The sequence below is a fragment of the Thalassotalea sp. PLHSN55 genome (assembly GCF_052030545.1).
In the GTDB taxonomy this organism is placed as follows: domain Bacteria; phylum Pseudomonadota; class Gammaproteobacteria; order Enterobacterales; family Alteromonadaceae; genus CANMXU01.
This window is the reverse complement of sequence record NZ_JBPDIH010000005.1, coordinates 115,343-173,013: the sequence shown is the minus strand read 5'-3', so window position 1 is coordinate 173,013 and position 57,671 is coordinate 115,343. Positions and strand designations below refer to the sequence as shown.

General features: G+C 36.8%; 43 protein-coding genes and 1 pseudogene (2 of these 44 running past the window's edge). 26 read left to right on the top strand and 18 right to left on the bottom strand.

All coding sequences use genetic code 11. The features are described 5' to 3' along the window. Positions 1–839, bottom strand: the 5' portion of a protein-coding gene (locus ACRRSQ_RS11690; RefSeq protein WP_440875925.1) for an alkaline phosphatase family protein. The gene continues 865 nt to the left of window position 1, outside the view; the window shows 839 of its 1,704 coding nt (coding positions 1–839); its start codon is at positions 837–839; the stop codon falls past the left edge of the window. A 422-nt stretch (positions 840–1,261) separates the two neighbouring features. Between ACRRSQ_RS11690 and ACRRSQ_RS11685 the strand changes: the two genes are divergently transcribed. The 10 genes from ACRRSQ_RS11685 (at position 1,262) to ACRRSQ_RS11640 (ending at position 12,689) form a co-directional block, all read left to right on the top strand. Continuing rightward, complete coding sequence (locus tag ACRRSQ_RS11685) at positions 1,262–2,845, top strand: arylsulfatase (protein WP_440875924.1); 1,584 nt, start codon at positions 1,262–1,264, stop codon at positions 2,843–2,845. A 196-nt stretch (positions 2,846–3,041) separates the two neighbouring features. After that, entirely contained in the window at positions 3,042–3,884 is an 843-nt protein-coding gene (locus ACRRSQ_RS11680; protein ID WP_440875923.1) for a formylglycine-generating enzyme family protein, read from the top strand. 34 nt (positions 3,885–3,918) lie between these two features. Beyond that, entirely contained in the window at positions 3,919–6,162 is a 2,244-nt protein-coding gene (locus ACRRSQ_RS11675; RefSeq protein ID WP_440875922.1) for a multiheme c-type cytochrome, read from the top strand. Positions 6,163–6,208: 46 nt separating this feature from the next. Beyond that, positions 6,209–7,177, top strand: a complete 969-nt coding sequence (locus ACRRSQ_RS11670) for an AAA family ATPase (RefSeq protein WP_440875921.1) — start codon at positions 6,209–6,211, stop codon at positions 7,175–7,177. Positions 7,178–7,189: 12 nt separating this feature from the next. Further along, positions 7,190–8,125, top strand: coding sequence for a DUF58 domain-containing protein (locus tag ACRRSQ_RS11665; RefSeq protein ID WP_440875920.1), 936 nt, complete (start codon positions 7,190–7,192; stop codon positions 8,123–8,125). Then, positions 8,125–8,634, top strand: a complete 510-nt coding sequence (locus ACRRSQ_RS11660) for a DUF4381 domain-containing protein (protein ID WP_440875919.1) — start codon at positions 8,125–8,127, stop codon at positions 8,632–8,634. The genes ACRRSQ_RS11665 and ACRRSQ_RS11660 overlap by 1 nt, the downstream gene beginning before the upstream one ends. Then, positions 8,627–9,622, top strand: a complete 996-nt coding sequence (locus tag ACRRSQ_RS11655; RefSeq protein ID WP_440875918.1) for a vWA domain-containing protein — start codon at positions 8,627–8,629, stop codon at positions 9,620–9,622. The genes ACRRSQ_RS11660 and ACRRSQ_RS11655 overlap by 8 nt, the downstream gene beginning before the upstream one ends. Further along, on the top strand, positions 9,615–10,595 hold the full coding sequence (locus ACRRSQ_RS11650; protein WP_440875917.1) for a VWA domain-containing protein: 981 nt from the start codon (positions 9,615–9,617) through the stop codon (positions 10,593–10,595). Before ACRRSQ_RS11655 ends, ACRRSQ_RS11650 begins: the two co-directional genes overlap by 8 nt. Beyond that, entirely contained in the window at positions 10,589–11,353 is a 765-nt protein-coding gene (locus tag ACRRSQ_RS11645; protein WP_440875916.1) for a tetratricopeptide repeat protein, read from the top strand. Before ACRRSQ_RS11650 ends, ACRRSQ_RS11645 begins: the two co-directional genes overlap by 7 nt. Beyond that, on the top strand, positions 11,334–12,689 hold the full coding sequence (locus ACRRSQ_RS11640; RefSeq protein ID WP_440875915.1) for a hypothetical protein: 1,356 nt from the start codon (positions 11,334–11,336) through the stop codon (positions 12,687–12,689). Before ACRRSQ_RS11645 ends, ACRRSQ_RS11640 begins: the two co-directional genes overlap by 20 nt. Before the next feature lie 163 nt (positions 12,690–12,852). Here ACRRSQ_RS11640 and ACRRSQ_RS11635 read toward each other — a convergent pair whose 3' ends face one another. Both ACRRSQ_RS11635 and ACRRSQ_RS11630 read right to left on the bottom strand, forming a co-directional pair. Continuing rightward, positions 12,853–16,284, bottom strand: a complete 3,432-nt coding sequence (locus ACRRSQ_RS11635; RefSeq protein ID WP_440875914.1) for a response regulator — start codon at positions 16,282–16,284, stop codon at positions 12,853–12,855. Beyond that, positions 16,277–17,593, bottom strand: coding sequence for an AAA-like domain-containing protein (locus ACRRSQ_RS11630; protein WP_440875913.1), 1,317 nt, complete (start codon positions 17,591–17,593; stop codon positions 16,277–16,279). Before ACRRSQ_RS11630 ends, ACRRSQ_RS11635 begins: the two co-directional genes overlap by 8 nt. A gap of 788 nt (positions 17,594–18,381) precedes the next feature. On the opposite strand from ACRRSQ_RS11630, the gene ACRRSQ_RS11625 reads away from it, so the two are divergent. The 8 genes from ACRRSQ_RS11625 (at position 18,382) to ACRRSQ_RS11590 (ending at position 31,401) form a co-directional block, all read left to right on the top strand. Further along, positions 18,382–22,314, top strand: coding sequence for a response regulator (locus ACRRSQ_RS11625; RefSeq protein WP_440875912.1), 3,933 nt, complete (start codon positions 18,382–18,384; stop codon positions 22,312–22,314). 133 nt (positions 22,315–22,447) lie between these two features. Next, positions 22,448–24,049, top strand: a complete 1,602-nt coding sequence (locus ACRRSQ_RS11620) for a response regulator (protein ID WP_440875911.1) — start codon at positions 22,448–22,450, stop codon at positions 24,047–24,049. Between the two features lie 17 nt (positions 24,050–24,066). After that, positions 24,067–27,132, top strand: coding sequence for a response regulator (locus ACRRSQ_RS11615; protein ID WP_440875910.1), 3,066 nt, complete (start codon positions 24,067–24,069; stop codon positions 27,130–27,132). A 10-nt stretch (positions 27,133–27,142) separates the two neighbouring features. Beyond that, complete coding sequence (locus tag ACRRSQ_RS11610; RefSeq protein ID WP_440875909.1) at positions 27,143–28,165, top strand: HD domain-containing phosphohydrolase; 1,023 nt, start codon at positions 27,143–27,145, stop codon at positions 28,163–28,165. 268 nt (positions 28,166–28,433) lie between these two features. Continuing rightward, positions 28,434–29,123: a hypothetical protein gene (locus tag ACRRSQ_RS11605; RefSeq protein ID WP_440875908.1), complete on the top strand. Its 690-nt coding sequence runs from the start codon at positions 28,434–28,436 to the stop codon at positions 29,121–29,123. A 204-nt stretch (positions 29,124–29,327) separates the two neighbouring features. Continuing rightward, complete coding sequence (locus ACRRSQ_RS11600) at positions 29,328–29,840, top strand: hypothetical protein (protein ID WP_440875907.1); 513 nt, start codon at positions 29,328–29,330, stop codon at positions 29,838–29,840. Further along, on the top strand, positions 29,840–30,898 hold the full coding sequence (locus ACRRSQ_RS11595; RefSeq protein WP_440875906.1) for an AI-2E family transporter: 1,059 nt from the start codon (positions 29,840–29,842) through the stop codon (positions 30,896–30,898). The genes ACRRSQ_RS11600 and ACRRSQ_RS11595 overlap by 1 nt, the downstream gene beginning before the upstream one ends. Positions 30,899–30,954: 56 nt before the next feature. After that, positions 30,955–31,401: a hypothetical protein gene (locus ACRRSQ_RS11590; RefSeq protein WP_440875905.1), complete on the top strand. Its 447-nt coding sequence runs from the start codon at positions 30,955–30,957 to the stop codon at positions 31,399–31,401. A 637-nt stretch (positions 31,402–32,038) separates the two neighbouring features. Here the strand turns inward: ACRRSQ_RS11590 and yegS are convergent. Next, positions 32,039–32,938 carry a lipid kinase YegS gene (gene yegS / locus ACRRSQ_RS11585; protein WP_440875904.1) on the bottom strand — a complete coding sequence of 300 codons (900 nt, stop codon included), beginning with the start codon at positions 32,936–32,938 and terminating at the stop codon, positions 32,039–32,041. A gap of 21 nt (positions 32,939–32,959) precedes the next feature. Then, a complete protein-coding gene (locus ACRRSQ_RS11580) occupies positions 32,960–34,132 on the bottom strand; it encodes a GGDEF domain-containing protein (RefSeq protein ID WP_440875903.1) in 1,173 nt (390 codons plus the stop codon). A gap of 208 nt (positions 34,133–34,340) precedes the next feature. On the opposite strand from ACRRSQ_RS11580, the gene ACRRSQ_RS11575 reads away from it, so the two are divergent. Beyond that, positions 34,341–35,105, top strand: coding sequence for a hypothetical protein (locus ACRRSQ_RS11575; RefSeq protein WP_440875902.1), 765 nt, complete (start codon positions 34,341–34,343; stop codon positions 35,103–35,105). A 68-nt stretch (positions 35,106–35,173) separates the two neighbouring features. Here the strand turns inward: ACRRSQ_RS11575 and ACRRSQ_RS11570 are convergent, their stop codons facing one another. Both ACRRSQ_RS11570 and ACRRSQ_RS11565 read right to left on the bottom strand, forming a co-directional pair. Then, positions 35,174–36,862, bottom strand: coding sequence for a bifunctional diguanylate cyclase/phosphodiesterase (locus ACRRSQ_RS11570; protein WP_440875901.1), 1,689 nt, complete (start codon positions 36,860–36,862; stop codon positions 35,174–35,176). A 337-nt stretch (positions 36,863–37,199) separates the two neighbouring features. Then, a complete protein-coding gene (locus ACRRSQ_RS11565) occupies positions 37,200–37,808 on the bottom strand; it encodes an HdeD family acid-resistance protein (protein WP_440875900.1) in 609 nt (202 codons plus the stop codon). A gap of 735 nt (positions 37,809–38,543) precedes the next feature. Between ACRRSQ_RS11565 and ACRRSQ_RS11560 the strand changes: the two genes are divergently transcribed. The 3 genes from ACRRSQ_RS11560 to ACRRSQ_RS11550 all read left to right on the top strand — a co-directional run bounded on the left by ACRRSQ_RS11560 (position 38,544) and on the right by ACRRSQ_RS11550 (position 40,695). Further along, entirely contained in the window at positions 38,544–39,005 is a 462-nt protein-coding gene (locus ACRRSQ_RS11560; protein WP_440875899.1) for a hypothetical protein, read from the top strand. Positions 39,006–39,119: 114 nt separating this feature from the next. Continuing rightward, positions 39,120–39,854 (top strand): rhomboid family intramembrane serine protease, encoded by a 735-nt coding sequence (locus tag ACRRSQ_RS11555; RefSeq protein ID WP_440875898.1) that lies wholly within the window; start codon positions 39,120–39,122, stop codon positions 39,852–39,854. 379 nt (positions 39,855–40,233) lie between these two features. After that, positions 40,234–40,695, top strand: coding sequence for a hypothetical protein (locus tag ACRRSQ_RS11550; protein ID WP_440875897.1), 462 nt, complete (start codon positions 40,234–40,236; stop codon positions 40,693–40,695). A gap of 45 nt (positions 40,696–40,740) precedes the next feature. On the opposite strand, the gene ACRRSQ_RS11545 is transcribed toward ACRRSQ_RS11550, so the two are convergent. Beyond that, complete coding sequence (locus tag ACRRSQ_RS11545) at positions 40,741–41,109, bottom strand: response regulator (RefSeq protein ID WP_440875896.1); 369 nt, start codon at positions 41,107–41,109, stop codon at positions 40,741–40,743. Positions 41,110–41,144: 35 nt separating this feature from the next. After that, positions 41,145–43,277, bottom strand: a complete 2,133-nt coding sequence (locus tag ACRRSQ_RS11540; protein ID WP_440875895.1) for a TonB-dependent receptor plug domain-containing protein — start codon at positions 43,275–43,277, stop codon at positions 41,145–41,147. A gap of 134 nt (positions 43,278–43,411) precedes the next feature. Between ACRRSQ_RS11540 and ACRRSQ_RS11535 the strand changes: the two genes are divergently transcribed. After that, positions 43,412–46,762, top strand: coding sequence for a YfiR/HmsC family protein (locus tag ACRRSQ_RS11535; RefSeq protein ID WP_440875894.1), 3,351 nt, complete (start codon positions 43,412–43,414; stop codon positions 46,760–46,762). Between the two features lie 110 nt (positions 46,763–46,872). After that, a pseudogene (locus ACRRSQ_RS11530) lies at positions 46,873–47,109 on the top strand (IS481 family transposase); the annotation flags it as partial. 202 nt (positions 47,110–47,311) lie between these two features. Here ACRRSQ_RS11530 and bcp read toward each other — a convergent pair. Together bcp and ACRRSQ_RS11520 are read right to left on the bottom strand one after the other, a co-directional pair. Continuing rightward, a complete protein-coding gene (gene bcp / locus ACRRSQ_RS11525) occupies positions 47,312–47,782 on the bottom strand; it encodes a thioredoxin-dependent thiol peroxidase (RefSeq protein ID WP_440875893.1) in 471 nt (156 codons plus the stop codon). A gap of 8 nt (positions 47,783–47,790) precedes the next feature. Continuing rightward, complete coding sequence (locus ACRRSQ_RS11520) at positions 47,791–48,318, bottom strand: glycine cleavage system protein R (protein ID WP_440875892.1); 528 nt, start codon at positions 48,316–48,318, stop codon at positions 47,791–47,793. A 367-nt stretch (positions 48,319–48,685) separates the two neighbouring features. Here ACRRSQ_RS11520 and bamC point away from each other — a divergent pair, with 367 nt between their 5' ends. Beyond that, complete coding sequence (gene bamC / locus ACRRSQ_RS11515; RefSeq protein WP_440875891.1) at positions 48,686–49,765, top strand: outer membrane protein assembly factor BamC; 1,080 nt, start codon at positions 48,686–48,688, stop codon at positions 49,763–49,765. An 86-nt stretch (positions 49,766–49,851) separates the two neighbouring features. On the opposite strand, the gene ACRRSQ_RS11510 is transcribed toward bamC, so the two are convergent. From ACRRSQ_RS11510 to ACRRSQ_RS11485, 6 genes are all read right to left on the bottom strand, one after another. Continuing rightward, positions 49,852–50,073: a hypothetical protein gene (locus tag ACRRSQ_RS11510; RefSeq protein WP_440875890.1), complete on the bottom strand. Its 222-nt coding sequence runs from the start codon at positions 50,071–50,073 to the stop codon at positions 49,852–49,854. Beyond that, positions 50,066–50,752, bottom strand: a complete 687-nt coding sequence (locus ACRRSQ_RS11505) for a M15 family metallopeptidase (RefSeq protein WP_440875889.1) — start codon at positions 50,750–50,752, stop codon at positions 50,066–50,068. The genes ACRRSQ_RS11510 and ACRRSQ_RS11505 overlap by 8 nt, the downstream gene beginning before the upstream one ends. A gap of 57 nt (positions 50,753–50,809) precedes the next feature. Beyond that, positions 50,810–51,949: a succinyl-diaminopimelate desuccinylase gene (dapE, locus tag ACRRSQ_RS11500; protein WP_440875888.1), complete on the bottom strand. Its 1,140-nt coding sequence runs from the start codon at positions 51,947–51,949 to the stop codon at positions 50,810–50,812. Further along, a complete protein-coding gene (locus ACRRSQ_RS11495; RefSeq protein WP_440875887.1) occupies positions 51,942–52,292 on the bottom strand; it encodes an ArsC family reductase in 351 nt (116 codons plus the stop codon). The genes dapE and ACRRSQ_RS11495 overlap by 8 nt, the downstream gene beginning before the upstream one ends. 890 nt (positions 52,293–53,182) lie before the next feature. Beyond that, on the bottom strand, positions 53,183–55,297 hold the full coding sequence (gene pta / locus ACRRSQ_RS11490; RefSeq protein ID WP_440875886.1) for a phosphate acetyltransferase: 2,115 nt from the start codon (positions 55,295–55,297) through the stop codon (positions 53,183–53,185). A gap of 5 nt (positions 55,298–55,302) precedes the next feature. Then, positions 55,303–56,502, bottom strand: a complete 1,200-nt coding sequence (locus tag ACRRSQ_RS11485; protein ID WP_440875885.1) for an acetate kinase — start codon at positions 56,500–56,502, stop codon at positions 55,303–55,305. 245 nt (positions 56,503–56,747) lie between these two features. On the opposite strand from ACRRSQ_RS11485, the gene yfbV reads away from it, so the two are divergent. Next, entirely contained in the window at positions 56,748–57,167 is a 420-nt protein-coding gene (yfbV, locus tag ACRRSQ_RS11480) for a terminus macrodomain insulation protein YfbV (RefSeq protein ID WP_440875884.1), read from the top strand. Between the two features lie 54 nt (positions 57,168–57,221). On the opposite strand, the gene rlmA is transcribed toward yfbV, so the two are convergent. After that, a protein-coding gene (gene rlmA / locus ACRRSQ_RS11475) for a 23S rRNA (guanine(745)-N(1))-methyltransferase (protein ID WP_440875883.1) crosses the window boundary here: on the bottom strand, positions 57,222–57,671 show its 3' portion. The gene runs 363 nt beyond the window's last position; only the last 450 of its 813 coding nucleotides appear in the window; its start codon lies off the right edge, out of view; it ends in the stop codon at positions 57,222–57,224.

The window sequence follows — 57,671 nt, the reverse complement described above, 5'->3', positions numbered from 1 at the left end:
GATTTTGCAAACTTGACTGTTAATTCGTCGCCGGCAGGGCTTAAGGTTAAAAATGTATTGAAGTACTTATTGCTTAAGTCGCCATAGTGATGTGGAAAAACGTTGTTAAAAAGTGGGAACTTTACTTCGCCTGCTTGTTCATCTTTGTCTGCCATCAAGTATTTGCTTTTATCTAAACTCAGTGTCCATGCTGTATTTTCGTAAAATTTTTCATAATTGTTATTATTCCATGCGCTCACCCAACTAGGGTAAGCGTCATAGTAATAACTACTTGTGATAAAGTCTCCTGAACTTTTTGAAAACCAAAACGCTTTACCTTTATGGCCAGCCATAGCTATCGCGCTTCTATCTTTTACTGAAACACTAAAAATTTTCGCTTTATTAGCAGTGAATAAAGCAAGTTCATCAGAAAATGTTGATACATTAATATTGACCGGTGAACGTCCAGATGAACGTGCTTTTTTCTGTGTTGGATCGATCTCAACGTTTTTGTCTACATCAGCATTTTTACTTAAAATGGGAAAGTTCTCATCTTCAACATTATAAACTAAGCGATTTAAGCTTCGGTTATACCATATATTGCCCACCATGCCATGAATGGCCGGAGTCGCACCTGTAGCTAATGTTGTATGACCAACAATGGTCTCGGTGTTCGCATGAAGGTGATTAGCATTAAGGTATTCAACACCAGAGTTATATAAATAGTTAAACCCTTTCCCTCCCATATGATGACGATACTTTTTGGGCAAGTCAGCTCTGAGTTGATCAACTGTAATTTGTAAAATCAATTTTGGCTGTTGTGCTAGCACAGCGAAAGAATTGATTGAAGGTATAACCATTAGTGCGCCAAAGAATAGACTCGTTTTTATTTTTTTTCTCATTTATAACCTCATTAAATTTGGCGGTAGCTTGCTAACTTATATTTATCAATCAGTCGAGTGTAGCAAATATAAGTGTATAAATATGGTGGATTAGCACCAAAGATTGAGGCGCTAATGTTTACATCAATATAATCGGTGTTGAGTGTACTTTTATATTACAAATCAAATGAATAATACGGATATTAATTTTCGTCATTTGTTGTATTTGTGACTTATCACACATATATTTAGTTGGCAGTACACATAAATCGTAGAACAGCACACATAAATAAGTTAGTAGAACACATAAGTTTAATCGGAATAAATTAATAATATGATTACTGGTTACACAGATACATAACGTAACCAATAACTAAACCTATTTAATTAAGGGAAATGCCATGAAAAAGAAAAGCTTTAACTTATCGTTACTTACTGCAGGATTATTAGCACTCTCAAGTGCCGCATTTGCAACTACAGATACTTCACGTCCTAATATTTTAGCTATTTGGGGAGATGATATTGGTCAAGATAATATCTCTGCATATACAATGGGGCAAGCAGGACATTGGACGCCTAATATCGATAGAATTGCTAAAGAAGGTGCTTTATTTACTGATTATTATGGCGAAAACTCATGTACTGCCGGTCGTGCAGCATTTATTTTTGGTCAGCATCCAATGCGAACGGGTTTAACTAAAGTTGGTTTGCCAGGAGCTAAAGAAGGGGCTAGAGAAGACGACATTACTATTGCTGGTATGTTAAAACCTTTAGGTTATGTTACCGGGCAGTTTGGTAAAAATCACTTCGGCGACCAAGATGAACATTTACCTACAAATCACGGTTTTGATGAGTTTTTTGGTAATTTATATCATTTAAATGCTGAAGAAGAGCCAGAGAACGAAGATTACAATAAGTTCATGACTAAAGAGCAAGTGAAACAGTTTAGTCCTCGTGGTGTTATTCATGCTTTCTCTGACGGTAAATTAAAAGATACTGGCCCACTTACTAAAAAACGTATGGAAACAGCAGATGAAGAGTTTTTGTCTCATGCGCTTAAATTTATCGACAAAGCTCATGTAGAGAAAAAACCATTTTTTGTTTGGTGGAATGCTTCAAGAATGCATGTATGGACTCATTTAAAAGAAGAAACAAAAGGTATTTCAAAACGAGGTGGTCTATACGGTGATGGCATGGTTGAGCATGACGGTCATGTTGGTCAATTATTAGATAAATTAGACGACTTAAAAATTGCTGATAATACCATCGTTATGTATTCGACAGATAACGGCGCAGAAAAATTCACTTGGCCTGATGGTGGTACTAACCGCTATAAAGGTGAAAAAAATACTACGTGGGAAGGTGGTTTTCGAGTACCCGCTTTAGTTCGCTGGCCAGCTAAAATTCCAGCAGGTCAAATTGTTAATGAAATGGCTGCACATAACGATTGGGCTCCTACATTCCTAGCTGCTGCTGGTAATCCTAAAATTAAGGAACAGTTAGCAAAAGGCACAACGATGAATGGCCGTAAGTATAAAAACAAACTTGATGGTTATAATTTGTTACCTGAATTAATTAAAGGCAAAAATACGACTAGAGATAACAATAAAAACTGGCCAAGAAAACAATTCATTTATGCTACAGACAGTGGTGATGTTGCTGGTATTCGAATGGATGATTGGAAGTTCTTATGGTTAGAGCAAGATTGTGAAGGCATGAGTGTATGGTTTTGCCAACTTGAAAAACGTCGTGCGCCTTCAATTACCAACTTACGTCAAGACCCTTATGAGATTGCTGCTGATGAATCTGGTTCATATGAAGCTTGGTGGGCAAACCGTATGTATATGATGGCTCCTGCTGCTTCTGAAGTAATCAAGTTTTTACATACATTTAAAGAATATCCACCATCACAAGTACCAGGTGATTGGACATTCGATAGCGTAGTTGAACAATTAGAAATTTGGGAAAATACAACTAATAAGTAAACAAACCTTAAAGCAACAAAGACTAGCTCGCTAGTCTTTGTTTTTTTGTGGAACAAGGTTTTAATTTAACTACTCTTTAATCACACTTTCTGATGAAAATGTCACACATTAAATAATACCCTTATTGGCTATATTAACGTCAAGACTTAACGAAACACAGCAAAAGCTATATAGCTAAATGTTGATGAGTGAAACCATGATAAAACCGAATAACATTCAAATAAGCAAGCAGTGGCAAGCTAACGCCTTTTTAATTTTAATATTCTACTGTGCCACAGCATTAAGTTCTTATGCCGTTGAAGCAAATAAAATTACTGATGCTATGGCTGATGAACTAACTCTTCAGCTACGAAATAACATGGTGAAAGTAAACACAAGCTCTTTTGTTATGGGCACGGATGAAGAAGAAGCTGGTGATAGAGAAAAACCGGCACATACAGTGACCTTGGATGGCTTTTATATTGCGAAAACTGAAGTTACTCAAGAATTATTTTCTGCTGTTATGGGATGGAATTTAAGTTACTTTAAATGTAACGCATGTCCTGTTAACAATATAAGTTGGAAAAACATGCAAAGCTTTATCACGCGATTAAATGAGATAACAGGGCAGACGTTTCGTTTGCCAACTGAAGCAGAATGGGAGTTTGCTGCAAAAGGCGGTACTAAATCTCAAGGCTATAAATACAGTGGTTCAAATAACATTGATGAAGTTGCATGGTATGCTAAAAATTCAACGAGAAAATTGCATCCAGTTGGCCTTAAAAAGCCTAATGAGCTTGGTCTTTACGATATGACGGGTAACGTATGGGAGTTCTGTCAAGACGATATGAATCTTGACCTTTACAGCAAAGCATCCCGTGTAAATCCTATTTATAGTCTAGGCTTACCCAATGAAGCGACCAGTTTAAAAGTTGTACGTGGCAGTGGTTATGAATTTAACGCCAATGAGTCACAAGTGTATCGTCGTGATGGCGCAACTAGTAATGTTCGGATGCCTGATATTGGCTTTCGCTTAGCAATGGACGATATAAGTGAATAATTTATTTAAATTTTTAATGTTAGCCGTTTGCTTCATGTCCATCCAAGTAAAAGCTGCTACTGTCGCTGAAAAAGCGGATCACCAGATTGAAGATAGTCAAGCAAGCTATGTTGGTAGTGAAATTTGCGCAGGTTGTCATCAAGCTGAATCTAAAAAATGGCAAGGCTCTCATCATGATATGGCAATGCGACATGCAAAACCCGACGCAGTGAAAGGTGATTTTGATAATGTCGAATTTGGCTTTAACAATGAAATAAATAAATTTTTTCGTAAAGGCGATGCTTATTGGGTAAACATAAAAGGTGCTGATGGGAAATTTTCTGATTACCAAATTAAATATACTTTTGGTGTGTATCCATTACAACAATATATGGTTGAATTCGACGATGGCCGTATTCAGCTGATCCCTTATGCATGGGACGACCGCGAAGCTTCACAAGGTGGCCAGCGTTGGTTTCACCTATACCCTGAATTTACAGACAGTCGTGATGAGTTTTTCTGGACAAATACGGGCCAGAATTGGAATTACATGTGCGCAGATTGTCATTCCACCAATGTTAAGAAAAATTTTGATTTAGCAACTAACACTTACAATACAACGTTTAGTGAAATAAATGTTGGTTGTGAAGCCTGCCATGGGCCGGCGAGTGAACACTTAAATTTTGTAAAAAACAGTGAAGATAAATCGCAGGGGTTTAATCGAAATCTATCAAAGCCAGTCAACCAATGGGTAAAAAGAGCTGGCAAAAATACATTGTTTCCTGAAGAAATTGTACCAACTCAGCAATTGTTAGTTTGTGCGCAATGTCACAGTCGACATGTGCAGATCAGTGATAATAATCATGTTGACGGTAACGCTTTTGGTGAACGATATATGTTGAGTTTAATTAACAGCAATCAGTACCATGCTGACGGTCAAATATATGATGAAGTTTTTGTTTTTGGCTCTTTTGTACAAAGTAAAATGAGCCAAAATGGTGTTGCCTGTACGAATTGTCACGACCCTCACTCTAATGAATTAATTATTCCCAAAGAAGCTCTCTGTCTGCAATGCCATACTGCAACAACATATGCAGCCACTTCACATCATCAGCACCAGGAAAATTCAGAAGGCGCTCAGTGTGTTAATTGTCATATGCCTGAAACAACCTACATGCAAGTTGATGAAAGACGTGATCATGCGTGGCATGTTCCGAGATCTGATTTAGCAGAAAAGCTTGGCACCCCAGATACTTGTTTAAACTGTCATAGCGAGAAGGACTCTTCATGGAGCGCTTCGTTATTGAAATCTTGGTACCCAGATTCACCAACTCAATCACAAGAGCATTTTGCCCCCGTATTTAGTGCTATTGATAATGGTTATCTACAAGCATCTCAAGCGCTTTCACATGTTGCACAAAATAAAGCTAACACGCCAATTATTAGAGCTTCAGCTCTTGAGCGTATGTCGCCTTTATCAGATAAAAATAGTCTCATTGCTATAGCTCGTGGGGCAAGAGACCCGAATGAATTTGTTCGACTTGGCGCTGCACGAGGGGCGGATAGTATTGCTTTAAATGAGCGTTGGAGAATTTTGGCACCGCTATTAAAAGATAAAGTGTTGTCTGTTCGGGTTGAAGCTGCTTATTCATTGCTATTGTTATGGCCACAGCTGACAGATGAGCAAAAAGAATTAATGCAACCCGCACTTGATGAATATATTAGCGTTCAAGAATTTAATAACGACCGCGGTTTTTCTCATAACAATATTGGTACCGTTTATGCGAATCAAGGCTTATGGGAAAAGGCTGAAACAGCGTTTAAAACCAGTATTCGATTAGAGCCTAATTTTGCTCAGGCCTATGTGAACTTGTCAGAAACTTACCGTCGCTCAAACCAAGATGAAGCAAAATCTATCGCGGTGCTTAATCAAGGGAAAAATGCTGCGTATAACAATGCTCAAATCCCCTATAGCCTCGGGCTTTCATATCTGCGAAAAGGCCAAACAAATGATGCAATTGATAACTTAAAGCTTGCGACTCAACGGGCACCTAATAATGGCCAATATCATTACGTGTTAGGTCTGATGTTAGAAAAAGTTGATGTGAATGAAGCTCAACGTTCACTAAGCAAAGCTTACCAAGTAAGCCAGAATCCGCGTCATTTATATGCGCTGTGTGATATGCAGGTTAAGTATGCCAAAAATCGCGCACCGAAATGCATTGAACAGTTAAGTGAAGTTGCTCCACCTGAGGTGGTTGAACAATTAAAAGTACAACTAAGTAATGCAAATAAATAATGTTGTAAACCATAAAACTAAATCAATATTTTAATTAGGGACATGTATGACTGAGAGTTATCAAGCAATTTTAACGCTAAAAGAGCAAATACAAAATTCTGTCATCGGGCAAGAGCATGTTGTTGATGCATTACTATTGTCTTTATTAACCAACGGTAATGTGTTGTTAGAAGGTCTTCCGGGTACTGCTAAAACACGCTCAATTAAAAGTTTAGCTAAAACGTTATCGGTAACACTTGGCAGAGTGCAGTTTACGCCAGATTTATTGCCATCAGATGTTACAGGTACAGAGGTTTATCAAGAAGTTGATGGCAAGCCACTTTTAACTTTTCAACAAGGACCTATTTTTAATAATTTATTGTTAGCTGATGAAATTAATCGCTCTCCTGCGAAAGTACAAGCGGCGCTATTAGAGGCTATGGAAGAGCGGCAAATTACAGTGGCAGGTAAAACCTATAAGCTACCTGAGCTTTTTATGGTACTTGCGACACAAAACCCGGTTGAACAGGAAGGTACGTATCCATTGCCAGAAGCGCAAATGGACCGATTTTTAATGAAAATTAACATAGACTATCCTGACTCAGCCGCGGAAAAACAAATTATTGCATTGGTTCGTGGTGAAGAAGTTAGTGTGAAAAGTGAGGATAATCAGGTTGACCCTGAGCATATTTTTAATGCGCGAAAGCAAGTTCATAAAATTCATATGAGCGAAGCTGTTGTTGATTATATTGTCGCGATAATCATGGCAACCCGTCAACCGGATACTTACCCTGATTCGCCTTTATCTGCTTGGATAAATGTTGGCTCTAGTCCTCGCGCGAGTATTGCGATTGATAAAGCTGCACGTGCCCATGCGTGGTTAAAAGGTAAAGATTTTGTTGACCCTGATGATGTTCGAAGTGTGGTTTATCCTGTGCTTAGGCATCGACTCGTCCTAAGTTACGATGCATTGGCTGATGGGATCTCTCCTGATCAAGTGATTGACGAAATCCTAAACCAAGTGGCGGTTGCCTAATAAGGATTTGCTATGAGCACAGAAACTCGTCAATCATCTTCGAATATTTATGTCAGCATGGAGCAGTTGCGAAAACTTCAGTTTTTTGCCAAAGGTTTTTCGTTTTTGCCAAAGCAACCTGTAAATAGCATATTGTCGGGCAAAAATGTTTCAAAACTTAGAGGGCGTGGCTTAAATTTTGAAGAATTACGGCACTACCGTCCAGGTGATGACATTCGTTCAATGGATTGGAAAGTTACTCGCAGAACGGGCAAACCGCATATCAAAGTATATACCGAAGAACGAGAACGTAATGTGTATTTGTTTATTGATCAACGTTCTAGTATGTTCTTTGGCAGTGTTGGAAAAACAAAATCGGTCATTGCTGCAGAGTTGGCGGCATTAAGTGCATGGCAAATTAGTAGTATTGGCGATCGTGTTGGTGCCATTATTTTTAATGATAACGAAGTGAGTTATGTTCCTGCTAAGCGCGGAGTTTCACATATTATTAGTTTATTGTCGGCGTTAGAGAAGAAGAACAAACAACTAAAAAGTGGTCAGCCATTAGTTTCCTCGCAGCAGTCTTTTGAACAAGCATTGATTAAGCTTAGCCAAATATGTGGGCACAATGCACTCGTTATTATGATAAGCGACGGTTATGGCTGGAATGCCAATAATGGAAGTGTGATTAAAAAAATTCGCCAACATAATGAACTAATTAGCTGTTATGTGTTTGACCAACTTGAACAAAAGTTTCCGACCATGTCCCAAATGGTAGTAAGTGACGGACAACAACAAATTCAGTTTTCATCCTCTGATGCAGCTGTCAGGAAAAAATACCAAGAAAGTTTACAGCAATTAGTATCGGCTTATGAGTACTTTTCTCAAAAGCACGGCATTCCATTTATTCCCATTAATACCGTAGAGCCGGTAAATATGCAGCTAAGAAATGCATTAGGGAAGCGCTAATGAAACCTTTATTTGATGCACCTTGGGGAAATTATCTATTAAAAGAGTTTGTCGAAACTCAAGCGCCAGAGTCGGTAAGTTGGTTTCCTCAAACTATTGCTTGGAAAATACTTTTTGTATGTTTCTTGGTTTGGACTGCAAGAAAGGTATGGTTAAAAGTGAAAGCCTATAAAGCTAACGCTTATCGTCGAGAAGCACTTTCTTGGTTGGCTAATTTACCTGAATTTAACTCCACTAAACCTGATAGCCAATATCGACAGCTCCCGGCACTTATAAAAACGACTGCATTATTTTACTTTCAGAGAAAGGAAGTAAATAACGTACATTTTAGTGATTGGGATACATGGTTAGATAGTCACTGCACAAAAACGGACTTTACACACAAATGCCCTCAACTTTTAACACATATTTCATACCGTGAGCATATTAATATTGGTCAACAAGAGATGCATACGTTAGTGGAGCAAATAAAAATATGGATAATTCATCATGGAGATTCAAATGATTGAGTTCGCATACCCATATTTATTTTTTCTATTATTATTGCCTTTTGTAATTCATTGGTCACTCCCTGTTTATAAAGAAAAAAAGGAGTCCTTACAGGTACCTTTTTTTCTTCGCTTAGTCGATGTTACCGGTGAAAAACCTCAGTCAGGCGCCGTTGTGCTAAAGCGTAAGCGTATACAAAAACTATTAGTTGCTTTTGCATGGTGTTGCCTAGTAACCGCAATGGCAAAACCTGAACAAATTGGAGCGCCTATTTCACAGCAAAAATCAGCAAGAGATTTAATGATTGCTGTGGATTTATCGGGCTCAATGTCTGTGCAGGACTTTGTTGATCCCAGTGGTAAAAAAGTGACGCGACTAGCTGCCGTGAAAACTGTGCTAGCGGAGTTTGCCAAAAATAGGAAAGGTGACCGATTAGGATTGATATTATTTGGTGATGCTCCATATCTGCAAGCACCATTTACCGATGACTTTTCAACTTGGCTGGCGTTGCTCAATGCTGCTGATATTGGTATGGCAGGACAAAGCACTGCTTTTGGTGACGCTATTGGTTTATCTATTTCGGTATTTGAAAATAGTCAAACAGATAACAGAATGTTGATTGTACTAACCGATGGTAATGACAATGGTTCGAAAGTTCCTCCTATCGATGCCGCCAAAATTGCAGCAGATAAAAATATTAAAATTTACTCAATAGCGATTGGTGATCCTATAGCAACTGGCGAAGAAAAAGTTGATTTAAGTGTGCTTAACAGTGTCGCCGAGTCAACCGGAGGGCAAAGTTATCAGGCACTTGATACCGAGAGCTTACAACAAGTTTATGCTCAAATTGATGAGTTAGAGCCCCAGCAGTTTGATTCTAAATCTTTCAGACCAAGAACAAGTATTCATCACTATTTTATTTTAATGTTTGCTTTAACGTATCTGCTGGCGTTAGCGATAGTGAGCCACCGTAGTAGTAAAACTACAGGAGTCGATGCGAATGGCTGATTTATTTTATGAGCTGAGTTTACTGTCGAATTTTCATTTCCTTAGACCATGGTGGTTTTTATTAATCGTACCTTTGTATTTTATTTTAAGAAAAATGCACAGCAACAGTGACCATTTATCTATATGGAAAAAAAGTATGTCGAACGAAATGTTGAGTGTACTCACTATTTCGGGCAGCCAGTCAAAGTTATTCTCACCAGTAAAACTCACCTATTTAATGTGTATTTTAGTGATATTGGTATTAGTTGGTCCAAGTTGGAGCCAGCAAAAGTCGCCATTTACGCAAGATAAGTCGGCGCTAGTTATTGCGCTAGATGTTTCTGACTCTATGGAGCAGAGCGATGTGCAGCCATCAAGATTAATCCGAGCCAAACAAAAAATTATTGATTTGCTCGCGCTAAGGGGAGATAGTCTTACAGGGTTAATTGCCTTCGCCGGCTCTGCGCATGTTGTTATGCCCATTACAAATGATAGTGAAATGATCAGCCACTTTTTAGATGTGTTGGATAAATCAATTATTCCTCAGCAAGGAAAAATGCCTCAACATATCATTCCTTTGGTAGAAAATTTACTTAAGCCTACAGGTGTTCCAGGCTCAGTGGTTTTAATTACTGACGGTGTTAGTGAGGAGTCTGGTGATGCATTTGATCATTATTTTGCTGAAAAGCCACACCAACTGATAGTTTGGGGAATTGGAGATGTAAGCAAAGCTGAACAAGAGGAAATTGGTTCAAAGCTAATTCCTTTGCAAATAGTACAACTTGAAAATTTAGGTAGCAATAATTATTCACACTTAGTGTTGATGGAGCATGATAAAGCCGATGTTGAACGTGTTAATCGCTATTTAAAAAATACACCAGTGATCATTGATGACAAAGCGACACCTTGGTACGACTCTGGATATCCTCTTGTTTTTGTCTTGTCATTCTTTTATTTATTCTGGTTTAGAAAGGGGTGGACGTTGCAATGGTAGATGTTAACGAAAAAAGCGAAGCAATGTTGGCTCAACGTGTTAAAGAATGGTCTTTGCAACTTAATACGCTCAACTTGTTCTGGGGAAAGTATAAACAGAAAATATTATTGATTTTACTGTTAACAATGACGATATATGCATGGCTGAACCCCTACCAATTCGCCAACTGGTGGTTAACTAAAGACCAGCAAGGGCAAATACTTTTTGCATTGAAAAAGTACGACTTAGCAAGTCAACGATATACTGACTCGCGATGGCAAGCATTTAGCTTTTACGGAAGTGAACAGTATAAGCAGGCAGCAACACTGTATAGCCAATTTGATACAGAAGGCGACTTATTAGCTCAAGCCAATGCTTACGCTCACAATAAAAGCTATGTTAAAGCACGAGCGTTATATCGAGACATTATTCAACGCTACCCAGAATATCAACCTGCAAAGCACAACCTTGCCATTGTTGAAGCTATTATTGACAACATTAACTTAATGTCAGAGAGCCAAAGGCCAGAAGAAGGTGACTCACCCAAAAAGCTAGGGGATGAGCCTCAACGAGCTGACGGGGCTGAAAAGAAAGAGGCTAGAAAGCAAGAAATAGAGCAATTGAGTGCCGAGCAATTGTTGAGTAATCCAGAATTAAATGAAATGTGGTTACGACAGGTTCAAAAAAATCCAGCGAAATTTTTAGGCGCTAAATTTCAATCAGAATTTCAAAAAAGTAAATCATCAGAGCAAGGAGGTAATGATGATAAGTCAATTTAATCGCTTTGTACTGTTAGTGAGTTTTTCTTTTGTATTTTCGTTTGCTGTTAACGCATTATCGATTGAACAGCTTATCAGTGAAGAGAAGTTGATGGTTAAGGTTGACGTTGTATCTGACGAGCCATTTATTGCCAAACAGCCCATTAAAATCTCTGTTGAACTATTGACCGATCGTTGGTTCGGTTCAGGTAATAAGATTCACGATTTTAATTTAGACAATATTATTAAATTACCATTTGATGAACAAACTACCAATTCATCACTTAGGTACAAAGGCAAACAATGGGCAAGCCAACAGCGTGAAATAACCATATTTCCGCTTGCAGCTGGCGTTTATGAACTGCCACCGTTAACCCTTGATATCGTCGTAAATACGCAAGAAGGAGAGGTTAAAGGCTCAATAAAAACTCAATCTATTGTCCTTGATGTGATTTTACCTACGCAATTAACTCATATTGAACACTACGTGGTGACTGATAGTTTCAAGCTAACAACTGCCGGCGAATTTGATGATAAAAATGCTTATAAGATAGGCGAAGCGGTTACTTTATCTATTGAATTAAAAGCAAATGACGTTCCAGCGATGATGTTGCCAGTATTGCCAGAATTAACCATTCCTGGAGTGGCGATATATAGCAAAAAACCTCAGCTGGTAGAAAAGAGCAACCGCGGAACATTAGTGAGTAAAAGAATAGAGCAGTTAAACTTTATTTTTGAGCAGCCAGGGGATTATTCCATACCAGAGATGAATTTTTATTGGTGGAATGTTACCAATAATTCACTGGAAGTCGTGTCTATTGCTGAGCAGACTTGGCAAGTTTCTAATCAAGTTTTATCGAACGAATCAGCCAGTAAAACTAACCTTTATAAATGGCTTAATGAGATTGAACTTAAGTATTTGATGCTAATTTTATTATTGCTTATAGCTGTTTTATGGTTGTTGAAAGTGCTAATTGTGAACCAAAGTGCGGTTATCACTTTTTATCAACATGTCAGTCATTATAAGCAGCGGCAGTTAGAGGCTAGATTTTTAAAATCTATTTCGCAAGAATCATATCCTCAGGCATGCCAGTATTTATATAGATTATTGCCGCATATATTTACTAAAAATAGTAAAAAAACAAACGGCTCTGTTCCTAAAACTTTAACTCGCTTTTATAGAAAAAATAGCGAGCAAAGTCATATTGTTGAAGTATTGATAAATAACGGCTTTTATCGTTATCAACGAAAGATATCATTGCATGAAGCGAAAAAACTGCTTAAATCCATCGAAAGAGAACTTTCAATAGAAGCTAATACATATGGCAACGCTACCCGGCTAAATCCTAATAAGTGATTAATTAGCCCCGTTAGTGTAAAACCACTAAAAAAGAAAAAGTGAAAAATAGTAATGTCAAAGTTTATGCAAACGCTAATAGCAAGCGACTTTGTCGCCGATAAATAACCCGTGGTTGGCAGTATAAGTTACTCGAAATTCATCATTATCTTAAGTGCTTAGGTTATTTTATGTTTGTATGTGAGCTTAGCCAGTCAGCCAATAAAGTTTCGGCTTTATCAATTTCGAAAGCATTCACAGCTTTGCAAATATTGATAATTTCTTTATCTGAACTGTCTTCCATTTTTACACAAATATCAAGTGCTTGGCTATGATCTGTAGCTAATGCTTGGCGTAACTTTAATGCTAAATCAATGCTAATGTTCGCATCAATTAGTGCTGAGCGAGTATTAGCCTGCTCGGGATGCATAGCTTGCATACTCTGCTCAATATTACTGCACAAGACAGTTAAGTTTTGCGTAAAATGCAGCAACTCATCATTAGAGATTTTATTGTCATTTAAGCACTTACTTTCAAGTGTCGCCGCGAGTAAAGATATTTCATTGGCACCAATATTACCGGCGGTTCCTTTTATTGCATGAAGATGAAGTCTAAGTTGATCATTGTTATACAGGTCAAACTTTTCGACGACACTATATTTTTTAGCAAATTGAAGTAATACTTTTTGGTAAAGTGCGTGGTTATGATTACACCTAATTAACCCTTCTGATATGTTAATGTTAGCTATTTTAGGAAATGTAACTTCTGACGGGTTAACTTCTTTAACCGTTATCTTTGGTAACCATTGACGTAAGACATTTGTAAGCTGTTGTGGTTCGATAGGCTTGCTCAGGTGATCATTCATTCCTTTGCGAATAAACTTTTGTTTATCACCTAGTAAAGCATGAGCGGTCATCGCTATTATAGGTATATTTTTTATATTGCTATTAGAAGAATCGTAAGATCGAATCACCTGTACAGCTTCTATCCCATCCATTAATGGCATTTCGATATCCATAAGAATTAAATCGAATTTTGACCTTGTTATAGCTTTAGTTGCTTCTAGACCATTGTTAGCGATAGTGACATTTATGCCCATCAATGTGAGCAATGAACGCATAATTTCTTGATTAATTTCATCGTCTTCAGCGACAAGGATATGATAATTATTTGCTTGCTCTATTTCTGGAAGTTTAAATGTATTGCTTGTAGGTGCTTGGCGGAATGAAATTAATTCACGGTATATTTTCCTTGGCGTAATAGGTAAATCTATTCGGTTATTATAATTGAGTGTTGTTAACCAATGAGGGTAAGCATTGCCAATGGTTAATAATGGAATAAGTTCTATTTTGCGTGTGTTTGATAAGGTTAAAAGCTGTTGTTGATATTGCAGATAATCTTCATCGAGTAAGAAAATATCAATGTTGTGATCTTCAAAAGTATCATCATTAATATCATATTGAAAAACAGTACAATTTATTGTGTGTAGACTTTTAACTATTTCCGGCATTAATGTTGATGGAATGCCAACAATGGGCAGTTTTTTAATGCCGTCACTGGTCTCAGTGACGATGTCGAATGTTAATGTAAAAGAGAATGTTGAGCCTTGGCCATAAATGCTTTCAACAATTAACTCGCTTCCCATCATGTTCAGTAATTCATAACAAATGGTTAAACCTATACCCATTTCTAAAGAGGAGTGACTTGAGTTATTAATTACCCCACTTACACACTTTTTACTAACCCCTTGCCCCGTGTCAGACACTGAAAATTGATAACATTTTTGATTTTCTGTGCTGTCAGCAAGCACTTCCTTTATTTTGATCGAAATCGTGCCGATAGAACAATACTTGATGGCATTTGCTAACAAGTTAGACAGGACTTGCTCTATTCTGCGTGGATCACTGAGAAGAGGTGGTGTGATAATGTCAGGGATATCAACAAGGAAGTTTAGTCCTTTATTGAATATCATTGGCGCGTTAATGTTAATTAAATTATCAATAATTGAATCTATATAGAAGGCTTCTTGCTGGAATGTAAGTTCACCTCGTTCGATTTGGTTAATATCGACCATATCATTTATGACGGTGTGCATGTAATTAGCTGCTCTGTCGATGCTTTTAAGGTGTTCTGCATGTTCAGGTTGTTTTCTAGCAAGGTAATTAATGCCAATAATACTATTAACATGGGTACGTATTTCATGACTTACTTTAGCTAAAAATAGGCTTTTAGCTTTATTTGCATTTTCTGCTTGTAGTTTTGCTACATCAAGTTCGGCTAATGTTTTTTGTAACTTTTCTTCTGTCAGTCTTCTTTGTCTTATTTCAGTATTTAGTTGTTCGTTTTTAAGCTTAACGTCTTTATTCTGTTTTTCTTGTGAGCTGGCTAAATATTGGTAATCTTGTTCAGATAGCGAGCGGGTACTTGCCCAAAGCTTTGCATCAGCTAGCTCTTTTTCATTGAGTAAATGCTTGTCAGATTGCACCAATATCCATTGATGCATTTTATTATGGTAAGGGCGTAATTTTGATAATTCATCTTCTGCCCATTGTGAAGAAAAGATGGTTTTATATATTTGATTTTTAACCACAACTGTCTTGTTTTTGATATGTACTAAACCTGTTAAATATAAACGTTGGTAGTTATCAAGATGCGCTGGGAGGGGATCGCTATGACAAACTTTTAAATAGTCACTTAACAGTTGAACATTATTCTTATCTAAGGTGACTCGATCATAAATTGTTTTAAGGTGTTCGGGGGTGTCATTATTACGCCAATTATCAATAATATAATCATGAACAAGTAGATCTATAACCTCTTCATTTATCAAATTTAGTTGATCATTCTTTAACTGAGTAAGTGCCATTGAAAGCAACTTCTGCGTAAGAAAAGGTTGTCCACCGGTCCAATATAGAGCTCGTTTAAGTATGGTTTTTTGCTGACTAGTCGGTAAACAAAATGGAGAAATTAGTGGCACAGCTTCGCCGATTGTAAAACAGTCAAGCGCAATTGCCTTGCCAATATTAAAAGGAGCTCTTGATGAGTCACTCATTAGGTCTGAGGGTAAAGCAACACCAAATATAGCAAAGTTTATTCGCCCTATATTTTCATTTTTTTCCGTGTTGTATGCACTGCGTATGGCCGTGAAAAAGTCGTCGGCAGCAAAAGGCAATGAAATAACACTATCTACTTCATCAAAGAATAAAATAAAGGAATCTTCTGGAAATGCTTCGAGTAATTTTTCCTCCCAAAAGAGGCTGAGTTTTTGAGGTGGCGGAATATCTCCTAAACTTTTCCACCATTCAAAAAAAGCCATGCCAGAGGGGAGAGAAAAATTGCGCCACAGTTCAAAGGCTAGCCCAGCATACCATTGCTCGCTTGTTATATTGATACTACCAATACGACTAATATCAATATAGCTACATTTGTAACCAGATGACTGCATTAACTTTTTAGTTTTGAGTAATAACGACGACTTCCCTATTTGCCTTGTATTGAACACATAACACAGTTCATTATTTTTAAGCGCAGTGGTTATTTCTAAGTCGGCACTTCGCTTAACATATACCGTAGAATCTGAAGTTAAACTGCCTCCAACCTGAAATTGATTATGCATGGCAGTGTTCTTTCAAATACTTAATTAATACTGGAGAAATGACCACAGGGCTGTCATTGCTCATTCGAATAATACCGGTATTTTCAAGTAAGCTTATTTCTTGTCGAGTTAAGGTGTCATTATTTAACAAACGCAACAGTGCTTGTTGACAGTGTTGATTACCTATAAATAGGTGCAACAATTGTTTTAAAAAGTCACCAAAAATGCCACTTGAGCGGTGAGCATTATTTAAGATATTTGTGAGTTCAGCCGAAGGGCTTTCTAATGCACCTTCACTTGTAGAAAGATGATATAGCGTTAATTGCGTAAGGTAAGGGTGTCCACCAAGTTTTTTTAGAATTAAAGTGATTGGGCTGTTCATGCCACCATCATTAGTCCATGAAAAACCGTAAACATGACATAGTTGAGTTATTTGCTCTACAGTAAAAGGAGCAAGTTCAATAGGCAGGCCGACATTAAATGGTGATAGGTTGATATCTAGTTGAGTATAAGCCTCAGTTGAATAAATCAGAAGTTGCCTAATTTCTTTGAAATTATCGTTATGCTTTGACTCTTCATGCCAAGAGCGTAATAAAGGGAAAAAATCTTTATAGGTGTCTTCAAAATCAAATATTACGTCGATATCACTGAAAATAAATAAAATAGGGCTGTTTATTTGGGGTAACACATACTGCTCTATGTAGTTACTGCAACAAATTTTACTGCCGATAATGTCATGCCAATAATCATCAAGTTTATTTTCTACATTTAATTGCAGTGTGGTTTGTATACAAAGCCATTTTAGTAATAGGTCGGTATCAGATAGTATCTTTCTATCGGCTTTATTAAAGTCGATAACAACTTGTGCCATACCTTCGCTATTCGCATGATCTGCAACCCTATGCATTAAAGAACTTTTTCCCATTTTGACAGGGCCTTTAATTCTTACAATAGCGCCAGGTTTCATTATTTCATTATAAGAGCGAGCTTCTTCAGAAGAGCGCTCAATGTAGAAAGGTGAACTAAAAGCAATGGTGGTTCCAGGAAAGTCAGGCTGTTTAATATTTTTTTGATGATTCTCTTGAAGGATGCTTTCCATAATGGTGCGGAAATTTCGCTTATTAACGGTTTGTTCTAAAATTTTTGTTAATTCAGCCCATAATTGAGAACCAGCTTTGCGAACATAATCATGATCATAGCCAGTTTCTTCCGCAATAATATTGTAACCTTTGCCTTGCCAAGATAAGCGAAAGACTTCTACTTTTATGAGTGAAAGGCTGCTTTCAGGAAGTTTAACTGACAGTAGTGATTTAGCTTCTTGATGATTCAATGGCTTTCCTTGTTACATAGATTATTGTTTTTTTTAAGTATATAGTAAATATTATAGAAATCTAAGATTATAGTTCCATTAACTTCTGAGCACTGTTTTTTGTAACGTGAGGTTTGTTGAGCAAATTAAAAATGGATGTTTAGGGTAACAATAAAATGACGAATAAAAGTGATTTTTTCACCAAGAACACATACCAATACACATTGGTTCATCTTGTGCTCGCCCTTAGTATTTTATTTTTAGGCATATCCGTTATTTTAGGTTGGTTCACTAACAACACCAGCTTAATTCAAGTAAACCCATCTTTTGTGCCAATGCAATTTAATACCGCATTAGGTTTTGTTATTTCAGCTTTAGGTTTATTTAGCCTTTTTTATCGAAAGAATAAATTAACGATCTTCCTTGGCTTGTTACTTATGCTTTTAGGCTTTTTAACCTTGTGCCAGTACGTATTCAACGTTTCATTTGGTATCGATCAAGCGTTAATGGATCATTATATTGAGGTTAATTCATCTCACCCAGGTCGAATGGCGCCAAATACCGCCTTATGTTTTTTCGGGGCCGGTTTTGTATTGTTTTTATTTAATTTATATCAGAAAAGTTTAGCCTCTAGCGTTATTGTTTTAATGGTTGGTTACCTAATTGCGAGTTTAGGTACCGTGGCTTTAATTGGGTATATAGGAAATATTGATACCGCGTATGGTTGGGGAAAATTAACCAAAATGGCGGTGCATACCTCTTTAGGTTTTATTCTTTTTGGCTGTTGTATTATTCAATATGTCGCGCTCGTGCTTAATGCTGATAAAAGTAAGCAATATATAAAGTCAATAAGGGCATACGGTTTAGCCTGTTTTTCAACAATAGTCACGATAGGTTTATGGCAGGCGTTGTCTACTTACGAAAATAATATTACGGCCACCCTTCATAATGATAATCAATTATTTCTTGATGAGGGGATCTTATTAATAGGCTCTTTAATCATACTTTCTTTTGTTTTTTATGGACACTTTGTTTCTTTGGATAAAGGCCGGCGTCGTTTACAACAACACAAAACATTTATTTACTTCGCACTAACAACGGTCAGTTTGGTGCTTACCTTCACGCTTTATCAATACTTAAAAGTTAATCATCATACTAAAGTTAATGCGAGTTTTAATGCCGCTGTTGTTAGTCATATAAAGTCACTAAAGCAAGGGGAAGAAATCTATATTGATGCTCTTGAAGATCTCAGAAATGCGTTTAATTCATCGAAAGAAATTACAGCACATGAGTTTTACTTACTTACAAAACATGACTTAAATAAACTAGCTGGCCTAGTTTCATTACAGTGGAGCCCTTTCATTAACAATGAAAATCTGGATCTATTTGTTGCGAATCAAAAATTAATTCATGGCAAGCAATACGCAATAAATACATTGAATAGTGAAAATGAAATTGTGCCGACAGCGAATAAAGATTTCTATTTTCCTGTAGTTTTTGCTGAGCCTATTAAAAATAACCGACAAGCGATAGGTTTTGATATTTCTTCAAACCCTATGGAGCAAGGAGCACTTTTAACTGCGATTCAAAACAATGAATTGGCTGCTAGCCATTTGGTTCATTTAATTCAAAAATCAGAAGTGACTAAAGGCATTATTCTTTTTAGCCCTGTTTATCTAAACTCGCAAAATACAAACGACATTCATACTTTGAATAACCTCAAAGGGGTTGTCGTTGCAGTAGTCGAACTGGGTAAAATATTAGAGACAATAATATCTAAATATACTGAACCTGCCGGATTAGAATTACAGTTTTTTACTGATAGCTCCCAAGCCCCCATTTACACACATTATTCCCGAATAGCAGACAAAGATCACACTAGTGAACTATTTAATCAAACGATAGAACTCGAAATATTTAATCAGCAGTTTAAAGTAATCGCGTTGTCTAAAAGCAATTCCCTTTACCCTGAAAACTCTTGGTTTGTTGTCTTAGTGCCTGCAGTGCTACTCGTGCTTTTAGTGTTAATTTTAAAGTTTTTACAGATCATCTTTTATCATGATCAAAAACTAGAAACATTGCTTCATGAAATTAAAGGTAAGGAAAAAGAATTCAGGGATATGCTCGAATCTGCGCCAGACAGTATGATTATTGCAGATGCAAGTGGAGTTATTGTATTAGTAAATAAACAAACTGAAAATTTATTTGGTTACCAAAGAGAGGAACTTATTGGCCAAGCCATTGAAATGTTGATACCTAAAAAGAATAGGTCAGGACATGAAAACTTAAGAAACGGTTATATTCAAAAGCCTAAAATACGCGCTATGGGGCCAGGACTTAATTTAAAAGCGTTATGTAAAAATGGTGACCTAATTCCCGTTGAAATTAGTTTAAGCCCAATCAAAGGAAAGTTTGGGAGCCTTGTTTCTGCAGCGATTAGAGATATTAGTGATAGGAAGGTATTAGAGCAAGAGTTAATTGCTGCTAAAGACAAAGCTGAAGAAGCTACCGAAGCGAAGAGTAACTTTCTCGCCAATATGTCTCATGAAATCAGAACTCCTATGAATTCCATCATGGGAATGACGCATCTGGCATTACAAACCAATTTGTCGGAAAAGCAACATAACTATGTGGTTAAAACATATCGCTCAGCAGAGTCTTTGTTAGGCATTATTAATGATATTTTAGATTTTTCTAAAATTGAAGCCGGTAAACTTGAAATAGAAAAAATTGAATTTAATTTAAGTGAAACGCTTGAACATTTAACCAATGTACTGAGTTTAAAAGCCGAAGAAAAAGGTATTGGCTTATTTTTTAAAATCTCTCCCGATGTTCCTTTTTACCTAATTGGCGACCCTTTAAGGTTGAACCAAATACTCATTAACTTAGCGAGTAATGCCATTAAGTTTACCAATGTAGGGGAAGTTATCATCACCGTCGAGCCGGTAAAACTAACGGAAGAAAAAGTTTCTCTCAAGTTCCTTGTGGAAGATACTGGTATTGGCATGAAAGAAGAACAGTTAGAAAGCTTGTTTAAGTCTTTCTCTCAAGTAGATAGCTCCGTTACACGAAAGTATGGCGGTAGTGGTTTAGGGTTAGTTATCTCGAAAAATTTAGTCACTTTGATGGGAGGAGAGATAAAAGTTGAGTCAATTTACGATTTGGGTTCAACGTTTAGCTTTCAATTAGATTTTGGTATTTCACAGACTAAAATTAAACATGGTATCAGCGAGTTAGAAAACTACATTCCCGTTTTTAATGATTTTCATACTTTGGTTGTTGATGATAATGCGACATCAAGAGAAATTATTGCATCAATCTTAGGTAGTTTTAAATTTAAAGTGACCACTGCCAATGATGGTTTTCAAGCAATTAAGTTAGTGGAAGAGGCTCAAAACAAAAATCAGCAATTTAATTTGGTCATTATGGATTGGAAAATGCCTAATATGGACGGCATTGAAACCATGCGAGAAATGCAACGTATCTCGCAAATTACAACAATGCCGTTTTGTATCATGGTAACGGCTTATAGTCGTGAGGATGCTATGGCTCAAGCAAAAGGCGTTGATATTCGTGCTTTTATCGAAAAGCCGATCACTCCGTCAAATTTACTTGATTCAATCATGTATTTATTTACAGCAGAAAAAAATCCAGCGCTAGGTTCGATGCAAAATTCAACCAATAAACTATCATTTGAACAGCTGTCTGGATTAAAAGTGTTATTGGTTGAAGATAATGAATTTAATCAAGACTTGGCAATAGAATTGTTAACGTTAAAAGGAATAGAGGTTGACCTGGCCTGCAATGGCCAAGAGGCCATTGAGAAACTAAATTGCAACACTTATGATGGTGTGTTGATGGATTGCCAGATGCCTGTGATGGATGGCTATAGTGCAACGACAAAAATTCGAACCTTTGAAAAATTTAAGCAATTGCCGATCATAGCCATGACCGCCAATGCTATGGCGGGTGATAAAGAAAAAGCATTCGCATCGGGAATGAATGACCATATATCCAAACCGATTAACCCACATAAAATGTACCAGAGCATTGCTAAATGGATGTGCTCTAAAAATGTTGACCCGCAAGATACAGTTATGCTCGAGGGCGAAAATTCAGTTTCAACTTTTACGATTATTGAGCAACAGTTTTTGTCGTCGCTTTCTAACATTGATGGTATCGACGAAAGCTCAGCGCTAGCGAATTGCCAAAACAATGTGCAATTGTTAAATCAATTGATGGCTAAATTTGCTAATGACAATGGAGATATTCGTCATAAATTTAACAAGGCTTTCAATGACAGTGACTCCGACGTTTGCACGCGTTTAGCACATAGCTTAAAAAGTGCTGCTGCAACCCTTGGCATGGACAAAGTTAGTCTTACTTTTTCAAAAATTGAAGATATATTGAAGATCCAGGGTAAGATTGTTGAGGTAAAGTTACTGATAAGTGAAGCTGCTCGAAGTCTTGACCAAGTTATACCACAAGTACAAGCATGTTTAATTGAAAGTGAAGAGAAGGTGGCTAGGGTGTCTAATACTGAACCTCAGTTGTTGATGACATCACTTGCTAAGAAGTTAACCGAATATGACGCTGAAGCCATAGAATTAGTGAAAGAGATACATAATTCATCGTTATATTTATCTCATCAAGCCCAATGGGACGCTTTAAAAGCTTCGGTTGAAAATTTTGATTATACAAAAGCACAATCAATACTAGATGAAATGTCGAAATCAAGTTAATGCGACTAGTATTTATTATTAACAATACTTGTCTGTATTTAGTCGTTTAGTTTGGTTTTAGCCTACGCGCTTATTGTTAACTTAGGTGTTAATTTTTAAAAATGATCAACGTTAGGGTTAATTGGAGTAGCTCATGTTTTCAGAAGATATAGTGAAGAATAGTCACGAAGGAAAGTCGGCATTAATTGTTGAGCCTGCTGATATTATGCGTTCGGCAATAGTTAAAATGTTGCGAGAAATGGGCTTTCATCCAATTCACCAATCAATGAAGATCAGCGAAGCACAGCGCATATTAAGCCAAACTACACCCGATGTGATTATTTCTGAAAGAGATGTTAATGGTTCAGATGCTATTGAGCTTTTGCAGTGGTGCCGCCAAAGAGAAGAAACGGAAGTCATTCCTTTTATTTTTTGTACTTCGCTTGTAGAGCAATTGAGTGTTATAAAGGCTTTAAAAGCTGGAGTTTCTGAATATATTGCTAAACCACTGAGCTTTGCATCATTTCAAAAACATTTAAATAAGGCTTTTAAAAACCCACTAAATACGCGGTTTGAAGAGCAATTTTCTCATAAAATAGAGACAAAAGATCAACCATTAAATATCAGCTCATTTTCACAAAGATCGCCTGAAATTGCAGAATCTTGTTTTACCATTTTAGTAGTTGATGATAACCCCGATAATATTATTATCGCGACCAAAGCGATAAAAACGTTAGGTAGAGTTAAATTTGCAACAGATGGAAAAGCAGCCCTTCAAATATGCAACGAATTTCCGCCAGATTTAATTTTACTCGACATCATGATGCCTGGTATGGATGGTTACCAAGTCTATAATCAACTTAAGCAACAACCACGTACCGCAGAGATCCCGGTAATTTTTGTTACAGCGAAAGCTGATGAAGAAGATATTGTAAAAGGGTTATCTATGGGGGCTGTAGATTATGTTACCAAGCCGATTAACAATCAAATTTTACTTGCCCGTGTGAGTAATCAAAAAAAACATATTGAATATCAAAAAATAATGCAAAGTCAAATTGAAACCTATATTGATAACTTCGCATTAAAGGCTGATTTAGAAAGGATTTTATTTGACCATATTAAAATACCATTAAATAACCTTCATGATATTTCTTATCGTTTAATGCAAAAAAGCATTACAAATACTCAAGCGGTTCAAGAGGGGATTGTTTTAGAGAAAGCTCGAACGACAATTGAGCGCTTAATAGAGTCATTAAGCAGCATGGTTAAAATTGAAGATAAAAGTTTTAAACCAAATTTATCGAATGTTAGCCTAAGTAAAGTGGTTAAAAATATAGCGGGCACCCTTTCAAAAGAGATAAAAGATAAAAGCTTAAATCTTGATAATTACGTACCGACTCATTGCTTTGTTCAAGGGGATGAGGTTTTGCTTTATACCATGTTAAGTAATCTTTTATTAAATGCAATTGAAGCCGCTCCAAGAGGAAGTCAATTAAAGATATTTCATAAAGAAGAAGGCGCTCAACAGGTTGTCACCTTTTATAACCTTGGCGGGGTTGATGAGGCGATAATTAATCGATTTTTTGATAAGTATGTCACTAAAGGTAAAGTCAACGGTACTGGCTTGGGAACATACTCCGCTAAACTCATTACCGAAGCTTTAGGCGGTAGTCTTTTATTAGAGACCAATGAAGAAGAAACTCGTTTACACGTTAAATTAAATAGCGGTAATCGCAGCTCCGCAGCATCGCTGTAAGGATAAAGGACTTTATTTTGAATGAGCTAATATTATGGGGTTGTTTATTAATGACCTTCATCATTTTGTTAATTTTATTTTTGATATTTACGGTAAAAAATAAATTAAGTGATAGCCGAAAATATGTTGATCGGGTTTTTAGCGTATTACCTCAGCCTTTGTTCATTCTGAATAAGAATTTAGAGTTAATTTATTGCAATCAAGCGTTTAAAGAATTAACGAATATAACAATCAACAGTGATGAATTAATTAAGCATAAAGACTTTGGCCTCGTAGTTGAGCCGAGTCTATTAGATGAAATTATAGCAGCAGATGCACTTCTATTAACTCAAAGTGGTGAGCTAGAAACTCACATTACGATTAAAGGCGCAGATGGTCGTCAACGCAGTGGCATATATAAACGCAACATCATTAGTAAGAAGAATAAACCTCAATTAGTGGGCATATTTACTGACCTATCAGTAATGAAAAAAAAGGAAGAAAAACTTGAAAGTGCCATGGTTGAGTTTCAAAAATTGATAGATGAAGCACCCGACATTCTTGTGGTGATAAATAGCCAAATGAAGATTGTAAGGATGAACAACCAAGCAAAAAAAGTATCGGGGTACCAAGAAAGTGAGTTAAGAGAAAAATCAATTTATCACCTGATCCCCAAAGTTAATTTTGTCTTAGGTTCTTCAGAGAAAGTCGTGTTAGAAAATGGAAGTGAGTTTGATGAACACGAGGACAATGACCAACAAATGTTAAATACCAAAGTTGGCAAAGAACTCCCCGTTGAAATTAAAATCAGCACGATAAATTTTCAAGACAATGACATTTATTTACTGTCGATTAGAGATATTACGGCGCGCTTAGAAAATGAGAACGCGCTATTAAATGCTAAATTACATGCTAGCTTTGCACAACAAAGCAAAAGTCACTTTTTAGCCAATATGAGTCATGAAATACGAACCCCAATGAACGCCATTTTGGGCTTTTCTAATTTAGCCAAAGAACTCTCTTCCGATGACCTTTTAAAGGATTACCTGAATAAAGTTGATAGCTCAGCGAATGAGTTACTTCAGATCATTAATGATGTTTTAGACCTTTCAAAGCTCGACGCTAGGAATTTAAAAATCAATAAAGCAGAGTTCAACTTAGAAACGGATGTGATTGAAAAGGTTATCCAAAGTAGTATTGATAATGTTGAAAGTAAGCAGCTTGAGTTGTTGTGTCATTACGATACTAATTTACCTTCCTTTGTTTTAGGTGATCAATTTAGAGTTACGCAAGTGTTGCATAATTTGCTTAATAATGCGGTTAAGTTCACAGAGACAGGAACAATAACATTAACCATTTCAATTTCTGTACAGAGTAAAGAAAACGTTTCTATTTTATTTGAAGTGTCTGACACAGGTATTGGCATTGCACAAACCGACCTTAATAGGTTATTTAACTCGTTTGAACAAATGGATACCTCATCGACCCGTCAGTTTGGAGGCACAGGTTTAGGACTAGCTATTAGCAAACAGTTGGTTAATTTAATGGGGGGCGAAATAGGCGTATTATCTACTTTGGGAGAAGGCAGCACGTTTTGGTTTGAGCTCCCATTAAACAAAAAGCAAAGTTACCCCCAAACCTGTTTTGAATTGTTAGAAAGTCAAAAAAAACGTGTACTGATTATGGATACTTCACCTACTAATACCTCTATAGTTTCACGTTATATCAAATCTTTTGGTGTTGAGAATGTCGTTGTGATGACAAGCGCTGCTAAGGTAGCGCACTTGTTGGCAAATGATAAAGAAAACTTTGATTTGGTGGTGATGGACTGTGATAGTAACCATTATGATAACTTTGTGCTGATTAACTTATTGTCACTGATTAAGTGCAAATCAGCAGCGAAGATAATCGCTATGCTTAACCACAATCAAATTAAAGGTGTTGAGCAAGAAGATTGGGGTGATTATGTTGATAATATTGTAGCAAAGCCCATAACTCGATACCGACTTGCTTATGCACTTCAGGGGCTTCTAACACAACATTTTAGCCTTGATAGACCTAAATATTTTGACAATAGCAGCCAATATGACTTGACCAATGTTTCAGTTTTACTTGTTGAAGACAATGAAACTAACCAGGAGTTAGCTGTAGCGGTATTTGCTAAACTTGGCGTAAAAGTGACCTTAGCCAAACATGGTAAAGAAGCAATTGAGTTACTGAGTAAAAATACTAACGCCTATGATATCGTTTTTATGGATATACAGATGCCGGTGATTGATGGGATCAAGGCCACTAAGTTGATTCGTACTCAAGCTTGTTATAAAGACTTACCAGTAATTGCACTAACTGCGCATGCACTTGAAGGTGACAAAGAAAGATCTTTGGCAGCAGGTATGAATGATCATATTACTAAACCTATCCATGTTGATGAGGTTAGGGAGAAGATAATAACTTGGCTTGCTTTGCAGCCCGCAGAAGATATTCATGAAGAAGAGTCTGTAGAGAAAAGTGAAGAAATTGAACTACAAGAATGGTCTTATTTAAAAAATATTAGCTTATTGAATTTAGATAGTGTCATGTTTCGTTTAGATAATGATAAGGCCTTAATCGTCAAAATGCTCTATCGATATTTCACCCAACAACCTGAGCAAGTTAAAGTTATGTTTAAGGCACTTCGAGAGAACAGTAGTGAGGCAGCCATTGCTTTGCACTCTTTCAAAGGAATTAATCAAAGTATTGGCTTTGAACAAGCAGCAAACTATTGCATTGAGCTAGAAGTCGCCTTTGAACAAAATAGCCAATATGAAAGTAGCTTAATAACTAAGTTAGAAAAGGAATTTAAGCAACTTATTAATCTATTAGCACAAGTTGTTTGGCAAGAGCAACCCAGTAAAGAATACATCAACGATAGTGATGTAATTGAATCTCTGAAGTTTATTTCACGCCTATTACAAGATAGAGATACACAAGCGGTAGATGAGCTTGAAAAATTGTTAACTAAAGAAAGTAAGTACACCAAAGCGATCCAAAAATGTTACGCATTTGCTGAAATTTATCAGTTTGAACAAGCATTTGACGTATTAACTTGTAGTATAGAAACATGAGGCATACCACGTGAATAAAGATAGCAAAGAAACAATATTAGTTGTTGATGATTTCCCCGAAAATGTAAATATCTTAACTAAAATACTGAAAGATGATTATCGTGTAAAAGCGGCAATTGACGGTGAATCAGCAATTAAAATTGCGAAAACCTCGCCGCCAGACTTAATTTTGTTAGATATTATGATGCCAGGAATGGATGGTTATCAAGTCTGCAAAATATTAAAACTGGACCCTGTAACTAAACATATTCCGGTAATATTCGTATCGGCAAAAAATGATGTTGAGGACGAGGCTATCGGTTTCGATTGTGGTGCTGTTGACTACATAACTAAACCTGTTCGGTCGGTATTGGTAAAAAAGCGTGTTCGTTTGCATCTTAATTTATTCGATCAAAAACGCCATTTGGCACATGAAGTGAGTGAGAGAACTCATGAACTTGATAAATCTCGTTTAGACATAGTCAATAGACTTGGTATGGCTGCTGAATATAAGGACAATGAAACAGGCTTGCATGTTAAGCGAATGAGTATTTATTCAAAAATTATTGCATTAACACTAGGCTTTTCTGACCAAGATGCTGAGTTACTTCAACAAGCAGCCCCTATGCACGATATAGGAAAAATTGGTATTCCAGATCATATTTTACTTAAACCTGGGAAGTTTGAGCCAGATGAATGGGACATTATGAAAACCCATGTAAATATTGGGGGAGAAATTTTAAAAGGAAGTGAGTCTCCATTATTACAATGGGCATGGACAATAGCCATGACACATCATGAAAAGTGGGATGGTACCGGCTACCCGAATAATTTAAGCGCAGATAAAATTCCTTTAATCGGTCGTATTGTTGCGGTAGCTGATGTATTTGATGCGTTAACTTCTAGCCGCCCTTATAAGAAAGCGTGGGCTGTTGATGATGCAGCTAATTTAATTAAAGAGGAAAGTGGTAAGCAGTTTGACCCAGACGTTGTGAATGCCTTCTTTGCTTCGTTTGATGAAATATTAAAGTGTAGGGAGTTATATCTAGAATAATGCTAAGGCATTTCTTAGATACAATAAAAGTGGGTAAATTATACCTAAGGACACTTTGCTAATCGAAATACGCCTATTTCTGTCGCTTGGTGTTAAGAAAATCACAATGAAATGATTCGATCCTAACTAAAAAACTATCTTTAAGTTAATGCTGCAAAGCAGGCAATATCTAATCACACAATGGTTGTCTCATTCCACACATCTTAACTGGCGTAACTTTAATACACTCGCATTATAACTTTAATGTACCGTGTAAGAGGAAGTGCGTATGTTACATCATCACAACGATATTAATTGGCCATGTGAACTTTCAATTGAAACTAAGCAACAGCTGTTATCAATAGCTTCAACTACAAGCAATATAAGCCAGTTAGGAATTCCACCATATTCATCAACGTTTAAAGGCATAGCCTATGTTAAAAAAGGGGTTGGCTATTTATCTATGCTCAATTATGAATTTAATAGTTCTTACGGGCTGATCATCGGAAAAAATGACTGGATTGGCGCCGTTAGCATTGGTGACTTTGATACCTCGATGGCCAAAGCTGAAGAAGTCGAGGCAATGGACATAGTTTTTTTTGAACAACAAAAAGTTGAGTTATTAGCTAAAAAAAATCACGAAATCTATCAATGGCTTTTTGCTATAACTAAAGCCTTTAGCAAAAAGTGGGCGAATCATTTATCTTATCAAAACTGTAATAGTGCGTTGAGGGTTCTATATACTTTAACTGAAGTTGCAACGTACTCTAGCTTAGATCAGAACGGAAACCCTTGTATAAAGGCATCGCAAAAACAAATAGGCGATATATGTATCGTTTCTAGGTCGAGAGTGAATGAGACAATTCAAAAATACAAACGCTTAACATACATTGACTCAACTCGAGAGTGCATTCATGTGCTAAATTTTGGCGCTCTCTTTTTAGAAGCCAAGCATTATGGCTTTGAGCCAATAACTTAATCGATAGCTTTCTTTTTCAAGCCGAGTGTATTGGTGTATTCGCGAATGAATAAGCCTTGACTGCTGTACATGGAAATTAGTCTTTATTATTAGTTTCAATGCTTTAGTGGTATCACACATTGTTGTTTTTTTATAACACATTAATTAATCATTGTTAGAACTATACTTCTATCACACTAACCGATAACAACTAAATGGATCGTTATGAATAATCAAATAGATAAATTGCAAATGTTGATCACCTTAGAAAAGGGCATGTTGAGCGATAAGTACCAGCAACAAAAAAAACAGGCCTTTTTAACTGCAATAACGGTCGCCTTTTTTATGTTGATTATACTCGCAATTAATGTGGCACTTTTTTGCCATATTAGTGACTTTCCCCTATATGCAAAAAGTGCTTGGACCATTGCAGCGTTAAATGCCTTGCTTGCGTTAATACCGCTAGGTTTACTTTTAACAAATCGTAAACAATCAGCTCCAGAAGGTGCTGCAAATGAAATTAGAGAAGCATTAATCGCGGATTTAAAAAGGAACGTTGAAGCAAATGTTGTTGATATAAAACAGAGCATAGAAAAAGTTCAAAGCTTCAGTAAAGATATTAAAATGTTCAGCGAAGGCGGTTTAACAGCGCTGATACCTATTATAAAACTTGCTTCTGGTGTCATTGATAATAAGTCAGATAAAAAGTTAGATAAAAAGCAGTCAGAGGACTCATAATGAACATTGAGAAATTCACTATAGGCTTATTTGCATGCTTAGGAATTGTCGCCGTTCTTATGTTGGCCAAATCGCTATTTGTTCCGATTGTATTGGCTTTTTTAATTTGGATGCTCATAGATTCAGTTGCTTCAAAACTTAAAGGCCTAAAGATTTTAGAGAGAAAAATACCTAAGTGGCTGATTTCTACTTCGGTTATTATTATCTTTTCTATTTTAATGCTATTTATTTACCAAGTTATTGTTACACAGACAGAAAATTTAATTTCAGCTGCACCATTTTATCAAGAGAAAACTGAAAAAATCGTTCACCATTTAGCGCAACTTAGCGGTTTGAAAGTTGATAATCTATTAACTCAATTATATGAAAATTTGAACTTAACCGATTTATTAACGTTTATTGCTGATTCCACACAAAGTTTTCTTTCAAGCATATTTTTAGTTGTTATTTATGTTGGCTTTATGTTTGTTGAACAAAGTAACGCCAGTGTCAAAGTTAAAGCGCTTGAGCAACTATCTGATCGGTTTTCTGTGATTCAATCTGTTTTTAAAAATACTATTGCTATGATCAAACGCTACATCAGGTTGAAAAGTTTTGTCAGCGCATTGACCTCACTACTTTGTTATTTTGTGCTTATTTTATTTCAAGTTGATTTTGCAGAACTTTGGGCAATAAGTACCTTTTTATTAAACTTTATTCCTAATATAGGCTCTGCACTGGCCGTTATTTTTCCAAGCATAATTATCAGTCTTCAATTTGATAGTCTACCGTACATTATGGTGATTATAGGTAGTTTGCTCGTCATTCAATTTATTATGGGCAATGTAGTAGAGCCAGCAGTAATGGGAAAAAGTTTAAACTTAAGTGCGTTTATGATCTTAATCTCATTGAGCTTTTGGGGATTTATTTGGGGACTTATAGGCATGTTTCTAGCCATACCATTGATGGTAGCTACAGCTATCGTATTTTCTCATATTGAGGGAACGAAATGGGTTGCAATACTGATGTCAGCAGATGGTCAATTATTAACCGAGCGTGTCAATAATGTTAGCCAATAGGTGCTTTTACTGAAAAGTCACTGATAACTCACTATAAAAAAACAATAGGAAATATTATGATCAGTCCAATAAATTCTAGCCCTATTTCGACAAAAATTATTCAGTTTGTAGGGGAAGTGACAGAAAAAAATGTAGTCGAAAGTCAAAAAAATCCTTCGATAGTTGCCACTCCAGAGAAGGTTAATGAGTTTACTGATAACGCTCAAGATGGTGTTCAAAACGTACGGCAGCGAGAACAGACAGAACAAGAAGCTGTTCGAAGTTTAGCTGTAAATATGAGCCATCATCAGCATCAACAAGAATTAGTAGAGCAATATATTTCACAAAGCTCTGGCAATGAAAAAGATAAGAGCACGGTAAATGCTAACGACGTAGCTTTATTAGCTCAAAAAAACAAAAAGCTAAATAAAATTGATAGCATTGAGCATTTAGAGCGTGCGAAAAATAAATTTTCAGAGGCGATAACACCAAGTACTCCATCATTTTTTCATATTCAAGCGTAGGTTAGTAGCTAATAAATGCCATATGTCACAGGCGATTATTTCTTTCTTCGAGAGAGGAAAAGCCGAAAAAAGACAAACCTTAACTGAATAAGTCTTAACTTGAACTGTCAGGTTCGGTTAATAGGACTCAAGCAAATCTGACAGTCTTAGATGTGCCAATAGTGGATATTGACGCCACTCCATTAATTTATCCGAATTAGTCCGCTAAGCCACCATTGCTGCCAGTCATCATAAAACTGCTATTGCTAACTTTGTACGCGAAGGGGAAGCTAGCAACTCGTTAATTCTAAGGTCTGCTGTAGGCTCATTGCTGCCTTTGAGATTCAATTTATTGAAAGAAAGTCGAGTGCAAACGCTAATACCTGCTCTGCATACTTTTAAATCACTCCAATCTACTTCAAGACTGGAGGCTATGGTGTCTTTGTTGACAGAAATGTGCCTAATTTTTAGGGCTGATTTAGGTCAGCTTTGTGGAATTAGTTAGCGTTAAGAAGTGAAATGCCACCGGCAGCAATGAGCTTATTGCTGTCTGTCAGATTTAGTTTGAGCCACTACACCTTAACGTTTAAAAAAGTAATTTTTAAACGTTAAGGTGTATGCTGGTTAAATTAATAATTTACATTCATCGTATTATCAGCTAAGTAGCGTTAAGTACAGGTGACGATTTAGGTATAACTAACTTGATTGCGCTCGGTATTATTTGATAATGGATCTGTTTTGCACTGATTGGTTCGCCATCTAGATTGGTGGGGATAACACTTTTAGATTGCCATTTTACCCATGGGGTTTGATATCGTTTGACATAGGTTCCACTTTTTCCAATGGAAAGTAGCTCTTCCACCACTTGAACTAGATCTTCTTTAGGGAAACTGAGTAATATTACGACATCTAGCAGGCCATCATTAATTAATGCGCTCGGTGCTAATTGTTGCCCACCTCCTGCTTGTCTTGAATTACATACCGCTCCAACAATAACTTCACCAGCCAAGGTGGTATCGGGTAACGTAATTTCACCATGATAGGGTGTAAAGTTCAAAGCTTGCACTAAGCCGTTTAAAGTGTAAGCGCCTCCGCCTAAGAAGTTTTTAAGTTCAACAGGTGTACTTGTTGTTACTTGAGCGCCAAACCCGCCACTAGCAACATTTATAAAATATTCATCATTGGCTTTTACACAATCTATCGGAGTTGCTATACCTTGCTGCGCTAGAGTTAGCGCGGCGGCTAAATCAGTCGGTACGGTGCAGGCTGTAGCGAAATCATTGGCAGTGCCTAAGGGGAATATGGCGAGCTCCGGCCTGTTATCTTCAGGCAAATTCATAATGGCGTCGACGGCCTCTTTAACTGTACCATCACCTCCGCCAACGATAATTCGGCTACAGTTTTCATTGTATGCTTCTTGAATTAATCTTGGTACATCTCCTGCTTCCCAAGTAACTCTGACATCGATAGGGCTTTGCTTTCTCGCTTGAAAAATAGCGGCACGTACCGTTTCAAGAGCTGCTTTTTTACCGTTTAAAATTAACCTAGTTCTATTCATATGTACTTCCCTATAAATTGATTAAATGATGACAATATTTCTTCCACTTTCCTTTGCTTTATAGACATTGTTATCGGCTCGTTTTAATGAGTCTTCAAAGCTTATATCGTCTATACTCACTTGCGCTAACCCGATACTAACAGTCACTTTAATGTTTGTCTGCTGATATTGAGTGTTAGTTTTTTCAACGGCGAGTCTTATGCGCTCTGCAATTTTAATTGATTTGTTTTTATCCTGCTCCTGTAAAATAATGACGAATTCTTCGCCACCATTACGTGCCACAATTTCATAATCCCTTATTTGTTTTGCTAAGACATTAGCAACAGATTTTAAAACGAGATCACCAGCGTCATGTCCGTAGGTATCATTAACATGCTTAAAGAAATCTATATCTATCATAAGCACTGAAAAACTATTTTGATGGCGCTTAAACTTATTAAATTCTAATTCTGAGTATGAAAGAAGTGCGCGTTTGTTGGGAAGGGACGTTAATTCGTCAGTCTGAGCTAAATGAATTAATTTTTTTTGTGCATCTTCTAAATTTTCATTCGCTATTTTTAGCGAGTGTTCAGAAGATTTTAGTGATTTGTTTAACCAACCTAGAGCAATTAAAGGGCTTGCAATAAGTGTGATAAATGCAGTGATATGTGTACCCCAAAAGTGGATGTTATTGACTTGCACTAAAGGTGATACCTTGAATGTGATTATTTCGAAAAACGTTAAACCCATAAAGAGTATTTGCGTAAATACAATGGCCAGCAATATCAATAAAGTACTCTTTAAAGATAAAAAAGTTGCTGCAAGTAATATACATATTGAAAAGTATAGATAATTACCTAGAGTCATTCCCAGGCTATAATCAGCAATTATTCCAATGCTATAAAAAATGAGGATTAACGTACTCACTTTTACGTGGTAACTCAGCTTGTTTTTATGTGCTTGTAAAAACGTGATAACAACTAATAACGCTATATGAACATAGTTAATAGAGTGCCAGTTAATATCGATAGCTCTGAGTAATGAGATGGGGGTTGTGATTAAAAAAGCTAAGAAATAAAAGCTTATAGTAAAGTTAAGCAATGAGTGCCTGTATTTTTTCTTATCTAAAATGAAGCTTATATTTAATTTTTTTCTCACCCAAGTTAATTTTTCGATTAACGTGCTCGCTAAATATGAGCGTTTTAATTTAGTCATATCATTTTACCTTATGCACAACTGATCTTTGTTGTCGTTTGATAAAGCTATTGTAGATAAAGGCGCCATATGAAGATGTGTGCATGCTGCAAATAGATGTGTAGTTGTATTCTTTAAGTACACACTTAGTTGATTCAATAACACATACAATCTTTGTGAAAAAAATAATATTAGTTTCATTATATTGCTTTCTAACGGGATAAATGAAATGAACAAAACACAAATTACTATGTTAATGGCAGCGGCTTTACATTTTAATGTTGCTGCACAAGATGAGCAGTTTCAAGATATGTCAGATCCGTTAGCTGTTTATACTCAGCTAGGTGGAGGTATTACCGACAAGGGCTTGAATTTAAAAATAGGACAAACTTATGACACCGGTAGCGAAACCAATATGGCGATGAATATTATCGAAGTGAAAGGTGTTGGTGGTGAGTGGTTGGGTATTCGAGATGATAATAATGCCTTGTATCAAGGTGTTGATAATGCAATAGATTCCCTTAGGTTTAGAAATTTTCAAGTTGAAACAACAAATGGCAGAGGAACTCAAGTTGATATAAATGTAAACCTAGATAAAGAGTCAATGGATGCTTCCTATAGCTTAATTCAAGCACTGCCTAAATGGGGACCGGTGCAACTTTACCCTTTAGCTGGTGTTGGGGTAACAATGCAAAATGATGCTGAAAATGGTTATGAAGTTCCTGGGGCGTTTTCTGCTTTAGGTTTTTATGGAAAAGTTACCGTCTCTGAAAATGTTTGGATAAATTATAACCCTCTGTGGTTAACTACAATATCAGGAAGTGATGAATACAAGTATGGTTACTATGGCAATGAAAGTAATATACTTACCCATGAATTTGCTATTTCCTATCAAATTTCATCAAGAGCAAATATCCGGTATTTTGCAAATTGGAATGAGAAAGTTAATGCTAGTGATGGCGATCACCGAATAGAATTTAACTATCAACTATAAATAGAGGTTAACCTCGTTTGTTCATCAACTCAATTTACTGAAAAGTCAGTAAATTGAGTTCGTTAAAGTTAACGGTGAAGTTTTACAATAGACTGTGTTGTCAATCGTTTAGGCTGATTAAAAAAATAGCCTTGATAATAATGAGCATTTAACTTTGATACTTGAATAAAATCCTCTTCATTGGCGATATATTCAGCGACTACTTTGATATTGAGTCGATGACAGAGGTTGATAATAGAATCGACTAAAATTCTATGTTTTTCATTTTTACTGATGTCTTTGATTAATGACCCGTCAATTTTGAGAGTATCTATAGGTAGAGCAAGTAAATAGTTAAAGTTAGAATAGCCACTACCAAAGTCATCAATTGCAATCTTACAACCTAAGCTTTTTAGCTCTTCAATATACGAAATGAATTGTGCGCTATTTATATTACACAGCTCTGATTCTACCAACTCAATGGTAATTAAGTGACCTGCTTGGTGTTCGTTGAGCAGTTGAACAAGTAGACGCCTAGTTTGACCATTTTTAAAATCTTCAGACGACAGGTTTATACTAAAGTGTTGCCGGCTTATGCCAAAATATTTTATGGCTTTTTTTAGCACTTGCTGAGAAAGTTGATGATACAAATTGGCTTTTTTGGCAATAGACAAAAAATGGTGTGGGGAAATATAGTCATCTTTTTCAGCGTCAAAAATTCTCATTAATACTTCTGTGTAAGTGACACTACCATGTTTATCTACAATATCTTGGCCAAAAATACACACGTTATTATTTCTTAAAGCACTTTTTATTTTGCGGCCCCACTCGATGGTATTGAGTATTTTTTCATAAACGAGGTTTTCTTGCCTAAATGTCGATAAGTCTTTGCCATTATCTAAAGCATAGGCAAGTGCCATTTTAGCATTGATCAAGGTATTCTCGGCTTGTGTTGCTTTTGCTAAGCCAATAACAATTGAAAATTTAAATATGGTTGAATCGATAGCTATTTGTTGCTCTTCAAAATTAAATTTAAGTGAATAGCAACAGCCTTTTAAGTCATCAAAAGAATTGTTTTGCGGAGGGGAAATGGCAAACATATTCTCTGATAAACGATAGAACGTATAGTGTTTTGGGATATGTGGCAAGATGAAGTCGGTGATCGCTCTCACTAGCTTATTATAAAATTCAATCGGGTATGTATATTGAATTTTGTTTAATTCTGGGACCGTTAATACGGCAATATGGGTATTGTTTAACTTATCGCTATCAGCCATTAGTTTTATGCTGTTCGGCAAACTGGTGACCTTATCTGTGAACTGACATTCAGATATTTTTTGCTGCTGATAAACTTGGGTTATATCGAACCTAATGCAAATATACTCAATAATTTCACCTGAGTTATTTTTAATCGGCACAATGGAGTTGTTGGTGACAAATGTTTGCTTATCTTTAGTTCGATTTTTTAATATACCTTGCCATATATTTCCTGAGGTAATAGTGCTCCATAGCTCCTCATAAATCGCCTTAGGTGTCTCAGGGTGTTTAGTATGCGCATGAGTTTTACCAATTAATTCGTTTTTGTCGTAACCTGAAAGACGACATAAATTTTCATTAACATAGGTTATTTTTCCTGTGGTATCCGCTATTGAAACAATTGCACTGGCATCAATAGCAAGACCATACTGCGCTAACATGTGTGAACTTATATCGTTTTTGCAACACGTTAATGGGTGCTTAACTTGGTTATTGTTTAATTTCTGCAATGCATTGCTCATTATAAAACCTCAAAAATACGAATTAACATTGTCTAATTCATGTCTATATATCATTGGATAATCACAACGCTTAATTTGTAGTACACACCTAAGGTTGAGTGATTTTTGTACAGTATGACATTTGCTATTTTGTACAATGTCTCGTAAAGAACACAGAGTACTTCCAATACAAAAAATATTGACTGAGGTCATATAAAATTGAATTTTTGAGATTAATAAATGAGGGGGTTCGCATTTGAAGCTAAACGATAATCTATAAAAAAAGCCTATAGAAATTGTATTCTACAGGCTCATGTTTTGATGTTGTTAGTCATGTTTTTTTATTTAAAATTAAGTATTAAGCATGTTGAACTTTATTAACTTTTTCATCTTCAACGTTATCGCTTTTTTGTGATGTTTCAATGGCATCAACAACACCGAAACCTGTAGAAGCTAATAGAACGATGTTTAATCCATTAAAGATAAAACGTATGCCTACTAAAGTCCCCACAATATAAATACTTGATAAAGGCCATTGAACGATAAGTGACGCAGCTAATGCTAAGCTAATAATGCCGTGAAATAATGACCAACCCCAAAGCTTAGTTTTACGAATTTGATAGGTTGTAACTAAATTCATAACGCCATCGATAATAAAGTAACATACGCTTATCATTGCCAGGGTGTATAGGTTTGCAACGGGATTAATTAACATGAACACACCCAGTAGTGTCACGAGAATACCAGAGATAAAGGCCAATATTTTATGTGTAACCTTATTTTTAGTAAAAGCAAATATACTGGTGCTGATACCATAAGCGATCACTGCTAAGCTTACAAATCCTGCAATTGTCAGTCCTGATAAATACGGTAAGTTAATACAGAGTGCGCCAAGCAGTAATAATGTGATGCCGCCAATTACATTTAGTTTTGCATTTTCTTTTAATAATGTTAGTAAGTTTTTCATAATTTCACCTTAAGTATTGTTTAATTGTCCAACCCTTGTTGAGTTGATGAAGCTATTATGAATAACCAAGACAAATAAGGCTGTGTACTTTAAGAGGGGGTTAGTGTGATTATATTTTTCAATTGTGTTGCACGGTTCTATCTGTGGTTAAATATGAGTCATGTTTCTTATTACCCATATAAATGTATAGCAAATACGAAAGCGCTATCTTCCGTAAGGGGGGCGTTTGTATGCATCAGTTATACTTTTAATTTTTTGCATACGCTGTTTGCGCAGCTCTTTCTCTTGTTTTGCTTTTTTACCTTCGTGCCAAGCGATATAAATAAGCAAAGCGCTTGAAATAAAAATAACGTTGATCACCGTATCGCTAATCGCGTTCGTGGCTTTTCCTATAAATAAAAAGAAAACGATGAAGAATATTGTGGGTTTCATATTGAGTATATGCAAAAAAGCGTTGGGCATAGTTTATAGCTTTTATCTTTTACTAAGTGTTCTTTGGGTAACAGAGAAGATTAATGGAAAATGATATTCACATTAAAGAGCACAAGAAGTTGTTTTTAAAGTTGCGATTGCAGCACCAATAAAAATCATGAATAGACCACACAAACTCATCTAGATTGTACACATTCAAATCTTAAATACTTGGTTAATATTATCTCAACTTAAATACGAAGCAAAACAACGACCGCTTCTTCTTAACTAAACAACTTAAAATATTAAATAAAGGTGAGAATCATGACTTCTATCGAAACAATTAAATCTGCAATTAATGAAACAATCGACCACGCTCAAATGAAAGTTGAAGCGCTAACATTACAAGCCTCATTAGGTAAAGCCGACTTAGAAGATAACATTAAGGCAAAGCGCAAAGCTGCTGTAGTTGCAGCCGCTGAGTTAAGCACTCATTTAGAGGAAATTGGCGTAACAGCAAGTGATGTTAAAGAAAGCATCAATACTGAAATAGAAAACCTACAACTACAAGTTGCGTTGGGGAAAATGGAAGGTAAATCGTCAATGGAACAAGCGAAAAATGAGGTGACAAAGTATGCAGGGCAATTTGAAAGTGTTATCGAGCAGGCTGAATCTATTGAAGCAGAGAAAGTCGAACAGGTAAAAGTGAAGTTATCTGACTACATGACAAAGATGTCTGACTTAAAAGCTAGTATTGAAGTTAAAGTAGACAGCTATAAGTCGTAATCGGCGAAGAAATACAAAATGAGAAGTGGTGCAAGTGCACCACTTCTTTAGTTTGCAAATATTATGCTTAAAGAGGACAAGTAACGTCCATTAAGTGATTTAAAAGGAAGTACCATGCCTTCAGCAAAACAATCGATATATTACCTTGTTGTCATCAATGTAGTTATTTTCATAATCGGCTATTTTTTTAAAATATCAGAAGTACAGGCCTTAGCGTTATATTTCCCACTTAATGAAAAATTTAATTATTATCAAGTGCTAACACACATGTTTATGCATGGGGGGATTAGCCACCTGTTGTTTAATATGTATGCCTTATGGTCTTTTGGTACGCCACTGGAAACATCTTGGCAGACACCAAAATTCTTAATGTTTTATTTTGCTACGGGCATTGGCGCGGCACTGTTATATACATTGGTTAACTATTACCAATTTAGCGTTATTTTTAATCAAATTGTGGCGTTTGGATATAGCGCTGAAACTATTCAAACTATGTTAACTAGCGGGTATGTTGATAGCAACTTAGTGAATCAAGTAGGAAAATCTACGTTTATGGAGTTAATGTCGATTTTTCATTCACCTGTTGTTGGTGCGTCGGGGGCAATCTACGGAATTTTAGTGGCTTTTGCCTTTACCTATCCAAATGCCAAATTATCATTGATATTCTTGCCTATACCTATCAATGCTAAATATTTTGTTCCTGTCATTATTGCTGGGGATTTATTTTTTGGGTTAACTAAATATTCCGTCGGTAATATTGCTCATTTTGCTCATGTCGGCGGTGCAGTTACAGCATTGATAATTATCCTTCTGTGGAAGAGGAACAATAATAAAATGGTTAAACCTTAGTGTACGATAACAAAACAGAAGTATGACACTGCGCTTTTATTTATCGTTACAGGGCAGAAGCACTGCTTTAAAGTTATTGATGTCTTTAATGTTATTGCGTCTAATTATGACGTAATAGCATTAAGTTGCGCTTAGGCGCTGTGCAAATGATATAAATACATAACCATCAAAAAACACACGCTTGAACGTTGAAGAAACAACAAAACTCTATTGGCATTACCTGCTGCTGTGGTTTAAGTCATTTTATATCACACAAACTCTCTTAGCTTGTACACATTCAAACGGTTAATGCTGCGCTATTCTTATCTCAACTTAATCACGAAGCAAAACAATTATCGCTTCTTGTTTATCTAAATAACTTAAAACTAAGGTGAGAATCATGACAACTATCGAAACAATCAAATCTGCAATTAATGAAACAATGGATCACGCACAAATGAAAGTACAAGCGTTGAAATTACAGGCTTCATTAGGTAAAGCTGACTTGGAAGATAACATTCAAGAAAAACGCAAAGTTGCAGTAAAGGCTGCCGCTGAATTAAGTAAACATTTAGAAAGTATCGGTGTTACAGCTAATGATGTTAAAGATAGCATTAATAGCGAGCTAGAAAACTTACAAGTGCAAGTTACCCTAGGCAAAATGGAGAGCAAAGAGGCGATAGAAAAATCTAAAGATGTCGTGACAAAGTGCGCAGGACAGTTTGAGAGCGTACTTGAAAAAGCACAGTCAATCGAAGCTGAAAAAGTAGAACAAGTGAAAGTAAAATTATCTGATTATATGACCAAAATGTCAGACTTAAAAGCGAGCATTGAAGCAAACGTAGAAAGCTACAAGGCATAACTATATGGCAGTTATGAATGAGAAGTGGTGCTTTGCACCACTTTTTTATTTGATGGCTTTTTGTAATCGGTTTAAAAGTAATGTTGCGCTGAATGGCTTTTGTATAAAATCATAACCACCTGAGCTAAATCCTTTTTTATAATCTTCTTCTGCGGTTAAGCTCGTGATAAAAAAAACAGGAATGTCTTTAACCAGCTCAATAGACTTTAATTTTTCGCATAAAGTGAAACCGTCCATTTCGGGCATACAAACATCTAATAAAATTGCGCAAGCCTTGGGGTCTACTTGAGCTAAATCTATAGCCTTAAGCGCAGAGGTCGTAGCAATAACAGCATAATCAGCTTTTAAAATTTCGACCAGCACTTGCAAGTTTTCAGACTGATCATCAACAACAATGATTTTTTGCTTACCCATGAAATTCCCTTGTTTTTCTATAGTAATATTAAAATTTATATCTTGTAAGTTAGTGACAGTAACACAGAAAATGGTTTTACACGGTAGGTTCCGTAATTTCTATCTTGATATCGATTATGCTCATCATCAAAAAGGCTGACAATATTATAAGCATCGAATCTTAGTGCGGTTGCTTTATTCCATTGGTAAGCCGCACCGATAGACCATTCAATATTATGTTCAAATGCTTCAGTGTAGCCTGAATCTATAACAATAGAGGCTGGGTTAGCGCGAGTATCTCTTACAAAACTGTTATACTCACCTAAGTCTTGGCTACCCGGATAATCCCAGAGAATATTTAAGCTACTGTTTATGGCAAATGTTTCCGAGAGAGAATATATCACATTCATTTTAGTATTATGGTTCGCCCAGGCATTCAGATCGTTACCGTAACCTTGTCCAGCTGCGCTAAAATTCGATGGATCGATACCGGGCTTGTCCTCTGCGTCAATTAGTTCAACAATAGAGTGAGAAAACAAGAACGTTAAATTATCTTGCTCGTATGTCGTCGAAAGTGTGAAGCCATAAGTGTCAAACTTACCAACGTTAGCTTGCAAACCACCTAAGCTGTCAATGGCATCTAACTCTTGGTAGTAGGCACTCAAATTGTAAGATAAATTCTGGTTTAACACTGAATCAAAGCTAATTTCTAATGAATCGAGTACTTCCTCTTTGGTGGTATTACTACCTTTAAGGGCATCTAATCTTGCTACTAACTCAGGTGGAAAGCGCACTGCTCGGTTGGCGATAAACTTCCATGTGTCAGCGTTGTTTGCTGCGTAAACCACTGCCAACCTCGGGGAGAATAAGTTCTCGCTGTAGCGACCTTTATCTAATCTGCCGCCTAAGAAACTTGTCCACTTATTCGATATATGCCATTGGTGTTCAAATAGGCCAGCATACGAAAATACACTCCACGGCTCTGTTGAGGCTGCAAGGCCATTAACATTAAACTCGTAGTTGTGATCTGAAGCTTCAAGTCCTACAGCAAGTATGTGGTTGTCGTTTAATGGCCAATTTAATAATAATTTAGCGTTTATTTCGTCTTCGTAATGGTTAATTACTCGAACACCGCCATTGGGACGAGGGAAGTCAAAATCTGAATCTATTTTGTCTCCTCCTATTAGGGCTAATAGTGAAAGACCATTATTAAATTGCCACGTATTATTGATTTCAAAACTATAATTACGATATATATAACTATTCGAATTATTGATTAAAAATTCAGCGCCGATATCGTCTAACAAGACTACATTATCCGGTTGAATTAAAGACAATTTAGTTCGGTCAATGTATAAGCGTTCTGATTCGTGAGAATACCTAAACCACGCGTTAAAGTTGTTATTTGTATAGTCGACAAATACCTTATAATCGTTGTCAGGTGATTCTTGGTAATTTGACAAGTTAATATTTGCATCTTGACCTGCGACAATTTCGTAACCGTTTATTGCGGTGAAACTATTGCTATACCTAACAGGAGAGTCGTGTCTATCGGCACCTTCTTGATCTTCAAAACCCGCATAAATGAAAAAGCCTGCATTCTCGTCTGTTTTGTGGCCAAATTTTATTTCAGCAATGTCGCTTTTGTTTTCAAACATATGCTTAGCCGTTAACTCTAGCCCTTGAAAACTCATAACGTCATGTGTTTGTACACTTACTACGCCAGATAATGCACCTGGACCATGGATAACGGAACCTGGGCCATGAATGACTTCGACGGAGTTTATATCTCCCATTAAATTATATGCTTCTACCCATGAACCAAGGAAAAAGTTCATATTCATTGAGCGGCCATTAATTAAATATTGGTGAGCATTAGGTCCGCTTGGTGCAAGCCCTCTAAATGCTGGGTTATGACCCAAACCTTTGTTGCTAACAACTTGAAGCTCGGGCACAAGCATATTCAGTAGGTCGATTTGATTTGCCGCGCCAACGCTGTTTAATAATTGAAAATCAATACTCGTTGTTTTTGCCGGCTGAAGTCTTTTTGTTGTTGTGGTTAAACTCGTCGAACTGGAAACTGATATTTCAGATAACTGCTCTAAATTTAGGCTGTAAATATCATCATTGGCAACTGCTTTGAATGATAAGGGGGCGAACAACACTAAAAAGTGAAGTTTATATCTCATGAAAATCAATCCTTTTGGAGAATATTAACAGACTGCGTCAAATTTAAGCAATAAATGCCACTTTGTTGTTTTAATGGCGGAATGTGTAATATAGTGTAAATCATTATTGTAGCTAAATTTTCGAGAATCAAATAGTGAAATTAAAGCAAAGTCTTCATGTTTTTTTCGTGGTGTTCTTACTTTCCCCATTTTTTGTATTGTCTACCGAAATACATGTAATCAAAAGTGCTTATGTTTTTAACTTTTTGAAGTATTTTTCTTGGGAAAATGAAGCCAGTTTTGATGCGTTTATCATTGGTTACGTAGGCGAAAATGATGAACAATTCAAGGAGCTTAGCCGAGTTAGCCCCAAAATGCAGATTAGAGGTAAACCTGTAAAAGTCATCCGCTTAGATCATCAAAAAATTCAAGTTGCCAAATCTGCTCACTTATTATTTATCCCTCAATATAATTACAACCAAGAAGTATCGTTAAGTGCAGTAGTCCGGCAGTCTAATACCTTAGTAGTTACTGAATATAGTCAAAACAAAACAAGCTTTATGGTTAATTTTAACCAAGAAAAACAAGATAAAATTACTTTTGAAATTAACAAAAGTAATATTATTTTCGAAGGGTTAACTATGGACAAGAGCATATTGCTTTTGGGTGGTACTGAGTTAGACGTTGCACAATTATTACGTGACACCGAAGCGTTAATGCTAAAACAGAAAAAAGAAATTAGTGCGCGTTCGAAAGAGCTCATGTCGTTAGCGCAATTACGGCAAACAGAAATAGTGCAAATTGAAAAGTTAACCGCTGATTTACAAACCTATAGCGATGATTTAGCTAAAAAAAGAATTGAAGCTAAAAATATGGAAGCCGCGCTTGTTAATGCTCAACAAAATAGCCGAGAAATTGAAAACAAGCTCGCGTTAAGTGAGCAGCAGTTAATCGATAATCAACGTGAACTAGATAAACGTATTTCAGCAATTAAAGACCGACAAGCAAAAGTAGAAAGCCTTCAAAAACAAATTGCAGATAATGCGAATAATGTTGACTTACAAACAAAGCAATTAGAATCGTTATCGGTAGAGTTAACTAGTCGACGTAAAGAAATAGCTTCGCTAGGTGAAACAGTTACTTATCAACAAAATTTACTCTGGTTAGTCGCGCTAATTGCTTTATCTTTCGCTATTTTATTTATTGTTATTATAAAGCTGTCACGTAGTCGAAAACGGGCAAATGAACTACTTGCTAATCAGGTTGTTGAATTAAGGAAAACGCAAGAAGAACTTAATATTGCTACCAAAGAAGCACATATGGCTGATGCGGCAAAAAGTGAGTTTCTTGCCAATATGTCTCATGAAATTAGAACACCGATGAATGCCATTATCGGTATGTCGCATTTAGCCTTGGAAACTCACTTAGATGATAAACAGCGTAATTACATCAGTAAAGTACAGTGGTCAGCAGAATCTCTTTTAGGGTTAATTAACGATATTCTAGATGTGTCAAAAATTGAAGCAGGTAAACTTGATATTGAGACCATTGAATTTTCATTAAATAGCGTATTAAACAACCTTGCTAATGTTGTTGGCTTAAATGCCCAAGACAAAGGGCTTGAGCTAATGTTTGATATTGATCCTAATATTCCGATGGGCTTGCTTGGCGACCCGTTGAGGCTTGGGCAAATACTGATCAACTTAGGGAATAATGCCGTTAAGTTTACTGAATCCGGAGATATTATATTTAAGGCTAAGTTATTAAGCCTTGAAGAGCAGCAAGTACAGCTACAGTTTTCAGTGATTGATTCCGGTATTGGAATGACAAATGAACAACAGAAAAAGCTATTTAAAGCTTTTTCACAGGCTGACTCTTCAACCACTCGACGTTACGGTGGTACAGGTTTAGGACTAAGTATTTGTAAAAATTTGGTCGAAATGATGGGCGGAAAAGTTTGGGGTGAAAGTGAGTACGGTAAAGGCAGTACGTTTCACTTTACCATTAATTTAGCCGTCCAAAATGAGCAACCAACTCCTATTTTTAGTTTAGTAGAAGCTAATATCGCTGATTTAAAAGTATTAGTGGTAGATGACAACCAAACGGCTCGTCATATACTAAAAAGTTTACTTAGCTCGCAAAATTTCAATGTAGTTTGCGTAAAAAGTGGAGAAGCCGCCATAGCATTGATTAAAGAAGGTAACTCGTTTGATCTGTTATTGGTTGATTGGAAAATGCAGGGGTTAGACGGAATAGAAACGGCTGAGCTATGTCGAACAATCGGTTTTGAAAGTCCTATTTTATTGATAACTGCCTATGATTATGAAGAAGCTATTAGGCAAACTAAACCCAATACCATTAATGCGGTAATCACCAAACCTCTTTCACCAGACTCGCTTAAAAAAGCGATAATGCAAGCGTTTGGTAAATTAGATGACTCATCAACTGCTCACTATCAGCAAGTTAACAATGAGCATTACATTCAAAAGTTAACGGGCGCACACCTCTTATTAGTAGAAGACAACGAAATAAATCAGGAGCTTGCACGTGAGTTGTTATTACAAAAAGGTATCTCTGTAGACATTGCTGAAAATGGAAAGGTTGCTTTAGCTATGCTAGAGCCAGAAAAGTACGATGGTATATTAATGGATTGTCAAATGCCTGTTATGGACGGGTACGAAGCAACAAAATTAATACGAGAAATGGCAGCATATCAGGCAATCCCAATTATTGCTATGACAGCAAATGCTATGGTGGGCGATAAAGAAAAAGCGATTGCAGCAGGAATGAATGATCATATTCAAAAACCTATCGTTGTTAGCAAAATGTTTGACACACTCTCTCATTGGATCACACCCCAAAATAAGAAAAAAATCAGTTCAATCAATAATCATGAAACGCCAAATGAAATGTGTTTTCCAGTAATAGAAGGTATTGATACAAAGCAAGGGTTAGCATCAACTAATAATAATAAAAACTTATATATCAAAATATTAATAAGCTTTTCAGAAAAGCAAAAGTCATTCGATTCAGAGTTCAAAGAGGCTCAAAATTGTAATGATATAAAAACAATGATGCGTATGGCGCATTCTATTAAAGGCTTAAGTGCGACCTTAGGTGCAAGTGAGTTAGCGATCGCGGCAGAAATACTCGAGAAGCGTTGCAATGAGTTAAACATTGAAACGATAACGTCAATAGAAGAGCCGTACGACTCATTTATTAGTAAATTATCTGCTGTTGTCAACGCGATAACGAAGGCCGCATTAGCTGAACTAAATGCTGGTAATGAGACGCCTGAAACTCAGGAAATAAAATCAGTAAAACAACTGTTTATCGATATTCGCACGCTACTTGAAAATTATGATAGTGCCGCCCTTGAGGAAATAAACTCTCTTTCTCCACTTATTGATGACCTCGATGCGAAAGAAAACTTGATTAAGAAAATCAATGAATTTGATTTTGAGGGCGCTTTAGAGATATTAGATCAAATTGAAGCTAATATCTAATACTACTGACTAACTGGTGAAATTAAGTATGGGTTATGAGTTAAATCGATTTTGTTATTGGGTCTCTTAGTTATAGGTATTCTGATTGCACATTGTATCGGTCAAGTTAAATTGGCTACATTAAAACAAAGGCAATGTCACCACAAATAAATGGTATCTGTGACTATTTCTATAAAACCATACTGAATAAGTTTTACCAAATCCGATTTTGGAAAAATTAAATGCAGATATGCTACAGCGCCAAAAGATCTGGACGAATGGATGGATTACTACAAAAATGAATGACCCCACTAGAAATAGTTGTTGATGGTAAATCGGTTTGGGCTGAAAATAATTTAGCTCAAATCTTAGCAGATACCAAATTTAGCTATTGTATTAAAAGCGCTACTTTAGCGGCAAGTCACTAATAACAGGACAATTCTGATAATAAATTAGAAAACGGCCTTGAATTGATTCATGATCGAATTCGAAGACCGTTTTAAAATTATTAATTAAACTTGGCAGTTACACAAAGTGCCTTACACGCTTATTGTGCTGTTACCTTGCCAATTATTGCTGCGCTAATACTTCTAATACCACTTCATGGTGGGTTTTGGTTTTAAACTTATTAAATACGTGGCTAATTTTACCGTCTTGGCCAATTAAAAAGCTTAAGCGGTGAATGCCGTCGTATTCTTTGCCCATGAACTTTTTCAAGCCCCAAACGCCGAAATCATCAGCTACTTTATGATCAACGTCAGAAAGCAATGTAAAGTTGAGTTCATCACGCTGGCAAAATTTTGCTAAACGTTTAGGTTCATCAGGGCTAATACCAAATACACGCGTATTATGCTTAGCAAGTTCCGCTTTAATGTCACGAAGACCTTGTGCTTGCACTGTACAGCCTGGTGTCATGGCTTTTGGGTAAAAATACACTAATACTTGTTGCTCTTTTAAAGTATCTGCTAAAGATACGGCTTGTTCATTTTCATCAAGTAAAGTAAAAAGCGGGGCGTTGTCGCCGACGGTAAGTGTGTTCATAATCGTCCTTACAATAAATTAGAGTTAACTTTAGTTATGGTGCCTTGAACGTCGATTTGCTGACAAAGTTGGAAGAAGTCAGATTCAATTTGTTCAATGCTATCGTTGTTCGTTAAAGCGATTTGTATTTGTGCGCACATATGGTTGGTATCAGGATCTATATCTGATTTAAGTGAAGAAATGTCGATATTTCTCGCCGCTAAAAATGCAGTCACCGATTTTAAGATGCCAGGTTGATCAATACCGGCATATTCAACTTGATAATGGCTGGTAAAATTGCGTTGTTTATAACCTGATGTGCGTTTCATCATGGTGATTAATTCGAGTTTTTGTGAAAGCATCGGTAGTTTAGATTCAATTTTATTAATGGCTTTAGCATCGCCAGTTAAAAACATAATAAAAGTAAATTCTAAACCAAATATTGCCATACGACTGTCTAAGATATTACAACCACACGAACAGGCTAATTTAGTAAGTTCACTTACTGCTCCTGTTCTATCTGCACCCATGGCTGTAAGTACCAAATATTCAGACATCTATTAATCCCAATTGAAAAAAGAGCTTATTGTACGTAACTTGCCAGTAAAAAATAACCCTGTGATAGAAATGAAAACAAAATCTCTATAATTTACTCATTTTATTGGCTTGCTCGCTTGTGTTTGCAAAATCAGCCAAGTACCATGGTGCCCGATTAAATAGCGTAAGCTGGTAACATTAGCTAATAAAACGGTATCGCTGAATGAGTAGAATAACGATTATACATGCCCGTTACATCGAACAGTAATAAACGACTATTTTACCTAAACTAATAATATTCTGAACTAACTTTCTTCTTATGCATCAAAGAAGGGATTATTTATTGTTTGATAAATAAAGTTAAGTTTGACATCTGCAGGAGAATGAATGAACCGCTATATATACACATCAGTCCTTTTAGGGCTAGCATTATCAGGGTGTAGTGGTGTTGATAGTAAACGTGCTTCCGGTGATTTTGGTTATGCAAAACTAGAAGAAGCTAAGCCAATTACCGTGCCTTCATCATTAAAAACGCCTAAACAAGGCCAAGAGTACTTGATTACTGATGACGTTAACTTGAATGGCCCTGTGGGTGAACAAGTTGATATTCGCGCACCATCTTTAGCGTTACCTATAGCAACATCTTCTCGGGTTGATCCTAAATCACAAGAAGTTATTATTTGGTTTGATCAGGTTTTTGATGATAAAAACCTAGCACAATTTATTCATAGTGCAGTTGCTGCGCAGCTATCTGATGATGGTGTTGGCAGTGCTTCAGTTAACGATGAAACTTTAGTGACTGAATCTAATTGGTATATCAAAGAACATGAAATTTCAGGTTGGTTTTATGATGACATTGAGCCGCTTGACCAAAGCCGTTTTCGTTTCAAAGTTAGCCCTAAACCGCATGGCCGAAGCGCGTCGTTAACAGTTGAACTTGCCGAATATGAACACCTTGTGAATCCAGGTCAGCCGATCGATTTAATTGATAAACATCGCTCAGAAATGCATATGCTAAACGAAGTGGTTGCACAGGTTGATTACGAATACCGTCAACTACAACGTGAAAAACGTTTAGAGAAAGCGAATCAAAAAATCGTCACCATTGGTGAAAATACTGTGGGTGAAGCGTCTTATATTATTGATATGGAATTAGATGCGGTTTGGCAAAACTTACCAGAATTCTTCCAAGATTATGGATTTACCATTACCGATTTAAATGAAACGAAAAAGATTTATTTTGTCGACTTTACTAAACCAGAAAATAGCTTCTGGACATCGATATGGGGTGAAGACGTACCGGTAATTGATGTTGCTGATGCAAAATACCAGTTTGTATTGCAAGAGCAGGGTGAGCAAACAGCGTTAACAATATATGATGCTGATGGTACGCCAATTAAGGTTGACGTATTAACACGTATTTTACCTGTAATGGAACCGGGCTTATCATTTAGAAACGTATTTTAAAGATGATGTGTTTTTAAAATAGATGAGCAAAAAAAAACTCCGCTAGTCGGAGTTTTTTTATGTCTGCATTTTAATTTGCTTTAGCTTTATGGGCTTTTATCGTCTTTTGTATTCGAGCCACTTGGCGAATTGTAGCGCGTATTTTTTAAGGTATGTTGGCTTTTATTACTGCGCGGCAGTGTTTCTTCAAGATCGTTTAAGCCTTTTTTTCTTAACGGTGTTTTGGCACTTTTTTCAACGGTACTAAAATTACCAATAATTAGCGCAGCTGCTGCGACAATTATGCCAATAACTAACCAATCATCCATCTAAATTGACCCCAGTGTTTATAATATATTGCTGATATAACGTGTTTATATGCGTTAAAATTTCTGACTTTGCGGCAACATCGTGCTCGCTAATTGCCTTTGTTATTACCTTAATGCTAAGCGCTTGCTGGCACTTGTTTGCCAAAGGTAAATAGCTTAAATGCCAAGGCTCAATGGCGACGCCTTGGCGGTATTTATCATAAGGAAAGCCAAAACCTAATGCGGGCGCATGAGCTTTTAACCACCTTGATAGTTCGAAAAAATAACCGTCTTGTTGGTATTCCCAAGGCTCTAGTTGCAACTGACAATCGCTCGGTAATAAATTACTGGCGTAAACATCGATGTCTGTCCCCCAATGATGTCGACTGCCGCTAGGAAGCGCGGAATAGAGCATAATGGCGTGTATTTTTTCAATATCAGTTAGTTTTTCTGTATCAACTATCTCATTATCAATATTTTTAACGGCTAATTCACCGTTAAACTTTCTATTCCAAATAGCGCATTGACGAGAAAAGTTTCGAAAACCACTGGCGATAACTAAGTCAAAGCCCGCTTGTTTAGCTTGGCTGTGTAACGTTTGCCAAGGAGAGACAACATCGTGATGTAAACCGATATTGTCTGATAGCCATGTAATATGGCTATCTTCAATACCTGTTATTTGTGCAGATGACATGGTCATGTTGCTTGTTTACCTTCGTAGATTATTTGTCAGTGGTTTTAATCACATGAGGAAAGCTTAAGCTAAAACATTCACTAAACAGTGATAATAAATATCAGCGAGTTTATCTAAGTCATCGCAAGAGACACATTCATTAACTTGGTGAATGGTCGCGTTACACGGGCCTAACTCAATCACTTGTGCACCCGTAGGCGCGATAAATCGACCGTCAGAGGTACCACCTGAGGTGGATAGTTTTGGTTTATGTCCCATAACATGATCAACCGCTTCAACAGCAGCGTCTAAGAAGGTGCCAGGTTCGGTAATAAATGGCTTACCGTTGTATGTCCACTTAATGTCGTAATCAAGTTCGTGCTTATTTAAAATGCCTTCAAGCTTTTCAACGATCATTTCAAAGTTAAGTTCAGTACTAAAACGTAAATTACATAAAGCAATTAAATGCCCCGGAACAACATTGGTTGCGCCAGTACCTGAATTGATGTTTGATAATTGAAAGCTAGTTTCAGGAAAAAAGTCGTTACCATTATCCCAATGAGTTTGGCTTAACTCGGCTAAGGCAGGCATCGCTAAGTGAATCGGGTTTTTAACATGCTCAGGGTAGGCTACATGACCTTGCTTACCTTTAATATCGATATCGGCTGAAATAGAGCCGCGGCGACCATTTTTAATAACATCGCCGACTTCGTGGGTACTTGAAGGTTCACCAACAATGCAATAATCAATTTTTTCATTACGTGCTTCTAAGGTATCGATTACACGCGTTGTACCATTAATAAATGGCCCTTCTTCATCAGAGGTGATCAAGTAGGCAATTGAGCCTTTATGATCTGGATAATCGTTAACAAATCGCTCTGTTGCAATGATCATCGCTGCAAGGCTGCCTTTCATATCAGCAGCGCCGCGCGCGTAGAGCATGCCATCTTTAATGGTTGGTTCAAAAGGATTGGTCTGCCAATGATCTAAATTTCCTGCCGGCACAACATCGGTATGACCAGCAAAACAAAATACGGGAGATTTGTCGCCACGACGTGACCACAAATTGGTAGTGTCTTCAAACACCATAGTTTCATTAACAAAACCACAGTCGCCGAGGCGTTGTTTCATCAATTCTTGGCAACCAGCATCTTCTGGCGTAACGGATTCTCTTGCAAGTAAGTCGATGGCAAGGTTAATGGTGTTTGATAAAGGTTTACTCATGAATAAAAAGCTCTTGATATTGTGCGGGCTTAAAGCCGATATGTAAGGTTTGTGACGTTACTAGAACTGGGCGCTTAATTAATGTTGGTTGCTCCAAAATGGTGGCAACGGCGGTATCACCCGACAAATTGTCTTTAACGTCTTGCGGCAAATTGCGATAGGTTGTGCTGCGCTTATTAATTAAGGCGTCCCAGCTTGATTGCTTTTGAAAAGATAAAAGCAAAGCTTGGTCTAAACCGTCTTTTCTAAAGTCGTGAAATTCAAAAGCTATATTGTGCTGTTCTAGCCATTTTAAGGCTTTTTTTACTGTATCGCAGTTACTGATACCATAAATTTTCGTCATAAAAGTTGCTCGTACATTAGGTTAGGGTCTGTGTTCGTTCATTTTGGTCTTTGCTATTGACTCATTTTCAAAAGCAGCCAAGTTATAAATTGAAAGATCAACAACACCTAGTTTTAATCACATCTTATTTTTAGTAATTCAAATACTTTTCTACGCTCGCTGTAGTTGTTAAAAGTAATATGATTTATCAAAACAAGTCTTGCTAAAAATTACCATTACTATACCGCTAAACGTGCGCTAAACCAAAGAATCAGCCGATATTATACCAATTTGATTAAATAAATGATCGCTCAGCTTGAGATAAAACGCTTTAATGCAAGGCGCTTGTTTTTAGGAAGGGTATTCCCTTTCAAAAATAAGTAACACCGCAGTAAAGTATTTTAGCCAAGCCGTTTCGGAGCTTTTCAGCGGCCCGATAACAACACTAAATTTATTTGATATAGAATGACTATACCTGCAAAAATTTAGTGAGTTCGAGCACCGCTGAAATAGCTCTGAGTTGGTCATGTTATTAATCAGATTGGTATTAGTAATATGCGTACGATATCTAACCATTTTAACTTTATCTAGTGCGAATGTAGTGAAACTATCAGTTGTTATTTGTTTTTTATTGCTTTTAAGCTAGATTTTATCACTAAACAATCTTTTTCTTTGTTAGTTATTTAAAAAGATATGCACAAAACCTGTGGATATCTTTGTTAGCAATCTATGTTTAGTTTTATAACACCATGTAAAATAATGATTATTTCGATAGGTTATTTTTTGTGTGATGTTTTTTTGTACGTATGCTGTGGGTAACTAGCAGGGAAAGTTTTACTTATTAAGATCAATAAAAGATCGTGCATATTAAGCGTTTAAGCAAAATACACACGATCTTTTTAGCGTTTATATTACATTTGTGCTTGAATCGCAGTTAAAGCGATTGTATAGACAATATCGTCAACTAATGCACCGCGAGATAAATCATTTACTGGCTTTTTCATGCCTTGTAGCATTGGGCCAATACTCACTAAGTCAGCAGAACGTTGTACTGCTTTATAGGTAGTATTACCGGTATTTAAGTCTGGAAATACAAAGACATTGGCTTTACCTGCCACCGGGCTATTTGGCGCTTTTTTCTTCGCAACATTTTCCATAATTGCCGCGTCGTATTGTAGCGGGCCATCAATGATCAAATCAGGACGCTTGGCTTTGGCAAGCTCAGTTGCCTTGGCAACTTTTTCTACATCGGCGCCGTGACCTGAGCTGCCCGTACTGTAGCTGATCATAGCAACTTTAGGATCAAGACCAAAAGCAATGGCGGAGTCGGCTGATTGAATAGCAATGTCAGCCAGTTGTTCGGCATTTGGATCTTGATTAATCGCACAGTCGCCATAAACCAGCACTTGGTCTGGCAATAACATAAAGAAAATAGATGATACTAACGAGCTGCCTTCAGCTGTTTTTATTAATTGCAGGGCAGGGCGAATGGTATTAGCTGTGGTATTTACCGCGCCTGACACTAAACCGTCAACTTGTCCCATTTGCAACATCATGGTTGCTAATACGGTATTATCATTTAATTCCTGTCTGGCAACTACATCCGTTAAACCTTTGTGTTCACGTAACTTAACCATAGGCGAAACATAATTATCGACAATATTTTTAGGATCGGTAATTAATAAGCCGTCAGGTAAATTAACGCCTTGTTGCTCTGCGATACGTAAAATTTCTTCTTTGTCACCTAATAACTGACAACGCGCAATATTACGTTCAACACAAATAGCTGCTGCTTTAATGGTTCGAGCGTCGGTGCCTTCAGGCAAAATAATCATTTTATTTCCTGCACGTGCAAGCTCGGTAAGCTTGTATCTAAAGGCAGGTGGTGATAATTCACTAGAACTACTGACATGTGTAGAAAGACTGTCTAGCCAAGCAGGTTCAAATTTATCGGCGATATATTCTTTAACTTTGTCGTGACGCTGAAAATCGTCTGCTGGAATTTCAGGGTTAAAGTTCATTAAATGGCGTGATGTTTGCCAAGTATCCCAAGGTACCGAGATCACTGGTAAACCGGCATCAAGTGCTTGTTGACATAATGACATCACTTCCGCGTTTGGCTGAAAACCATTGGTGAGCATTAATGCACCCACTTTTGTACCATTAAGGGCTGATAAACAGGTGGCAATAATTATGTCGGTACGATCTCCTGGAGTGACAATCAAACGGCTTGGTTGTAAATGACTCATCAAATTACTGACCGAGCGAGCGCAAAAACTAATGCTACGAATACGACGATGTTCCATGTCGCCTTCATTGATCACATCTGCTTCTAAATATTTGACGATATCGACCACACGTGGCGCAATTAAATCAAGATCCCAAGGGATAGTTGCAAGTAAATCAAAATGTTTATTTTGAAATATTTTCAGTTGTTGCCATGCGGTTAAATCGCTGTTGGTGATAAATTCACTTTCTCTTGGCAACAAGCCAAATTCGTCTTGATCAGGCGAGTTAAGCTTGTTAATTACGCAGCCAACAATGCGCTTGCTTTTTAGGCCGCCAAAGCTTTCAGCGCTTACTTCTAAGCGATCTTCAAACTCTTCTGGCGTGTCACCATCATGTGCTGCAACAAGTATAATATCGGCTGATAACGCTTGTGCAACGTCGCGGTTAATTCGACCGGCATATGGCTGACGTGTGGTTGGAATAAGGCCTTCAATAATGACCAAGTCTTGATCAGTATTAAAGCGAGAAAAGTTTGCAACGATTTCTTCTAATATTACCGCTTGGTCGCCATCACCCATTTTGTCTTCAACATAGCTTAGCGGTAAGCAGGTATCGTTTTCTGCTAAGGTAATTGCGGCTTGATTCTTTTTATGCCAGTTATTACGAGATGGCTGGCTTATAGGTTTGAAATGGCCAACTTTGATACCTTTACGCTGGCATGCGTGCAGCAAGCCTAACGAAACACTCGTTAGACCAACGCCAAAACCGACAGGGATTAGCATTATTTTTTTAGACATAGAGTTTACTCCGCCGATAAAATTTGTTGAGTTTGCTCGGCAATTACCCATTCTTCATTGGTAGGTATTACCCAAGCCGCGCGTGATTGTGCTGTGGTGATAACACCCGATTTTCCAAAACGAGTCGCTTCATTTTTGTCTGGGTCGATTTCAACGCCAAGCAAAGAAAGCTGTGTTAATACTTGTTCACGCACAAACGATGAATTTTCGCCGATACCACCGGTAAAAATAATACCGTCAAGTTCAGTTAAACTAGCCGTAAAGCCGGCAATGGCTTTGGCAATGCGGTAACAGAAAATTTCAAGGGCAAGCTTGGCGCCTGCATGGTCTTGTTCAAACATCGCAGTTTCAAGCTCTCGACAATCATTACTTAATTGTGAAACACCAAGTAAGCCGCTTTCTTTGTTTAATAAATGGTTAACTTGCTCTGCGCTATAGCCAAGTTGATTAATCAAATGAAAAATAATGCCGGGGTCGACATCGCCACTTCGCGTACCCATCATTACACCTTCAACAGGCGTTAAACCGAGAGTAGTATCGACGCTTTTACCATTTTTTACGGCACTTACACTACATCCATTGCCTAAATGAGCGCTAATAAAATTACAGCTTTCGATTGGTTTATTCACTAATTTTGCCGCTTGGCTAGCAACAAAATAATGAGAGGTGCCATGAAAACCATAACGCCTAATACAATGCTCTTGATATAACGAATACGGAAGCCCGTAAATATAGGCTTTTTCAGGCATGCTTTGGTGAAAAGCGGTATCAAAAATAGCCACTTGAGGTAAATGTTTAAAGGCTTTTTCGCAAGCCTCAATACCAATTAAATTTGCCGGGTTATGCAAAGGGGCAAGTTTAGCAAGTTCTGCTATGGTTTGTTTAACTTGCTCATCAACACGTGTTGGTAAAGCATATTTTTCGCCGCCATGCACCACTCGATGACCAACCGCACTGACTTTTTCGACTAGCTGATGCTGCTTTAAAATATTCACTAACACGTCGATTGCTGCTTGGTGGTCAAAAGGAGCAGGCAGTGATGTTACTTGCTTGTTATTTTGAAAACTATATTTAAGCTCGGCCGACTCAGATGAAAGTCGCTCAGCTAAACCGTTTAGTAATGTTTCGCCTGTTTGTGGACAAATAAGGGAGAATTTTAATGAGGAACTACCGCAATTTATAACTAATATGGTGTCTGTTAACATAACTTCTGTATATATAAATTAATGAACAGCGTTATTATAGATGACCTTTTGCCATATATGTTGACCCAGCGCAGTAAAAAGTTACATTTATCACAAAACAAATACAATTATTTTGGTTAACTCATCAGTAAATCGACTAACAAATTTATTTCATGCTGAGATTAATACCATTTCAATGTAAGATACCTTTTAGTGACATTGTGCTATCTTTAAAATATTGTTTGAGGTTTTGTTCGGCGATGAATATGAGTGTATTTGAAATTATTAAATTAGGACGTCGTTATTTAGCGAAGTGGCCTGAACGTGCCGAATTAGCACAATATTTTGCAGAATATCACTCGATTCGCATAAGCCGCTTAGTTTGCCGCTATATGCCGGTATTGGCCGTTGTTGTATTTATTATGCAATTATATTTAGGGTCTTTAGCTGTGCTGCCACAGGCATTAGTTTACGCATTTTTTATGTTGAGCATGCCAGTTCAAGCACTGGTTATTTTGGGGGTAAAAGCCGACAAGTTTTTACCACCTGCGCTTGCTTCTTGGTACAAAGAAGGGGTTGCTAAAATTAATGAAAACGGTGGTGATATTAAACTTTCACTGCAAAAGCCGCGTTATTTTGACCTAGCTTGTTTGCTTAGCATTACCTACAAAAAAAGCATTCAGTAGCTGAATGCTTTTTTCGCTATTCTTCAATTTTTTATTTTTATCTTAACGGCTAATTTATGACGCCTTTTGATAAAGCCTAATAAGAAAATCTGCCTGACAGTTAAAGTTTGTACTCGATTTTAATTGCTCTACAACCGCTTCGCTGGCTTTAAATGCAAACGGTGTCATTGACAATAAATTAATAATATCTTCGCCTTGGTTAAATTCCATTTGATAATTGAGTTGCTGCTCGGTCACTAATGTTAATTGTCTGATTGGCGTTTTTGAGGTGTCGTGTGGCTGAGCATCTCTATAGATCAGCGACTTAAGTTCAATTAAATGGTTTTCAGCCGGTGTTACTGTCACTAAAAAGCCTTTATCTGCTATTACCCTTGAAAATTCTTGCTCTAGAATAGGCGCGTAGATGGAAACCATCCATTGGAAATAACTATCCGTAAAGGGCAATTGCGACAATGTTCCAACACTAAAGTGACAATCTTTATATTTTTTAGCGGCAATTTTAAC

Coding starts and splice junctions, on each gene's coding strand:
- ACRRSQ_RS11685 (WP_440875924.1), top strand. CDS start 1,262: ATGAAAAAGAAAAGCTTTAACTTATCGTTACTTACTGCAGGATTATTA.
- ACRRSQ_RS11680 (WP_440875923.1), top strand. CDS start 3,042: ATGATAAAACCGAATAACATTCAAATAAGCAAGCAGTGGCAAGCTAAC.
- ACRRSQ_RS11675 (WP_440875922.1), top strand. CDS start 3,919: ATGTCCATCCAAGTAAAAGCTGCTACTGTCGCTGAAAAAGCGGATCAC.
- ACRRSQ_RS11670 (WP_440875921.1), top strand. CDS start 6,209: ATGACTGAGAGTTATCAAGCAATTTTAACGCTAAAAGAGCAAATACAA.
- ACRRSQ_RS11665 (WP_440875920.1), top strand. CDS start 7,190: ATGAGCACAGAAACTCGTCAATCATCTTCGAATATTTATGTCAGCATG.
- ACRRSQ_RS11660 (WP_440875919.1), top strand. CDS start 8,125: ATGAAACCTTTATTTGATGCACCTTGGGGAAATTATCTATTAAAAGAG.
- ACRRSQ_RS11655 (WP_440875918.1), top strand. CDS start 8,627: ATGATTGAGTTCGCATACCCATATTTATTTTTTCTATTATTATTGCCT.
- ACRRSQ_RS11650 (WP_440875917.1), top strand. CDS start 9,615: ATGGCTGATTTATTTTATGAGCTGAGTTTACTGTCGAATTTTCATTTC.
- ACRRSQ_RS11645 (WP_440875916.1), top strand. CDS start 10,589: ATGGTAGATGTTAACGAAAAAAGCGAAGCAATGTTGGCTCAACGTGTT.
- ACRRSQ_RS11640 (WP_440875915.1), top strand. CDS start 11,334: ATGATGATAAGTCAATTTAATCGCTTTGTACTGTTAGTGAGTTTTTCT.
- ACRRSQ_RS11635 (WP_440875914.1), bottom strand. CDS start 16,284: ATGCATAATCAATTTCAGGTTGGAGGCAGTTTAACTTCAGATTCTACG.
- ACRRSQ_RS11620 (WP_440875911.1), top strand. CDS start 22,448: ATGTTTTCAGAAGATATAGTGAAGAATAGTCACGAAGGAAAGTCGGCA.
- ACRRSQ_RS11605 (WP_440875908.1), top strand. CDS start 28,434: ATGTTACATCATCACAACGATATTAATTGGCCATGTGAACTTTCAATT.
- ACRRSQ_RS11600 (WP_440875907.1), top strand. CDS start 29,328: ATGAATAATCAAATAGATAAATTGCAAATGTTGATCACCTTAGAAAAG.
- ACRRSQ_RS11595 (WP_440875906.1), top strand. CDS start 29,840: ATGAACATTGAGAAATTCACTATAGGCTTATTTGCATGCTTAGGAATT.
- ACRRSQ_RS11590 (WP_440875905.1), top strand. CDS start 30,955: ATGATCAGTCCAATAAATTCTAGCCCTATTTCGACAAAAATTATTCAG.
- yegS (WP_440875904.1), bottom strand. CDS start 32,938: ATGAATAGAACTAGGTTAATTTTAAACGGTAAAAAAGCAGCTCTTGAA.
- ACRRSQ_RS11580 (WP_440875903.1), bottom strand. CDS start 34,132: ATGACTAAATTAAAACGCTCATATTTAGCGAGCACGTTAATCGAAAAA.
- ACRRSQ_RS11575 (WP_440875902.1), top strand. CDS start 34,341: ATGAACAAAACACAAATTACTATGTTAATGGCAGCGGCTTTACATTTT.
- ACRRSQ_RS11570 (WP_440875901.1), bottom strand. CDS start 36,862: ATGAGCAATGCATTGCAGAAATTAAACAATAACCAAGTTAAGCACCCA.
- ACRRSQ_RS11565 (WP_440875900.1), bottom strand. CDS start 37,808: ATGAAAAACTTACTAACATTATTAAAAGAAAATGCAAAACTAAATGTA.
- ACRRSQ_RS11560 (WP_440875899.1), top strand. CDS start 38,544: ATGACTTCTATCGAAACAATTAAATCTGCAATTAATGAAACAATCGAC.
- ACRRSQ_RS11555 (WP_440875898.1), top strand. CDS start 39,120: ATGCCTTCAGCAAAACAATCGATATATTACCTTGTTGTCATCAATGTA.
- ACRRSQ_RS11550 (WP_440875897.1), top strand. CDS start 40,234: ATGACAACTATCGAAACAATCAAATCTGCAATTAATGAAACAATGGAT.
- ACRRSQ_RS11545 (WP_440875896.1), bottom strand. CDS start 41,109: ATGGGTAAGCAAAAAATCATTGTTGTTGATGATCAGTCTGAAAACTTG.
- ACRRSQ_RS11540 (WP_440875895.1), bottom strand. CDS start 43,277: ATGAGATATAAACTTCACTTTTTAGTGTTGTTCGCCCCCTTATCATTC.
- bcp (WP_440875893.1), bottom strand. CDS start 47,782: ATGAACACACTTACCGTCGGCGACAACGCCCCGCTTTTTACTTTACTT.
- ACRRSQ_RS11520 (WP_440875892.1), bottom strand. CDS start 48,318: ATGTCTGAATATTTGGTACTTACAGCCATGGGTGCAGATAGAACAGGA.
- bamC (WP_440875891.1), top strand. CDS start 48,686: ATGAACCGCTATATATACACATCAGTCCTTTTAGGGCTAGCATTATCA.
- ACRRSQ_RS11510 (WP_440875890.1), bottom strand. CDS start 50,073: ATGGATGATTGGTTAGTTATTGGCATAATTGTCGCAGCAGCTGCGCTA.
- ACRRSQ_RS11505 (WP_440875889.1), bottom strand. CDS start 50,752: ATGACCATGTCATCTGCACAAATAACAGGTATTGAAGATAGCCATATT.
- dapE (WP_440875888.1), bottom strand. CDS start 51,949: ATGAGTAAACCTTTATCAAACACCATTAACCTTGCCATCGACTTACTT.
- ACRRSQ_RS11495 (WP_440875887.1), bottom strand. CDS start 52,292: ATGACGAAAATTTATGGTATCAGTAACTGCGATACAGTAAAAAAAGCC.
- pta (WP_440875886.1), bottom strand. CDS start 55,297: ATGTCTAAAAAAATAATGCTAATCCCTGTCGGTTTTGGCGTTGGTCTA.
- ACRRSQ_RS11485 (WP_440875885.1), bottom strand. CDS start 56,502: ATGTTAACAGACACCATATTAGTTATAAATTGCGGTAGTTCCTCATTA.
- yfbV (WP_440875884.1), top strand. CDS start 56,748: ATGAGTGTATTTGAAATTATTAAATTAGGACGTCGTTATTTAGCGAAG.